45 protein-coding genes and 1 pseudogene (1 of these 46 running past the window's edge) are annotated in these 57,671 nt (G+C 77.0%); 19 read left to right on the forward strand and 27 right to left on the reverse strand.

From position 1 onward, the window contains the following. Positions 1-201: 201 nt before the first annotated feature. Positions 202-1,593, reverse strand: a pseudogene (locus tag ACRYR7_RS03305) (flavin monoamine oxidase family protein); the annotation flags it as partial. A 175-nt stretch (positions 1,594-1,768) separates the two neighbouring features. On the opposite strand from ACRYR7_RS03305, the gene ACRYR7_RS03310 reads away from it, so the two are divergent. Then, complete coding sequence (locus tag ACRYR7_RS03310) at positions 1,769-2,476, forward strand: TetR/AcrR family transcriptional regulator (RefSeq protein WP_432570637.1); 708 nt, start codon at positions 1,769-1,771, stop codon at positions 2,474-2,476. A gap of 52 nt (positions 2,477-2,528) precedes the next feature. Here ACRYR7_RS03310 and ACRYR7_RS03315 read toward each other — a convergent pair whose 3' ends face one another. The 3 genes from ACRYR7_RS03315 to glgX all read right to left on the reverse strand — a co-directional run bounded on the left by ACRYR7_RS03315 (position 2,529) and on the right by glgX (position 7,570). Next, complete coding sequence (locus ACRYR7_RS03315; RefSeq protein ID WP_432570638.1) at positions 2,529-4,535, reverse strand: putative bifunctional diguanylate cyclase/phosphodiesterase; 2,007 nt, start codon at positions 4,533-4,535, stop codon at positions 2,529-2,531. Between the two features lie 99 nt (positions 4,536-4,634). Then, a complete protein-coding gene (locus ACRYR7_RS03320) occupies positions 4,635-5,414 on the reverse strand; it encodes an alpha/beta fold hydrolase (RefSeq protein WP_432570639.1) in 780 nt (259 codons plus the stop codon). Further along, positions 5,384-7,570 (reverse strand): glycogen debranching protein GlgX, encoded by a 2,187-nt coding sequence (gene glgX, locus ACRYR7_RS03325; RefSeq protein WP_432570640.1) that lies wholly within the window; start codon positions 7,568-7,570, stop codon positions 5,384-5,386. The genes ACRYR7_RS03320 and glgX overlap by 31 nt, the downstream gene beginning before the upstream one ends. Positions 7,571-7,658: 88 nt before the next feature. Here glgX and ACRYR7_RS03330 point away from each other — a divergent pair, with 88 nt between their 5' ends. Further along, on the forward strand, positions 7,659-8,903 hold the full coding sequence (locus tag ACRYR7_RS03330) for a cysteine desulfurase family protein (RefSeq protein ID WP_432570641.1): 1,245 nt from the start codon (positions 7,659-7,661) through the stop codon (positions 8,901-8,903). Further along, entirely contained in the window at positions 8,903-9,988 is a 1,086-nt protein-coding gene (gene mnmA, locus ACRYR7_RS03335) for a tRNA 2-thiouridine(34) synthase MnmA (RefSeq protein ID WP_432570642.1), read from the forward strand. Before ACRYR7_RS03330 ends, mnmA begins: the two co-directional genes overlap by 1 nt. Positions 9,989-10,057: 69 nt before the next feature. Here the strand turns inward: mnmA and ACRYR7_RS03340 are convergent, their stop codons facing one another. The 4 genes from ACRYR7_RS03340 to ACRYR7_RS03355 are packed head-to-tail and all read right to left on the reverse strand — an operon-like array spanning position 10,058 to position 14,877. Continuing rightward, positions 10,058-10,555, reverse strand: a complete 498-nt coding sequence (locus ACRYR7_RS03340; RefSeq protein ID WP_432570643.1) for a nuclear transport factor 2 family protein — start codon at positions 10,553-10,555, stop codon at positions 10,058-10,060. Positions 10,556-10,590: 35 nt separating this feature from the next. After that, positions 10,591-11,637, reverse strand: a complete 1,047-nt coding sequence (locus tag ACRYR7_RS03345) for a glutathione S-transferase family protein (RefSeq protein ID WP_432570644.1) — start codon at positions 11,635-11,637, stop codon at positions 10,591-10,593. Positions 11,638-11,665: 28 nt separating this feature from the next. Continuing rightward, positions 11,666-12,976 (reverse strand): DUF445 domain-containing protein, encoded by a 1,311-nt coding sequence (locus tag ACRYR7_RS03350; RefSeq protein ID WP_432570645.1) that lies wholly within the window; start codon positions 12,974-12,976, stop codon positions 11,666-11,668. A gap of 56 nt (positions 12,977-13,032) precedes the next feature. Further along, positions 13,033-14,877: an alpha/beta hydrolase gene (locus ACRYR7_RS03355; RefSeq protein ID WP_432570646.1), complete on the reverse strand. Its 1,845-nt coding sequence runs from the start codon at positions 14,875-14,877 to the stop codon at positions 13,033-13,035. A gap of 161 nt (positions 14,878-15,038) precedes the next feature. Between ACRYR7_RS03355 and ACRYR7_RS03360 the strand changes: the two genes are divergently transcribed. Continuing rightward, positions 15,039-16,103 (forward strand): uroporphyrinogen decarboxylase/cobalamine-independent methonine synthase family protein, encoded by a 1,065-nt coding sequence (locus tag ACRYR7_RS03360; protein WP_432570647.1) that lies wholly within the window; start codon positions 15,039-15,041, stop codon positions 16,101-16,103. Then, entirely contained in the window at positions 16,096-16,671 is a 576-nt protein-coding gene (locus tag ACRYR7_RS03365; protein WP_432570648.1) for a GNAT family N-acetyltransferase, read from the forward strand. Before ACRYR7_RS03360 ends, ACRYR7_RS03365 begins: the two co-directional genes overlap by 8 nt. A gap of 27 nt (positions 16,672-16,698) precedes the next feature. Here ACRYR7_RS03365 and ACRYR7_RS03370 read toward each other — a convergent pair whose 3' ends face one another. Beyond that, positions 16,699-17,910, reverse strand: a complete 1,212-nt coding sequence (locus ACRYR7_RS03370) for an esterase-like activity of phytase family protein (protein ID WP_432570649.1) — start codon at positions 17,908-17,910, stop codon at positions 16,699-16,701. 140 nt (positions 17,911-18,050) lie between these two features. Here ACRYR7_RS03370 and ligA point away from each other — a divergent pair, with 140 nt between their 5' ends. Further along, positions 18,051-20,216 (forward strand): NAD-dependent DNA ligase LigA, encoded by a 2,166-nt coding sequence (gene ligA / locus ACRYR7_RS03375; protein WP_432570650.1) that lies wholly within the window; start codon positions 18,051-18,053, stop codon positions 20,214-20,216. Between the two features lie 3 nt (positions 20,217-20,219). Here the strand turns inward: ligA and ddaH are convergent, their stop codons facing one another. After that, positions 20,220-21,068 carry a dimethylargininase gene (ddaH, locus tag ACRYR7_RS03380; RefSeq protein ID WP_432570651.1) on the reverse strand — a complete coding sequence of 283 codons (849 nt, stop codon included), beginning with the start codon at positions 21,066-21,068 and terminating at the stop codon, positions 20,220-20,222. Between the two features lie 128 nt (positions 21,069-21,196). Between ddaH and ACRYR7_RS03385 the strand changes: the two genes are divergently transcribed. The 3 genes from ACRYR7_RS03385 (at position 21,197) to ACRYR7_RS03395 (ending at position 24,245) form a co-directional block, all read left to right on the forward strand. Then, a complete protein-coding gene (locus ACRYR7_RS03385; RefSeq protein ID WP_432570652.1) occupies positions 21,197-23,074 on the forward strand; it encodes a SpoIIE family protein phosphatase in 1,878 nt (625 codons plus the stop codon). 102 nt (positions 23,075-23,176) lie between these two features. After that, entirely contained in the window at positions 23,177-23,716 is a 540-nt protein-coding gene (locus ACRYR7_RS03390) for a hypothetical protein (protein WP_432570653.1), read from the forward strand. A gap of 43 nt (positions 23,717-23,759) precedes the next feature. Next, positions 23,760-24,245, forward strand: a complete 486-nt coding sequence (locus tag ACRYR7_RS03395; RefSeq protein WP_432570654.1) for a DUF421 domain-containing protein — start codon at positions 23,760-23,762, stop codon at positions 24,243-24,245. Positions 24,246-24,302: 57 nt separating this feature from the next. On the opposite strand, the gene ACRYR7_RS03400 is transcribed toward ACRYR7_RS03395, so the two are convergent. The 3 genes from ACRYR7_RS03400 to ACRYR7_RS03410 all read right to left on the reverse strand — a co-directional run bounded on the left by ACRYR7_RS03400 (position 24,303) and on the right by ACRYR7_RS03410 (position 27,743). Further along, a complete protein-coding gene (locus ACRYR7_RS03400) occupies positions 24,303-25,202 on the reverse strand; it encodes a carbohydrate ABC transporter permease (RefSeq protein ID WP_432570684.1) in 900 nt (299 codons plus the stop codon). Positions 25,203-25,228: 26 nt separating this feature from the next. Further along, complete coding sequence (locus ACRYR7_RS03405) at positions 25,229-26,218, reverse strand: carbohydrate ABC transporter permease (protein WP_432570655.1); 990 nt, start codon at positions 26,216-26,218, stop codon at positions 25,229-25,231. Positions 26,219-26,354: 136 nt separating this feature from the next. Next, positions 26,355-27,743: an ABC transporter substrate-binding protein gene (locus ACRYR7_RS03410; protein WP_432570656.1), complete on the reverse strand. Its 1,389-nt coding sequence runs from the start codon at positions 27,741-27,743 to the stop codon at positions 26,355-26,357. A gap of 174 nt (positions 27,744-27,917) precedes the next feature. Here ACRYR7_RS03410 and ACRYR7_RS03415 point away from each other — a divergent pair, with 174 nt between their 5' ends. The 6 genes from ACRYR7_RS03415 (at position 27,918) to ACRYR7_RS03440 (ending at position 35,340) form a co-directional block, all read left to right on the forward strand. Next, entirely contained in the window at positions 27,918-29,771 is a 1,854-nt protein-coding gene (locus tag ACRYR7_RS03415; RefSeq protein WP_432570657.1) for an ABC transporter ATP-binding protein, read from the forward strand. A gap of 11 nt (positions 29,772-29,782) precedes the next feature. Further along, the gene (gene gatC / locus ACRYR7_RS03420; RefSeq protein WP_432570658.1) at positions 29,783-30,082 is read left to right on the forward strand and encodes an Asp-tRNA(Asn)/Glu-tRNA(Gln) amidotransferase subunit GatC; all 300 of its coding nucleotides are present in this window, start codon (positions 29,783-29,785) and stop codon (positions 30,080-30,082) included. Beyond that, the gene (gatA, locus tag ACRYR7_RS03425; RefSeq protein WP_432570659.1) at positions 30,079-31,626 is read left to right on the forward strand and encodes an Asp-tRNA(Asn)/Glu-tRNA(Gln) amidotransferase subunit GatA; all 1,548 of its coding nucleotides are present in this window, start codon (positions 30,079-30,081) and stop codon (positions 31,624-31,626) included. Before gatC ends, gatA begins: the two co-directional genes overlap by 4 nt. After that, positions 31,623-33,152 carry an Asp-tRNA(Asn)/Glu-tRNA(Gln) amidotransferase subunit GatB gene (gatB, locus tag ACRYR7_RS03430; protein WP_432570660.1) on the forward strand — a complete coding sequence of 510 codons (1,530 nt, stop codon included), beginning with the start codon at positions 31,623-31,625 and terminating at the stop codon, positions 33,150-33,152. The genes gatA and gatB overlap by 4 nt, the downstream gene beginning before the upstream one ends. A 171-nt stretch (positions 33,153-33,323) precedes the next feature. Further along, entirely contained in the window at positions 33,324-34,574 is a 1,251-nt protein-coding gene (locus ACRYR7_RS03435; RefSeq protein WP_432570661.1) for an acyltransferase family protein, read from the forward strand. An 88-nt stretch (positions 34,575-34,662) separates the two neighbouring features. Then, complete coding sequence (locus ACRYR7_RS03440; RefSeq protein ID WP_432570662.1) at positions 34,663-35,340, forward strand: response regulator transcription factor; 678 nt, start codon at positions 34,663-34,665, stop codon at positions 35,338-35,340. Here ACRYR7_RS03440 and ACRYR7_RS03445 read toward each other — a convergent pair. Then, positions 35,313-36,911 carry a sensor histidine kinase gene (locus tag ACRYR7_RS03445; protein WP_432570663.1) on the reverse strand — a complete coding sequence of 533 codons (1,599 nt, stop codon included), beginning with the start codon at positions 36,909-36,911 and terminating at the stop codon, positions 35,313-35,315. The two genes, ACRYR7_RS03440 and ACRYR7_RS03445, sit on opposite strands and share 28 nt — an antisense overlap. Positions 36,912-37,017: 106 nt before the next feature. Between ACRYR7_RS03445 and ACRYR7_RS03450 the strand changes: the two genes are divergently transcribed. Next, on the forward strand, positions 37,018-37,761 hold the full coding sequence (locus tag ACRYR7_RS03450) for an SDR family oxidoreductase (protein ID WP_432570664.1): 744 nt from the start codon (positions 37,018-37,020) through the stop codon (positions 37,759-37,761). 84 nt (positions 37,762-37,845) lie between these two features. On the opposite strand, the gene ACRYR7_RS03455 is transcribed toward ACRYR7_RS03450, so the two are convergent. Together ACRYR7_RS03455 and ACRYR7_RS03460 are read right to left on the reverse strand one after the other, a co-directional pair. Further along, positions 37,846-38,238: a PPOX class F420-dependent oxidoreductase gene (locus tag ACRYR7_RS03455; protein ID WP_432570665.1), complete on the reverse strand. Its 393-nt coding sequence runs from the start codon at positions 38,236-38,238 to the stop codon at positions 37,846-37,848. Between the two features lie 114 nt (positions 38,239-38,352). Then, the gene (locus ACRYR7_RS03460) at positions 38,353-39,567 is read right to left on the reverse strand and encodes a PQQ-dependent sugar dehydrogenase (RefSeq protein ID WP_432570666.1); all 1,215 of its coding nucleotides are present in this window, start codon (positions 39,565-39,567) and stop codon (positions 38,353-38,355) included. 60 nt (positions 39,568-39,627) lie between these two features. Between ACRYR7_RS03460 and ACRYR7_RS03465 the strand changes: the two genes are divergently transcribed. Then, positions 39,628-40,545 carry a 2-hydroxyacid dehydrogenase gene (locus ACRYR7_RS03465; RefSeq protein WP_432570667.1) on the forward strand — a complete coding sequence of 306 codons (918 nt, stop codon included), beginning with the start codon at positions 39,628-39,630 and terminating at the stop codon, positions 40,543-40,545. 18 nt (positions 40,546-40,563) lie between these two features. On the opposite strand, the gene ACRYR7_RS03470 is transcribed toward ACRYR7_RS03465, so the two are convergent. From ACRYR7_RS03470 to ACRYR7_RS03515, 10 genes are all read right to left on the reverse strand, one after another. Then, the gene (locus tag ACRYR7_RS03470; protein ID WP_432570668.1) at positions 40,564-41,016 is read right to left on the reverse strand and encodes a hypothetical protein; all 453 of its coding nucleotides are present in this window, start codon (positions 41,014-41,016) and stop codon (positions 40,564-40,566) included. 82 nt (positions 41,017-41,098) lie between these two features. Further along, positions 41,099-41,743, reverse strand: coding sequence for a Pr6Pr family membrane protein (locus tag ACRYR7_RS03475; RefSeq protein WP_432570669.1), 645 nt, complete (start codon positions 41,741-41,743; stop codon positions 41,099-41,101). 109 nt (positions 41,744-41,852) lie between these two features. After that, positions 41,853-42,566, reverse strand: a complete 714-nt coding sequence (locus ACRYR7_RS03480) for a sirohydrochlorin chelatase (RefSeq protein ID WP_432570670.1) — start codon at positions 42,564-42,566, stop codon at positions 41,853-41,855. Next, on the reverse strand, positions 42,563-43,726 hold the full coding sequence (locus ACRYR7_RS03485) for a uroporphyrinogen-III synthase (RefSeq protein WP_432570685.1): 1,164 nt from the start codon (positions 43,724-43,726) through the stop codon (positions 42,563-42,565). Before ACRYR7_RS03485 ends, ACRYR7_RS03480 begins: the two co-directional genes overlap by 4 nt. Positions 43,727-43,731: 5 nt before the next feature. Beyond that, complete coding sequence (gene cobA / locus ACRYR7_RS03490) at positions 43,732-45,075, reverse strand: uroporphyrinogen-III C-methyltransferase (RefSeq protein ID WP_432570671.1); 1,344 nt, start codon at positions 45,073-45,075, stop codon at positions 43,732-43,734. Further along, a complete protein-coding gene (locus tag ACRYR7_RS03495; RefSeq protein WP_432570672.1) occupies positions 45,072-45,389 on the reverse strand; it encodes a Rieske (2Fe-2S) protein in 318 nt (105 codons plus the stop codon). Before ACRYR7_RS03495 ends, cobA begins: the two co-directional genes overlap by 4 nt. Then, the gene (nirB, locus tag ACRYR7_RS03500) at positions 45,386-47,980 is read right to left on the reverse strand and encodes a nitrite reductase large subunit NirB (protein ID WP_432570673.1); all 2,595 of its coding nucleotides are present in this window, start codon (positions 47,978-47,980) and stop codon (positions 45,386-45,388) included. Before nirB ends, ACRYR7_RS03495 begins: the two co-directional genes overlap by 4 nt. A gap of 5 nt (positions 47,981-47,985) precedes the next feature. Then, complete coding sequence (locus ACRYR7_RS03505; RefSeq protein WP_432570674.1) at positions 47,986-48,333, reverse strand: molybdopterin oxidoreductase; 348 nt, start codon at positions 48,331-48,333, stop codon at positions 47,986-47,988. Positions 48,334-48,424: 91 nt separating this feature from the next. Continuing rightward, positions 48,425-49,816 (reverse strand): MFS transporter, encoded by a 1,392-nt coding sequence (locus tag ACRYR7_RS03510; protein WP_432570675.1) that lies wholly within the window; start codon positions 49,814-49,816, stop codon positions 48,425-48,427. A gap of 216 nt (positions 49,817-50,032) precedes the next feature. Beyond that, a complete protein-coding gene (locus ACRYR7_RS03515) occupies positions 50,033-54,232 on the reverse strand; it encodes a molybdopterin-dependent oxidoreductase (protein ID WP_432570676.1) in 4,200 nt (1,399 codons plus the stop codon). A gap of 308 nt (positions 54,233-54,540) precedes the next feature. Between ACRYR7_RS03515 and ACRYR7_RS03520 the strand changes: the two genes are divergently transcribed. Then, complete coding sequence (locus tag ACRYR7_RS03520) at positions 54,541-54,717, forward strand: hypothetical protein (RefSeq protein ID WP_432570677.1); 177 nt, start codon at positions 54,541-54,543, stop codon at positions 54,715-54,717. 97 nt (positions 54,718-54,814) lie between these two features. Here ACRYR7_RS03520 and ACRYR7_RS03525 read toward each other — a convergent pair whose 3' ends face one another. Continuing rightward, a complete protein-coding gene (locus ACRYR7_RS03525; RefSeq protein ID WP_432570678.1) occupies positions 54,815-56,830 on the reverse strand; it encodes an aldo/keto reductase in 2,016 nt (671 codons plus the stop codon). 236 nt (positions 56,831-57,066) lie between these two features. On the opposite strand from ACRYR7_RS03525, the gene ilvD reads away from it, so the two are divergent. Next, positions 57,067-57,671, forward strand: the 5' portion of a protein-coding gene (ilvD, locus tag ACRYR7_RS03530; protein ID WP_432570686.1) for a dihydroxy-acid dehydratase. It continues 1,093 nt past the right edge of the window; only the first 605 of its 1,698 coding nucleotides appear in the window; it begins with the start codon at positions 57,067-57,069; its stop codon lies beyond the right edge, outside the window.

Consider the following 57,671-nt stretch of genomic DNA (forward strand, 5'->3'; position numbering starts at 1 on the left):
GCGGCCCCGCCCCGCCCCCCCCCGGGCCGGCGGGGGCCCGCGCGGCCCGGGGGCGGCGCCCCGGCCCCCCCCCCCCCCCCCCCCCCCCCCCCCCCCCCCCCCCCGCCCCCCGCCCCCCGCCCCCCCCCCCCCCCCCCCCCCCCCCCCCCCCCCCCCCCCCCCCCCCCCCCCCACGGCCCCGGCCGCGCGGGTCTCGCCCAGCGCGGCCAGGACGTCGGCGGCCGCGGCCCGGCCGCTGCGCAGCGCCCCGTCGACGTGCTGGTAGCCCTCCGCGGCCAGGTCCGAGCACGCCCAGTGCACCGGCCCGACGGGGGCGCGCTGGTCGGCGCCGTAGCGCGAGAGCCCGCCCAGGTCGAAGCTGGCGGCGTAGGCGCCGCGCGTCCACTCCTCCGAGGCCCAGTCGGACTCGTAGTAGACGTCCGGTTCCAGGGCGCGCTCGCCGAGGTAGCCGGCGAGGCACTCCAGCACCCGCCGGCGCCGCTGCCCGACGGGCAGGGCGAACAGCGCGTCGGCCTGCTCGTCGGCGACGAAACCCACCAGGGTTCCGCGCTCGTCGCCGTGCAGGGTGTTGTCGTAGACCTCCTGCACCGGCCCGCAGGTGCTGAAGCAGGTGCCCGACAGGCCGTCCTCGCGCCAGAACGGCGAGGGGTAGACCGCGTGCACCTTGATGACCAGGCCCATGGAGAGGTGCTGGTGCATCTGGTGCTGCCGGCGCGGCAGCGGCGGGTCGAAGCTCAGGCGGGAGAACAGCGGCGGCGGCACGGCCACCACGACGCGGCGCGCGCGCACCGCGAGCCGGTCGGACTCCACCACGACGCCCTCGCCGGTGCCGTCGGCGGAGGTGCGCCGGACCGTGCGCACCGGCGTGGACAGGTGCACCCGCCCGCCCAGCTCGGCCGCCAGCGCCTCGGAGACGGACTGCATGCCGCCCACGACGCGCTTGTCGAGGATGAAGCACTCGTCGGTGAGGTTGCTGAACGAGCCGGCCGAGGCGGCCATGAGCACCGCCTGCAGCGTGGAGAACGCGTGCGCGGGCTTCGTCAGCATCGCCCCGGCGATGAACAGCCCGATCGTCGAGCACGCCTCCTCGTCCGCGGACTGCTCGCGCAGCCAGTGGTGGAAGGAGGTGGTGTCCAGCTCGCGCGCGCGCGGGTGCGCCCACGGCTCGCGCGCGCCGACCTCGGCGGCCAGCTCGTCCAGCAGGGCGGTCAGGCGCTGCATCTCCGCCGCCGTCTTCTCCTGCACGGGGAAGGTGCTGCCGCGGTAGCGGGTGCGGGTGCCGTCGGGGGCGACGTAGACGGAGTCGCCCTCGCGGTAGCGCGAGTACGTCTCCTTGCCCAGCTCCTCGAGCAGGGCCAGCAGCTCCGTCTGGTCCGGGGAGATCCACTGCCCGCCGATCTCCAGCGTCGCGCCGTCGACGACGTCGGTCCAGGTGCGCCCGCCCACGCGCCCGCGCGCCTCCAGGACCACGACGTCCAGGCCCGCGCGGGTCAGGTGCCGGGCGGCGGACAGCCCGGCCGGGCCGGCGCCGACCACGACCACGTCGCAGTCGGCCCGCGCCGGGCCGGGGGTGCTCGCGGGGACGGGTGCCATCGGGACGCTCCGGGTTCGTCGGTGGTGCCGGGTCGGGTGCCGTGCGGCCTGCCGGGGTGGTGCCGGGCCGGGGGCGCTGCGCGCCACCCCGAAGTGATTGGGGTTCATTAACGGGGTCGCCCACGGCGCTGTCAAGGTCCCGCCGCGGTGCGGCGCCCCGCGCGCGTGCGCGAGCATGGGGGCCGTGGCAGTCGCGCAGCGCCGCCCCCGGGGCCGGCCGTCCGAGCCCGTCCTGTCGGCCGAGCGCATCACCGGCGCCGCCGTGCGGCTGGTCGCCTCCCGCGGCCACGACGCCCTGACGATGGCCGCCCTGGCCCGCGAGCTGGGCGTGGCGCCCTCGGCGCTGTACAACCACGTCGCCACCAAGCAGGACGTCCTGCGCCGGGTGCAGGACCACGTCAACCGCGAGGTGGACTGCTCCGCGTTCGGCGCGCTGCCCTGGGACGAGGCCCTGACCGCCTGGGCGCGCTCCTACCGGGACGTCTACGCCCGCCACGTCCCGCTCGTGCCCGTCATCGCCGTCACGCCCGTGCGCGGGGCCCCGCACACCCTGGCCATGTACGAGCGCGTCGCCGCCGGGCTGCGCGAGGGCGGCTGGCCCGCGCACCTGGTCCTCGACGCCGTCGTCGCCGTGGAGTCCTTCGTGCTGGGCTCGGCGCTGGACACCCAGGCCCCGCCGGACATCTTCGACCCCGGCGGCGAGACCGGCGGCGAGAACGAGAGCGGTCCGGGGGAGGGGTCCGCCCTCGCCGCGGCCGTGCGCGCCCGCGGCGGCGGCGACGCGGCGCTGGCCTCCTTCGAGCTGGGCCTGGCCGCCCTCGTCGAGGGCCTGCGCGCCGCGCTGCGCCGCGCCCGGGCCGAGATCGGCGGCGCCCCTGCCTGAGCGGGCCGCGGGGTCGGGGCGCGGGGTCGGGGCGCGGGGTCGGGGTGCGGGGTCAGGCCGTGCGCAGCTGCGGCCGCGGCCGGCCCAGGGCGTACCCCTGGCCGTGGTCGCAGCCCAGCTCCCGCAGCTGCTCGCGCTGCTGCTCGGTCTCGACGCCCTCGGCGGTGACGGACAGGCCCAGCCCGTGGGCCAGGCCGACGACGTGGGCGACGATGACCTCCCCGGCGCCGGTCCCGCCGGTCCCGCCGGGCGCGGTGAGGGTCCGCACGAAGGACCGGTCGATCTTCAGCACGTCCACGGGCAGGCGGTGCAGGTAGGTCAGCGAGGAGAACCCGGTGCCGAAGTCGTCGACGGCGACCTGCACGCCCAGCGCGCGCACCCGCTCGAGCACGGCCGCGGTCTCGCCCAGGTCGCTGATCAGCGTGGCCTCGGTGACCTCCACGCACAACCGCGCCGGGTCGACCCCGGCCTCGTCGGCGCTGCGGCGCAGCAGCGGCAGGAAGTCCGGGTGGTGCAGCTCGCGCGGGGAGACGTTCACCGCCAGGCGGAAGCCCGCCGCGGGCAGGCGCCCGGCGGCGCGCAGGCCCAGGCACGCGGTGCTGGTCACCCAGTGGCCCAGGGCGCTGATCTGGCCGGTGACCTCCGCGGCGGGCAGGAAGGTGTCCGGGCCCAGCAGCCCACGGTGCGGGTGCTGCCAGCGCACCAGCGCCTCGGCGCCGGCCACGGCGCCCGAGCGCAGGTCGAGCACCGGCTGGTAGTGCACCCTGAGCTGCCCGCCCTGCAGCGCCGCGGCCAGCTCGGCCTCCAGCTGCAGCAGGCTGGGCACGGCGCTGGCGGTGCGGCGGTCGTTGACGACGATGCGCTCACCGGATCGCGCCTTGCCCTCGTACATCGCGGTGTCGGCCGCGTGCAGCAGCGACTCCGGGGTGTCGCCGGACCGGGCGTAGGCCACGCCGACGCTGGCGGCGATGCGCACGGAGCGCCCGTCCACGCGGATCGGCCGCTCCAGCGCGGCCAGCAGCCGCCGGGCCAGCACCGTGGCGCTGCCGTCGGGGCGCCGGCCGGGGTGCTGGTCGCCGGCCAGGACGACGAACTCGTCCCCCGCCAGGCGCGCCAGGGTGTCCCCGGGGCGCAGCGCGCCGTGCAGGGCCTCGGCGACGCCGAGCAGCAGGCGGTCCCCGGCGGCGTGGCCGTAGGTGTCGTTGACCTGCTTGAAGCGGTCCAGGTCGATGAAGAGCACCGCCGTGGTGTGCCCGTCGCGGCCCGCGGCCGCCAGGGACTGGGTGAGCCGGTCCAGCAGCAGGACCCGGTTGGGCAGGCCGGTGAGCGGGTCGTGCAGCGTCTGCACCCGCAGCGCGTCCTCGGCGGCCCGGCGGTCCTGCCGGTCGCGGGCGTGCAGCACGTAGCTGGTGGCCACCTGCGCCAGCAGGCGCGCGGCGGCCAGGTCCTCGGCGCCCAGCCGCAGCGGGGCGCGCGAGTACAGGTCCACCGCCCCCCACACCCGGCCGCGGGCGGTCATGGGCAGGGCGGTGACCGCGCCCACCCCGGCGGCCACCGCGGCCGGCGCGAACCTGCGCCAGCGGCCCTCCCGGCGCAGGTCGGGCACCACGACCGGCTCGCCGGTGGCCAGCGCCTCGAAGCACGGCCCCTCCCCGAAGCGGGCCTGGGCGCGCTCGGCTTCGGCCAGCTCGGCGGAGCTGGCCCGCGCGAAGCGCAGCGCGTCCTGCTCCACCAGGGACACCCCGGCCCCGTCGACCGGCAGCACCGCGGGCAGGCGCTCGCACAGCCGGCGCAGCACCAGGTCCACGTCGAAGTCCTCGAGCAGGTCCTGGGCGAAGTCGGCCAGCACCCGCGCCAGCTCCACCCGCTGCCGCGCCGCCACGACCTCGTCCGCCACGACCTCGTCCGCCGCGTCCGCCGCCGCGTCCGCCGCCGCGTCCGCCGCCGCGTCCGCCGCCGCGTCCGCCGCCGCGTCCGCCACGACCCCGTCCGCCGCCCCGGTCCCGCCGGCGCCGCGCTGCGCCGCGAGCTCGTCGGGCGGCTGCGCTCCGCTGCTCACCGCGTCAGGGTGGCACCGGTGCCCCCCGCAGGGGGACGGTTCCCGCCGGTCCGTCAGGGATCGGCGAGGGCACCGGCGCACCCGCCCGCGGGGCCCGCCTCAGCGCCGCGCGCCGCCCAGGAACCCCGTCAGCAGCCCGCTGACCGCCGCCGGCTCCACCAGGTGCGGCCAGTGCCCCGCGCCCAGCGCCCGCAGGTCCGCCGAGACCGCCCGCGGGGCCAGCGCCCGCAGCGCCGCCGCGTCCACCTCCCGGGTGCTGCGCACGTGCAGCAGCGGCGCGCGCACCGCGCGCAGCAGGGGACGGGGGTCCAGCTCCAGCACGTCCGCCCACAGCCCGCGCACCGCGGCCCCCGGCGTGGCGGCGATGCGCGCGAGCACCTCCTCGCGCAGCCCCGCCCGCCGCGGCCCCCACGCCGCGCGCATCGAGGTGAGCAGCACCGCGTGCCAGCCCTCGGCGCGCACCGCCGCGGCGCGCGCCCGCTTGGCCGCCAGTGCCGCCGGGTCCACCGGCACGTTGGAGTCCAGCAGCACCAGCCGGCGCACCGCGCCCGGGTGCCGCGCGGCCAGCAGCAGGCCGACGACGCCGCCCGCGGAGTGCCCCACCAGGTCCACCGGCCCGGGCCCGGCCAGCGCCGCGACGCGCTCGCCCACCCGCGCCGCGACGGCCTCCAGCGTCGCCGCACCGGGCACCGGCTCCTCCGCGCCGTGCCCGGGCAGCTCCAGCGGCACCACGCGCCGCCCGGCGGCGGCCAGGGCGGCGCCCTGCGCGGCCAGCTCCACCACCCGGCACCCCGTGCCCGGCAGCAGCACCACCGCCGGGGCGCCCGCCGGGCCGCTCCCCGGGGTGCTCAGGCGCTGGCCAGCACGCGCACCGACCACGCCGGCGCCCGCAGCGCCGCGCCCGCCGGGACCGCGCGCCGGCGCCGGTCCGAGGTGCTGCTCCAGCGCGGGTGGAACCGGGCCAGGCCCTCCACCGCCGGCAGCACGACGTCGCGCTGGCGCTCGCCGGCGTTGACGACGACGAGCACCGAGGCCAGGCCCCGGTCGCGCCCGTCCACGAGGACCTGCAGGATCCGCCGGCCCGCGTCGTGCCAGTGGTCCACCGTCATCGCCCCGCCGTCCTCGGCGAACCACAGCAGGTCCTCGCGCTGCTCGCGCACCGGGTGCCCGCGGCGCACCCCCGCCTCGGCGAGCACCGGGTAGCGCGAGCGCAGCGCCACCAGCTCGCGGGTGTCGGCCAGCAGCTCGCGCTGCCAGTCCTGCATCTCCCAGTCCACCCAGGACACCTCGTTGTCCTGGCAGTAGGCGTTGTTGTTGCCGCCCTGCGAGCGCCCGAACTCGTCGCCCGCGGTGAGCATCGGCACCCCGGAGGACAGCACGAGCGTGGCCAGGAGGTTGCGCGTGCTGCGCCGGCGCGCCGCCAGCACCGAGGGGTCGTCCGTGGGCCCCTCCACGCCGTGGTTCCAGCTCGTGTCGGAGTCGCTGCCGTCGCGGTTGCCCTCGCCGTTGGCGTCGTTGTGCTTGCGGTCGTACGAGACCAGGTCGGCCAGGGTGAAGCCGTCGTGCGCGGTGACGAAGTTCACGCTCGTCAGCCGACCGCGGGTGACGTCGAAGGTGTCGGCGGAACCGGCGAAGCGGGTGGCGAACTCGCGCAGGCCGCGCCCGGCGGCGTCGGGGGCGCCGTGGCCCAGGGCGAACTCGCGCGCGTCGGTCAGCCAGAACCGCCGCACCCCGTCGCGGAAGCGGTCGTTCCACTCGTGCACCGGCGGCGGGTACTGGCCGGTGCGCCAGCCGAACGGGCCGACGTCCCACGGCTCGGCGACGTGCTTGACCTGCGCGAGCACCGGGTCGCTCATCAGCGCCACCAGCAGCGGGTGGTCGGGGGTGAAGCCGTCGTGCCCGCGCGCCAGCGTCGTCATCAGGTCGTAGCGGAAGCCGTCGACCCCGTACTCGGTGACCCAGTGCCGCAGCGAGTCCAGCGTGAACTGCACGACGCGCCGCTCGGCGAAGTCCAGGGAGTTGCCGGTGCCGGTGACGTCGAAGGGGCGCCCGCCGGCGTCGCGCAGGTAGTAGGTGGCCTCGTCCAGCCCGCGCAGCGACAGGTGCCTGCCGTCCGGGCCCTCCTCGCAGGTGTGGTTGTAGACGACGTCCAGCAGCACCTCGATCCCGGCGTCGTGCAGGGCGGCGACGGCGCGGCGGAACTCCTCGCGCACCGCCCCGGCGCCGGCCGCGCGCGCCGCGGCCGTGGCGTAGCCGGGGTGCGGGGCGTTGAACGCCAGCGTGCTGTAGCCCCAGTAGTTGACCAGCCCGCGCTGGCGCAGGGCGACCTCGGAGGTGCTGGCGTGCACCGGCAGCAGCTCCAGGGCGGTGACGCCCAGCGAGCTCAGGTGCTCCAGGACCGCCGGGTGCGCCAGCGCCGCGTACGTGCCGCGCAGCTCCTCGGGCACGTCCGGGTGCAGCTTGGTCAGGCCCTTGACGTGCGCCTCGTAGACGACGGTGCGCGACCACGGCGTGCGCGGCTGCTCGCCCGGGCGCACCCGCAGCTCCGGCGCCGGCGGCCCCAGCACCACCCCGCGCGGCACGTGCGGGGCGCTGTCGCGCTCGTCGCGCACGGCCACGTCGCCGCGCAGGTCCGCACCCACCGCGTGCCCGAACGTCTCCGGCGCCAGCGCCACCTCGCCCTCCACGCCGCGCGCGCACGGGTCCAGCAGCAGCTTGGCCGGGTTGTGGCGCAGGCCCCGCTCGGGCTCCCAGCGCCCGTGCACGCGCAGGCCGTAGCGCGAGCCCTCGCGCAGGTGCGGCACGTGCCCGTGCCACACCCCCAGCTCCACGTCGGGCAGGGGGGTGCGCACCTCGGAGCCGTCGTCGCCGAAGACGCACACCTCCACCCCGTCGGCGTGGGCGGCGAGCACCGCCACGTCGGCGCCGCCGCCCTCGCCCTGCGGGCGCAGCGTGACGCCCAGCGGGTGCGGTGACGTCCGGCGCGGGGCAGCGGGCGTGGTGGGTCCGTCGCGGCGCGGGGTCGGAGCAGGCACCGGCGCAGTCTGCCCGAGGTGCGCCCGCCCCGTCCGGTCGAGCGCCCGCGCGGCGGGCCCGGCGCGCCGCGCTCCTTACACTGGGGGCGTGACGGCGTACCTCGACCACGCCTCGACGACGCCGCTGCGGCCCGAGGCCCTCGAGGCCTGGTCCGCCGCGGCCGCCCGCAGCGGCAACCCCTCGTCCCTGCACTCCAGCGGCCGGCGCGCCCGCGCCGCGGTGGAGGAGTCCCGCGAGGCCCTGGCGGCCGCGGTGGGGGCCCGGCCCGGGGAGGTCGTGTGGACCTCCGGCGGCACCGAGGCGGACAACCTGGCCGTGAAGGGCCTGTACCGGGCGCGCCGCGACGCCGACCCGCGCCGCCGCCGCGTCCTGGTCGGCGCCGCCGAGCACCACGCGGTGCTGGACTGCGCGCAGTGGCTGGGCGAGCACGAGGGCGCCGACGTGCGCCTGCTGCCCGTGGACGCCGACGGCCGCGCCGACCTGGACGCGCTGCGCGCCGAGCTGGCCGACGGCGGCGACGAGGTCGCGCTGGTGTCGCTGATGTGGGCGAACAACGAGGTCGGCACCGTGCAGCCGGTGGCGCAGGCCGCCGAGCTGGCCCACGCCGCGGGCGTGCCGGTGCACACCGACGCCGTGCAGGCCGTGGGGCACCTGCCGGTGGACTTCGCCGCCGCCGGGGTGGACGCCCTGTCGCTGTCGGCGCACAAGTTCGGCGGTCCGGTCGGGGTGGGCGCGCTCGTGCTGCGCCGCGGCACCGCGCTGGTGCCGCTGCAGCACGGCGGCGGGCAGGAGCTCGGCGTGCGCTCGGGCACCCTGGACGCCCCCGGGGCCCGTGCGGCCGCCGCGGCCCTGGGCGCGGCCACCGCCGCGCTGCCGGCCGAGTCCGCCCGCACCGCCGCGCTGCGCGACCGGCTCGTGGCGGGGCTGCGCTCGGCCGTGGACGGCCTGGTGCTGCGCGGGGACCCCGTCCTGGACGCCGCCCACCGCCTGCCGGGCAACGCCCACGTCACCGTCGCCGGCTGCGAGGGCGACTCCCTGCTGTACCTGCTGGACGCCGCCGGGGTGGAGTGCTCCACCGGCTCCGCCTGCCAGGCGGGCGTGCCGCGGCCCAGCCACGTGCTGCTGGCGATGGGCCTGGGCGAGCACGAGGCCGCCGGGGCGCTGCGCTTCTCCCTGGGCTGGAGCTCCACCGACGCCGACGTCGACGCCGCGCTGGCCGCGATCGGCCCGGCCGTCGAGCGCGCCCGGCGCGCCTCGGCCTCGGCGCGCTCCTCGCGCGCGCGCCGGCGCCGCTCGGTGGCGGCCACCGCCGCCGGGGCGGGGGCGTCCTGATGCGCGTGCTGGCCGCCATGAGCGGCGGGGTGGACTCCGCGGTGGCCGCGGCCCGCGCCGTGGACGCCGGGCACGAGGTCGTGGGCGTGCACATGGCCCTCAGCCGCGCCCCCGGCACGCTGCGCACCGGCTCGCGCGGCTGCTGCACGATCGAGGACGCCCTCGACGCGCGCCGCGCCGCGGACCTGCTGGGCATCCCGTTCTACGTCTGGGACCTCTCGGAGTCCTTCCTGGAGGAGGTCGTCGAGGACTTCGTCGCCGAGTACGCCGCCGGGCGCACCCCCAACCCGTGCGTGCGCTGCAACGAGCGGATCAAGTTCGCCGCCCTGCTCGACAAGGGGATCGCGCTGGGCTTCGACGCGGTGTGCACCGGGCACTACGCGCGCGTGCTGCCCGGTGCGCACGGCCCGGAGCTGCACCGCGCCGCGGACGCCGCCAAGGACCAGTCGTACGTGCTGGCCGTCCTGGACGCCGACCAGGTCGCGCACGCGATGTTCCCCCTGGGCGACGCGCCCACCAAGGAGCGGGTGCGCGCCGAGGCGGAGGCGCGCGGGCTGCCGGTGGCCCGCAAGCCCGACAGCCACGACATCTGCTTCATCCCCGACGGCGACACCCGCGGCTTCCTGGCCGACAAGCTCGGCGAGGAGCCCGGCGAGGTGCTCGACGAGGACGGCGCGGTGCTGGGCACCCACACCGGCACGTACGGCTTCACCGTCGGCCAGCGCAAGGGCCTGGGCCTGACCCGGCCCGCCCCCGACGGCCGCCCCCGCTACGTCCTCTCCATCGAGCCGGTGCGCCGCACCGTCACCGTCGGGCCCGCCGAGCGGCTGGCCGTGGGGGAGCTGCGCGCGGTGGGGGCGGTGTGGAGCGCCCCGGAGCCTGCCGGGCCGGTGGAGGTGCACGTGCAGGTGCGCGCCCACGGCGAGCCCGTGCCCGCCGTGGCCGAGGTGGACGGCGAGCAGGTGCGGGTGGCGCTGCGCACCCCGCTCACCGGCGTGGCGCCCGGGCAGACGGTGGCGCTCTACGCCGGCACCCGCGTGCTGGGCTCGGCCACGATCGCGGCGACGGCGCCGGCGGGCGCCTGAAGCGCCGCTGCTCGGGTGCCGCTGCTCGGGTGCCGCTGCTCGGGTGCCGCTGCTCGGGCGCCGTTGGGGTCAGCGCCCCGGCCCGGCCGTCGCCGCGGGGTCCGCCCCGCCGCGGGCCACGGCCCGCAGCGGGGCGAACGTCATGTACAGGCGCATCCGGCGGATCGCCGTCCCGTCGAGGTCGTACACCAGGCAGAACGGCACCCGCAGGTCCACGGCGGTCCCCACGAACTCGCCCTCGAGGAAGGCGTGCTCGTCGGTGACGCTCAGGGAGCGCCCGTGCGAGCGGGCCTCGAACATCCGGTCGTGCAGGGCCTCGATGCGCTCGCGCACCGCCGCGGGGCCGGTGAAGCTCTCCCCGGACTCGGTCTCCACCCACACCACGTCCTCGGTGAAGAACGTGCTGAAGTCGCCGCCGGCGCTCATCGCGCCGAAGTAGTCGTCCATGAGCCGCCGGTGCGCCTCGGCGCGCTGCGCACCCGCCCCGGGTGCGGGCGCGTCGGGCGCGGGAGCCTGCGGTGCGGGGGGCTGCGGCGCGGCGGTCTGCGGTGCGCTCGTCCGGGACATCGTCGTCCTCCTGCCGTCGGGGCCTGCGGCGCCCCTCAGGCGGAGCGCTGCGGGGCGTGGTCGGCGGGCACGGCCTCGGCCGGCAGCGGCGGGCCCGGCGGGGTGCCGTCGCCGAAGGGGCGACCGCCCAGCTCCTCGCGGTGGTGCGGGGCCCACCAGCCGGCGGTGTCCGGGCCCTTGGGCACCACGCCGGTGGGGTTGATGTCGCGGTGCACGACGTAGTAGTGGGCCTTGATGTGCTCCAGGTCGGTGGTGTCGCCGAAACCGGGGGTCTGGAACAGGTCGCGGAAGTACGCCCACAGCACCGGCATCTCGGTCAGCTTGTGCCGGTTGCACTTGAAGTGCCCGTGGTAGACGGCGTCGAAGCGGGCCAGCGTGGTGAACAGCCGCACGTCCGCCTCGGTGATGGTGTCGCCCACGAGGTAGCGCTGGCGCTCCAGGCGCTCCGAGAGCGCGTCCAGGCGCGCGAACAGCCGGTCGTAGGCGCGCTCGTACGCGCCCTGGGTGCCGGCGAAGCCCGCCCGGTACACGCCGTTGTTGACGTCGCGGAACACCCCGTCGTTCACCGCGTGGATCTCGTCGCGCAGGTGCTCGGGGTACAGGTCCGGGGCGCCGGCGCGGTGGTGCGCGCGCCACTCGGTGGACAGGTCCAGGGTGATCTGCGCGAAGTCGTTGGTGACGACCTGCCCGGTGGCGACCTCCACGAGCGCCGGCACCGTGATGCCGCGCGGGTAGTCCGGGAAGCGCGCGAAGTACGCCTCCTGCAGCCGCTCGATGCCCAGCACCGGGTCCCGGCCGCCCGGGTCCAGGTCGAACGTCCAGCTGCGCTCGTCGTGGGTGGGCCCGCACACCCCCAGCGAGAGCACCGGCTCCAGGCCCAGCAGGCGCCGCACGATGCTCGCCCGGTTCGCCCACGGGCAGGCGCGGCTGACCACGAGCCGGTAGCGGCCCGGCTCGACGGGGTAGCCGTCGCGCCCGTCGGCGGTGATCCGGGTGGTGATGTAGCGCTGGTCGCGCTCGAAGGAGCCCTGGGGGTTCACGTACCCGGTGGACCCGCCGGTCGTCGCGCTGCTGCTCTCCACCCGGGCACGGTAACCCGGCCCCGCCGGCTCAGCTCACCAGGACGGTCACCGCGTGGATGAGCAGGCCCACCAGCGCGCCGACGACGGTGCCGTTGATGCGGATGAACTGCAGGTCGCGCCCCACGAACAGCTCGATGCGCTGCGCGGCGTCGTCGCCGTCCCAGCGCGCCACCGTGTCGGAGATCACGGTGGCCAGCTCGGGGGCGAAGCGGCGCACCACGTGCCCGGCGGCGTCGGTCAGGTGCCGCTCCACGCGCGCGGCGAAGGCGGCGTCGTCCTCCAGGCGGTGGCCCAGGTCGGTCAGCGCCTCCTCGCTGCGGGTGCGCAGCGAGGAGGCCGGGTCGGCCAGGGCGTCGTTGAGGTAGCCGCGCACGCTGGTCCACAGCCCCGCCAGGGTGTCGGCCAGGCCGGGGGAGGTCAGCAGCCGCCGCTGGAACTCGTCGGCCTTCATGCGGGTCTCCGGGTCGTTCTGCAGCGCGTCGGCGTAGCGGGCCAGCAGGTCGTCGATGGCCTTGCGGCCCGGGTGCTCGCGGTCGCCGGAGACGTCCTGCACCCAGCGCAGCGCCTCGGTGTGCACCCGCTTGCCCAGGCGCTCGTTGAGCCAGTCCGGCGCCCACAGCGGGGCGCGCTCCTCCACCAGCCGGCGCACGGTGCGCTCGTTGGCGACCAGCCAGCGCTCGGCCTCGGCCAGCGTCAGGTCCACCACCGGGTGGTGGGTGCCGTCGCGCACCACCTCGCCCAGCAGCCGGCCCAGCACCGGGCTCCAGGGCTCCGCGGCCAGGCGGCGCACCACGACCTGGTCGATGACGCCGGTGACCTCCTCGTCGCGCAGCACGCCCAGCGCGCCGGTGAGGACCGTGGCGGCCTCCTCCACCACGCGCGCCGCGCCGCCGCGGCCGTGCAGCCAGGAGCCCACGCGGGCGGGCACCCCGGCGCGGGCGACCTTGTCGCGCACCACGTCCTCGGCCAGGAAGTTCTCCGCGACGAACTGCTCCAGGCTCTTGCCCAGCGCCTCCTTGCGGCGCGGGATCAGCGCGGTGTGCGGGATCGGCAGCCGCAGCGGGTGCCGGAAGATCGCCGTGACGGCGAACCAGTCCGCCACCGCGCCGACCATCGCGGCCTCGGCGGCGGCGTTGACGAAGCCCCACGCGCCCCCGTGCCCCAGGGTGAGCCCGTAGACGACCGCGGCGGCCACCAGCAGGCTCGTGGCCACCAGCCGCATCCGCCGCAGCCCGCTGCGGCGCTCGGCGTCGCCGGCGGCGTCGCCGGGCAGGCCGGGGGCGCGCCGCGGCGCGGGCGCGGCGGGGCTCGGCGGGGCGGGGCGCGCGGTGCTGCTCACCGCGCCATCCTCGCCCACGACCCCCCGCCCCGCCCCGCCGCGCCCGCCCGCTCAGCTCACGGGGCGACCGCGTCGCGCACGGCCCGCTGCACCGCGCTGAGGAGCTGCGAGCCCGGCGCCGGCACGCCGGTGCCCGCGCAGGTGACGTCCTGCTCGGGCGCGACGCCGGTGGTGAGGAACGCGTCGACGACCTCGTCCACGCACGGGTTGCCCGCGCTGGCGTACAGGGCGTGGTCGCCCTCGTCCTCCACGGTGACCAGCACCGAGGAGCCCAGCGCCTCGTGGGTGGCCAGGGCCCCCTCGTAGGAGGTCGCCGGGTCGTGGCGCGACTGCACGATCAGCAGCGGGGGCAGGTCGCGCCCGTCCGGGCGCGGCAGGCTCAGCGGGGCGCGGTCCCAGTAGCCGCACGGCTGCTGGGTCGAGGCCCACCCGCGCAGCGGGTGCGCCGGTCCCTGGAGCTGCCCGAGGTCGTTCCAGAACGCCTCCCCGCGCGACCACGCGGTGTCGTTGCAGGTGGTGGCCAGGAACGTCGCGGCGAAGGAGTCCGCCGCGGCCGGGCGCTCGTCGGCCAGGCGCTGCGGCAGCAGCGCCGCCACCCGCCCCGCCAGGGCGGCCCCGGCCGCGTCCGCCGCGCCCTGCGCGCCGCCGGCGCGCAGGCCGGTGACGACGTCCAGCCCGCGCAGGATCCACGCGAGCTGCTCGAAGGTGGTCTTGGAGTACATCGCCTGCACGACCAGCCCGTCGACGAGGGTGCCGTCGACCAGGGGGACCCCGTCCAGCGTCAGCGGGCGCGCGGCCAGCTCGGCGCGCACCCGCTCGTAGGTGCCCTCCACCGCGCCCGCGGTGGGGCCCAGGCGGAAGAGCCAGTGGTAGCCCGCCGCCCAGCCGGCGAAGTCCTCCTCGAAGCGCCGCTGGAACGCCGGCGGCTGGTTCTCGCTGAAGACCTCCTGGAACGCCGCGGTGGCCTCCACGCTGGAGTCCAGCACGAAGCGGCCCACCCGGGCGGGGAAGTAGGTGGCGTACTGCGCGCCCAGCCAGGTGCCGCCGGAGTAGCCGACCCAGTCGACCGTCTCGCGCCCCAGCGCGTGGCGGACCACGTCGAGGTCGGCGATCGTCTGCTCGGTGTTGACGACGTCCACCAGCGGGTCGTCGGCGCAGGCGTCGGCGGTGGCGCGCATCGCGGCGGCCGCGGCCGACAGCGCCTGCGGGGAACGGTCGCGCGGGTCCGGCGCGCCGAGCACGGCCGCGTTGGCGTCGGCGCCGCAGGTCAGCGGCGTGCTGGCGCCGGTGCCGCGCACGTCCAGGCCGACGACCTCGGTGCGCGCCAGCGCCGGCTGCAGGCCCAGGCCCGCCAGCGACAGGCCCGCCCCGCCGGGGCCGCCGGGGTTGGTGAGCACCGTGCGCGCCGGGCGCTCGCCGGCCTGCGGCAGCCGGCTGACCGCGATGCGCAGCGGCTCGCCGGCGCCGGGGTCGCGGTGGTCGCGGGGCACCAGGACCTCGGCGCACTCCAGCGCCGCCGCGGCCTGCGCGGAGCCCACGGCCTCCGGCGCGCACGGCGCCCAGGCCGGGACCTGCTCGCGGTAGAGCGCCGGGTAGCGCTGCTGGAACTGCCGCTCGGCCTCGGCGAGGGTCGCCGGGCGGGCGGTGGCCAGCGCGGACAGCGGGGCGGTGCCGGGCAGCGAGGCCGTGGGCGGGGCCGCGGGCGGGGCGGGGGCGGCCGAGGCGGCCCCGGCGCCGGTGACCAGCGTGGCGCCCAGGGCCGCCGCGCCGAGCGCGGCCAGCGCCGGCAGCCGGCGGGCGGACGACCGGGCGGACGGGCCGGTGGACCCGGGGGCGGGCCGGGAGGGGAGCGGGGCGGGGGGCTGGGAGGGGGGCGTCGCGCGTCGTCGCGGCTGGTGCATGGGCGGACCTCTCCGTGGGGCGGGACTCGGCCACCGCACGTTCCCGTGCGTCGGCTGTGCGTGACCATCCACCCGCACCCGCTCCCGGCGTGCCAACCGGCGAGCGGTGGGGGCCGGGTCCGTCGTTCGTCGCACCCGCGGCGCGGGTAGCGTGCGCGAGCGTGCCCGACCTGGTCCCCGACGCCGCGCCCGACCCCGCCCCGACCACCGCCCCCGCCGCCGAGCCCGCCCCCGGCGCGGTGAGCGCCCCGGTCGCCCTGCCCGGCACCGACCCGCGCGAGGCGTCGCGCACCGTCCTGGGCGAGCTCGGCGAGCCCCCGCACGTCCCGCACCTGCCGCAGCTGCCCGCCCGCGGGCCCGGGGCGGACGCTGTCGGGCGCGCCGCGGCCCTGCTGGTGGACATGCCGGTGGACCTGCAGCCCTCCGGCTGGCGCTTCACCGACGCCCCCGGCCGCGACGCCGCGCGCGCCGCCGCGCACCTGCGCGCCGACCTGGACGAGCTCGCCGAGGCCGCCGAGGGCTGGACCGGGCCGCTGGTGCTGGCGGTGCTGGGGCCGTGGTCGCTGGCCGCCGCGGTGGAGCTGCCGCGCGGGGAGCGCAGCGCCTCCGACCCCGGCGCGCGCCGGGACGTGGTGGACTCCCTGGCCGAGGGGGTCGCCGCCCACGTGGCCGACCTGCGCCGCCTGGTGCCCGGCGCGCGCCCGGTGGTGCACCTGGAGGAGCCCGCGCTGCCCGCGGTGCTGGCCGGGCGCCTGCCCACCCAGTCCGGCTACGGCACGCTGCGGGCCGTGGACCGGGCCGAGGTGCGCGCGGGCCTGCGCACCGTGGTGGAGGCGGTGCGCGCCGCCGGCGCCGAGCCGGTGGTGCGCCTGGCGCCCGCCGAGCCGCCGCTGGCGCTGGTGCGCGAGGTCGGCGCCGCCGGCGTGGCCCTGGACGTGACCGGCCTGGGCGCGCACGCCTGGGAGTCGCTGGCGGCCACCGTGGAGGACGGCGTGCGGCTGTGGGCCGGCGTGCTGCCGGCGCAGGAGCAGGCCCCGGCGGTGGCGCGGCTCGTGGACGCCGTGCGGGTGCCGTGGCGGCGGGTGGGCCTGCCGGCCACCGGGCTGGCGCGGGTGGTGCTCACCCCGGCGGGCGGCCTGCAGGACCTGCCGCCGGCGGCGCTGCGCCCCCTGCTGCGGCGGCTGCGCGAGGCCGGCGCGGCGCTGGCGGAGGCCTCCGGTGACTGAGGGGACCGGGCGCGCGGAGCTGTCCTTCCGCGAGGCCGGCCCGGGCGACGTGCCGGCGGTGGTGGCGCTGGTGGAGTCCGCCTACCGCGGCGAGGCCAGCCGGGCGGGCTGGACCACCGAGGCGGACCTGCTGGACGGGCGGCGCACCGACGCCGAGGGCGTCAGCGCGATCGTGCGGGACCCCGGCGCGGTGCTGCTGCTCGCCGAGCGCGCCGCGGACGCGGAGCTGCTGGCCTGCTGCGAGCTGCGCCGCGCCGGGGAGGTGGCGTACTTCGGCACGTTCGCGGTGCGCCCGCACCTGCAGGGCGCCGGCATCGGGCGCCGGGTCCTCGAGCGCGCCGACGCCGAGGCGGTGCGCCGCTGGGGCTCGACGGCGCTGGAGATGACCGTGATCGCCCAGCGCGCCGACCTGCTGGCCTGGTACGCCCGCCGGGGTTTCACCGCCACCGGCGAGCGGCGCCCGTTCCCGCACGGCGACGAGCGCTTCGGCGTCCCCCGCCGCGACGACCTGGAGTTCGTGGTGCTGCGCCGGGCGACCGGCTCCCCGTCCGGCTCGGCGGCCTCCTGACGCCGGGCGGGGAACCGGGCAGCGGCCTCAGCGCAGGTCCGCCTGCACCTCGATGGTGAGGAACTCGTCGTCGTCCGGCGCACCGGGGGTGCGGCCGGAGGAGAACGGGAAGTTGTTGTCGTTGCCGACGAGGATCGTGTGCTCGCCGGTGACGGCGATGCTCTCGATCGTCTGGAACGGGAACGTGACGTAGCCGGAGGTGCCGCTCAGCTCGGGGGCGACGCCGTCGGGGTCCGGCACGGCCATGAGGTTCACCAGCTGGGTCTTCAGCGGGTGCCCGGAGGCGTCGGTGCGGCTGGTGTCCACGAGGAACACCGCCTTGAACACCGCGGTGGCGCCCTCGCCGTTGTCGCGCTCCAGCACGAGGAACCGGTGGTCGTCGACCCGGGTGAAGTCGCCGATGGCGTTCTTCGGGGACTCCAGGCGGTAGGTGAACTCCTCGCCGCGGTAGCGGTGCTGCTTCGTGTCGTAGCGCATCACGCGCAGGTCCTGCGGGTCGTCGCCGGCCACGGGGCCCTCGAGCATCGGGAACAGGTAGCGCCCGTCGCGCGAGATCGCCATGCCCTCGAAGCCCTTGCTGCCGCCCAGGGTCGGCGCGGCGCCGCCCAGGGTCGGGTTGCTGGGGGAGGCCACGCCCGGCAGCGGCACGGGCGCCTCGAGCAGGCGCCCGGCGGCGTCGGTGTGCAGCAGGTACGGGCCGAACTCCTCGCCGAACCAGAACGTGCCGTCGGGGGCCTGCCGGAAGGACTCGGGGTCGAAGTCCGCGCCGGTCAGGCGCCGGTCCTCGCGGGTCAGCGGCCAGGTGACCTTGCCGTACGGGTCGGACAGGGTGAACCCGCCGTGCACGACGGCCAGCGAGCCGTCGTCGGCGGGCTGCAGGCGGTGCACGGCCAGCAGGAAGTCCGCGCTGTTGGACTTGGCGCCGTAGCCGTTGTCCGAGAGCACCAGCCAGCTGCCGTCGCGCTGCACGAGGTTGCCGGAGAAGCCCTGCACGGGCTGGGCCGCGAACGGCACCGCGACGCCGTTGGCGGTCTCGATCGCCGCGCCGCTGGGGACGGGCTCGCCGAAGGTCGCCGCGGGCAGCACGTGCCGGTCGAGCAGGCGCGCGGACTGCGCGGGGAAGTCGTGGCCGAACCGGTCCGGGCGGGCGGAGGCGGCCGTGGTGCCGGCGAGGGTGCCGGCGGCCACGGCACCGGCGAGGACGAGGGCGGCGGCGGTGCGCCGGGAGCGGGGGGTCACGGGCGGGGACGCTAGGGCAGGGCACCGGACCGCTGGACGGACGGCGGTGGGCGCCCGGGTGAACAGCCGGTGCCCGCCCGGTGATCGCCGCCGCCACCCTCGCCCGGCGCGTGTCCGGGGCGCGCGGCAGGATGGCACGCGTGAGCCAGAGCGCCGAGAGCACCGTCGACGAGGACCCGCTGCACGGGGACGTCCCCGCCGCCGCGCGGCACCGCTGGGAGGAGCTGGTCCAGCGCGTCGAGGCCGCCCGCTTCGCCTACTACGTGCGCAACGCCTCCCCGATCAGCGACGGCGAGTACGACGCGCTGGAGCGCGAGCTGCGCGCCCTGGAGGACGAGCACCCGCAGCTGCGCACGCCGGACTCCCCGACGCAGACGGTCGGCGGGACCTTCTCCACGGACTTCGCCGCCGTGGACCACCCCGAGCGGATGCTCAGCCTGGACAACGCCTTCTCCACCGACGAGCTGGCCGCCTGGGCGGCGCGCGTGGAGAAGGAGGTCGGCACCGGGGCGCGGTTCCTGTGCGAGCCGAAGATCGACGGCCTGGCCATCGACCTCGTCTACGAGGACGGGCGCCTGGTGCGCGGGGTCACCCGCGGCGACGGGCGCACCGGCGAGGACGTCACCCTGAACGTGCGCACCATCGCCGACGTGCCGCAGCAGCTCACCGGCGAGGACGTGCCGGAGTTCCTGGAGGTGCGCGGGGAGGTCTTCTTCCCCGTCGCCGCCTTCGAGGAGCTCAACGCCCGCATCATGGACGCCGGCCGGGCCCCCTTCGCCAACCCCCGCAACGCCGCGGCCGGCTCGCTGCGCCAGAAGGACCCCCGGGTCACCGCCTCGCGGCCGCTGCGGATGCTCGTGCACGGCGTCGGCGCCCGGCGCGGCATGGAGAACGACACGCAGTCGCAGGCCTACGGCAAGCTCGCCCGCTGGGGCCTGCCGACCTCCCCGCGGGTGCGGGTCGTGGACACCCTGCCCGAGGTCGCCGAGTACGTCCGGCACTACGGCGAGCACCGCCACGACGTCGAGCACGAGATCGACGGCGTCGTCGTCAAGGTCGACCAGGTGCCGCTGCAGCGCCGCCTGGGCGCCACCTCCCGCGCGCCGCGCTGGGCCATCGCCTACAAGTACCCGCCGGAGGAGGTGACCACGAAGCTGAACGACATCCGCGTCAACGTCGGCCGCACCGGCCGGGTCACCCCCTTCGCCTTCCTCGAACCCGTCAAGGTCGCCGGCTCCACCGTGCAGCTGTCCACGCTGCACAACGCCGACGAGGTCAAGCGCAAGGGCGTGCTCATCGGCGACACCGTCGTGGTGCGCAAGGCCGGCGACGTCATCCCCGAGGTCGTCGGCCCGGTGGTGGACCTGCGCACCGGCGACGAGCGCGAGTTCGTCTTCCCCGCGCACTGCCCCGAGTGCGGCACCGAGCTGCGCCGGATGCGCGCCGACGACGTCGACATCCGCTGCCCCAACGCGCGCTCCTGCCCCGCGCAGGTGCGCGAGCGCATCTTCCACGTCGCCGGCCGCGGCTCCTTCGACGTGGAGGCCCTGGGCTACGAGGCGGCCACCGCCCTGCCGCAGGCCGGCGTCGTCACCGACGAGGGCGACCTGTTCGACCTCACCGAGGACGACCTGCTGCGCGTGCCGCTGTTCACCAACAAGAACGGCACCCTCTCGGCCAACGGCCGGCGCCTGCTGGCGAACCTGGAGGCGGCGAAGTCGCAGCCGCTGTGGCGGGTGCTGGTGGGCCTGTCGATCCGGCACGTGGGCCCGACGGCGGCGCGCGCCCTGGCCGGGCGGTTCGGCTCGTTCGAGGCGATCGAGGCCGCCTCCCCGGAGGAGCTGGCCGCCACCGAGGGCGTCGGGCCCACCATCGCCGAGGCCGTGCGCGAGTGGCTGGAGGTCGACTGGCACCGCGCCGTGGTGGACAAGTGGCGCCGGGCCGGGGTGCGCATGCGCGACGAGCGCGACGGGTCCACCCCGCGCACCCTGGAGGGGCTCACCGTCGTCGTCACCGGCTCGCTGAGCGGGTTCACCCGCGACGAGGCCAAGGAGGCGGTCCTGGCCCGCGGCGGCAAGGCCTCCGCGAGCGTGTCGAAGAAGACGTCCTTCGTCGTCGTCGGCGACGCCCCCGGCTCCAAGGCGGACAAGGCCGAGCAGCTCGGCGTGCGGATCCTCGACGAGGACGGCTTCCGCGCGCTGCTGGAGGGCGGCCCGGACGCCGTCGCCGAGCCCGCGGCGGACGACGCCGCGCCGGACGACACCGCGGCGGACGACGCCGCGCCGGAGGGTGCGGCCGGGAGCTGAGGCCTACTGCCGCAGCACCAGCGTGCAGCACTTCGCGCCACCGCCGCCGCGCAGCAGCTCGGAGAGGTCCACCGGCACCGGCACGTAGCCGCGCTCGGCGAGCTGGTCGGCGTAGCGCTGCGCCCGCGGGGAGAGCACCACGTGCCGGCCGTCGCTGACGGCGTTCATGCCCAGCACCTCCGCGGTCTCCTCGCCGGTGCGCAGCGCGTGCGGGAACAGCTCCTCCAGCACGCGCCGCGACGCCTCGTCGAAGGCGCCGGGGAAGTAGGCCACGTCCGGGTGCGCCGGGTCCTCGTCCAGCACGGTCAGCGCGGTGTCCAGGTGGTAGAAGCGCGGGTCCACCAGGCGCAGCGAGGTCACCGGCCGGCCCAGCACCCGCTCGACCTCGCGGTGCGCGGCCAGCTCGGTGCGGAAGCCGTGCCCGGCCAGCAGGTGCTCGCCCACCACGAGCAGGTCCCCCTCGCCCTCGTTGACGTGCACCGGCCGGTGCACCGGCCCCAGGCCGTGCTCCTCCAGCCAGCGCGCGTACGCCTCGGCCTCCCCGGCCCGCTCTGGGTGCGCGAAGCGCACGCCCACCGAGCCCCGGGCGGTCACCAGGGCCCCGTTGGCGGCGTACACCATGTCCGGCAGCCCGGGCACCCCCGGCAGCACCCGCACGCGGTGGCCCAGGCGCTCGAACGCGGCGCACAGCTCCTCCCACTGCGCCAGCGCCCGGCCGGCGTCGACGGGCGCGGTGGTGTCCATCCACGGGTTGATCTCGTAGGAGACGGTGAAGTGCTCGGGCGAGCACACCAGCAGGTCCAGGGGCCGGGCGAGGCGCTCGGGCGCCGTGGCGGGCGACGTCGTGGTCACGGCGCCGACGCTACGAGGCGGTGCCCACCCGCGCGCGCCGGCGCGCACCCGCGCGCGGTGGCGCGCCGGGCCGATCGGTGATCGGGTGGAGGGCGCCACCAGGGGCCGAGCGGAGCGGGAGGGGAGCGGTGCGCAGCGACGGGGACCACCCGGCGGGGGGCGGGCACGGCTCGCGGCCCGGTCCGGAGCTGCCCGTGCCGGACTTCGCGAAGGTCTTCGACGAGGCGCCGGCGCCGTTCCTGCTGCTGACGCCCGACCTGGTCATCGTGCACGCCAACCGGGCCCGGCTGGAGGCGACGTCCACCACCCTGGAGGAGCAGGTCGGCCGGCACCTCTTCGACGTCTTCCCGATGAACCCCGACGACCCCGCCCCCGACGGCCTGCGCAACCTGCGCGCCTCCCTGGAGCTGACCCTCGAGACGCGCCGGCCGCAGACGATGGCGCTGCAGAAGTACGACATCCCGGTGCCCGGCGGCGGCTTCGAGGAGCGCTTCTGGAGCCCGCGCAACGTGCCGGTCCTCGACGAGGACGGCGAGGTCGTGCTCCTGCTGCACCGCTCCGACGACATCACCGACTACGTGCGCGACCGCGAGGCCGCCCGCGCGGCCGTGGCCAGCGGCAAGCAGTGGTCCGAGCGCGTGCAGCAGGTCGAGTCCGACCTGTTCGAGCGCACCCGCGAGCTGGAGGAGCTCAACGCCGAGTTGCGCCGCTCCGGCGAGCGCGAGCGCCGCACCGCGCGCCGCCTGACCGGCCTGGCGGCCACCGCCTCGGCGCTGGCCACCGCCGAGACCGTGCCGGGCCTGCTGGAGCGCCTGGCCCGCCACGGCCGCGACGCCACCGGCGCCGAGGCCGTCGTCGTGGCGCTGCGCGAGGACCCGCAGCTCGCGCTGACCTTCCTGGGCGGCCCGGGCGCGCCGGGCGCGTTCCCGACCGCGCACCTGCCGCTGACCTCGGACGTCCCGGTGGCCGTGGCCGCGCGCGGCCGGGCGGTGCTGGGCGTGGAGGACTGCCGCTACGCCGCCGCGGTGCCGCTGCCGGGCGCCGCGGACCTGCCGACGTGGGCGGCGCTGCCGCTGAGCACCAGCGGCGGCGAGCCGCTGGGCGCGGTGGCGGTCGGCTGGTCCGCCGAGCGGTCCCTGGAGGTCGACGAGGTGCAGCTCCTGGAGGCCTTCGCCGCCCAGTGCTCGCAGGCCCTGGAGCGGGTGCGCCGCCTGGAGGACGAGCGCCGCCGGGCGCGGGCGACGCGGACGCTGGCGGAGGCGCTGCAGCGCTCGCTGCTCACCGACCCGCCGCAGCCGGACCACCTGCAGGTCGCGGTGCGCTACCTGCCGGCGGCCCGCGAGGCCCAGGTGGGCGGCGACTGGTACGACGCCTTCCTCACCCCGGACGGCTCCACCACGATCGTCGTCGGCGACGTCACCGGCCACGACCGCGAGGCCGCCGCCGAGATGGGCCAGCTGCGCGGCGTGCTGCGCGGCGTGGCGCAGACCGCCGACGGCTCGCCGGGCCACGTGCTGGCCAGCTTCGACCGCGCCCTGCACCACCTGGGCGTGACGACGCTGGCCACGGCGGTGCTCGCCCGCGTGGAGCAGACGCCGCAGGAGCGCGGCTCGGGGTTGCGCACCCTGCGCTGGTCCAACGCCGGGCACCCGCCGCCGGTGCTCGTGGAGCCCGGGCACGGGGCCCGGCTGCTGGAGCGGCCCGCCGACCTGCTGCTGGGCCTGCTGCCGGGCTCGGCGCGCGGCGACCACGAGGTGCCGCTGCTGCCCGGCACCACCGTGCTGCTCTACACCGACGGCCTGGTCGAGCGCCGCGACGAGCCCCTCGACGCCGGCCTGGAGCGCCTGCGCGCCGCCGCCGAGGACCTGGCGCACCTGCCGCTGGACGGGTTCGTCGACGCCCTCGTGGCGCGCGTGGTGCCCGAGCCGGACGACGACGTGGCGGTGGTGGCGCTGCGCGCGCACCCCGAGGACCGCCCGGCGCCCAAGAGCCCCCCGCGCCGCTGAGCCCCCCGCCCGGTGCCGGGACGTTTGCCGGTGATCACCGCGGGTACGGGGGCACGTACCGGGACGGCGGGTCCGCCCTCCCGCGGACGGGAGGGGGTGCCGGTGGGGACGCGACCACGCGGCGGGGACGACGGCTCCACGCTCGCCGTGGCGACGGACGCGCGCTCGCACGCGGTGCTGCTCGTCCGCCGCCTCGCCGTCGTGCTGCTGCTGCTCGTCGTCGTCGCCGGCGCGGCCGGGCTGTTCGGGGTGCACAGCGCCACCGCCCGCGCCACCGGCGGCGGGTACGCGCTGGAGCTGACCTACCCGCGCACCGCGCGCGCCGGCCTGGACGCCCCCTGGCAGCTGCGGGTGCGCGCCGAGCGGCCCGGGGGCTTCGGCGACTCCGTCGTCGTGGCCGTCACCGCCGACTACTTCGACGTCTGGGAGCAGCAGGGCTGGATCCCCGCCGCGGCCGGCGAGACCACCGACGGCGAGTGGTACCTGATGACGTTCGACCCGCCCCCCGGCGACGAGTTCGAGCTGACCTTCGACGGCTACCTGCAGCCGGGCAGCCAGCTCGGCCGCGACGGCCGCGTCGCCCTCGTCGTCGACGGCCGGCGCGTGGTGGAGACCGCGTTCTCCACCTGGCTGGCGCCCTGAGCCCCGCCCCGACCCGCCGTCCGCACCGCCGAGGAGGCCCACCGTGGAGATCGTCGTCCGCGCCGCGCTCGTGTTCCTGTTCCTCTGGGGCATCACCCGCCTCACCGGGCGGTCCTCGCTGGGGGAGCTCAGCGCCTTCCAGCTCATCCTCTACACGGCGATGGGGGACCTGGCCCAGCAGGCCGTGACGCAGCAGGACTACTCGCTGACGTCCGTGGTGCTCACCATCGGCACGTTCACGCTCATCACGCTGGCGCTGTCCTGGCTGAAGGTGCGCTTCCCGCGGGTGCGGCCGCTCGTGCACGGCCGGCCGGTCGTCGTCGTGCGGGACGGCGACCCCGACCTGGCGGCCCTGAGCGAGGAGCGCATGTCGCTGGAGGACCTGCTGGCGAACGCGCGCCAGCAGGGGATCCGCCGCCTGTCCGACGTGGAGGTGGCGGTCCTGGAGACCGACGGGCGGGTGTCCTTCTTCACCGTCTCCGCCGGCGCGCAGGAGGGCGCCCCGGAGAACACCCAGGTCGCCGGCTGACGCCGCGGGCCGGGAGGGCGGGTGCCCTCCCGGCCCGCGGCGGCCGCCCGGTCGGGCTCAGCCCTTGACGGAACCGGCCAGCAGGCCGCGCACGAAGAAGCGCTGCAGGCCCAGGAAGACGGCCAGCGGGACGACCATCGCCAGGAAGGCGCCCGGCGCCAGCAGGTGCCAGGCGTTGCCCCGGGTGCCGGTCAGGTCCGCGACCGCGGAGGTCAGCGGCGTGGCGTCGCCGCCGGCGAACGTCAGGGCGACGAGCAGGTCGTTCCACACCCACAGGAACTGGAACACCCCGAACGCCGCGATCGCCGGCACCAGCAGCGGCAGCAGCACCTTGAAGAACACGGTGACGTGCCCGGCGCCGTCCATGCGGGCAGCCTCCACCAGGGACGCGGGCACGTCCTTCATGAAGTTGTGCAGCAGGAAGATCGCCAGCGGCAGGCCGAACATGGCGTGCGAGAGCCACACCGTCCAGAAGGACCCGGCGATGCCCAGGTCCACGTACAGGGTCAGCAGCGGGATCAGCGTCACCTGGATCGGCACGACCTGCAGCGCGAAGACCGCCACGAAGAGCACCTCGCGGCCCTTGAAGGGGATCCACGCGAAGGCGTAGGCCGCCAGCAGCGCCAGGGTGATCGGGATGAGCACGGCCGGGATCGTGATGACGAAGGTGTTGACGAAGCTCTCGCCCAGGCCGGTCTGCAGCGCCGAGGAGTAGTTGTACCCGGTGAACAGCGGCCGGGTGAACGCGTTCCACCAGCCGTCGGTCTGGATGTCGTTCTCGACCCGGAAGCTCGTCACGAACAGGCCCAGGGTCGGGATCGTCCACAGCGCCGCGATGGCCAGCGCGATGATCGAGGCCGCGGGGGAGCTGAGCCGGTTCTTGGCGGCCACGGCCCGCTTCTCGGCCCGGGTCAGCTTGCGCTGCTCCGGCGCGATCTGGCCGGTCGTGCCGGCCACCACCCGGGTGGCGTCGGTCTGCCCGCTCACCGGACCTCCTCCGCCAGGCGCATCTGCCGCACGTTGTAGACGATGATGGGGACGACCAGCAGGAAGAGCACCACGGCCAGCGCCGCGCCCAGGCCCTGGTTGAACTGCCGGAAGGACTGCGAGTAGAACTCGTTGGCCACGACCGAGGTGCCGAACTGCCCGCCGGTCATGACGAAGACGATGTCGAAGGCCTTCAGCGTGCTGATGGCCACGGTCGTCAGGACGACCACCAGGGCCGGGCGGATGCTCGGCACGGTCACCGACCGGAACATCTGGAAGCCGTTGACGCCGTCCAGGCGGGCGGCCTCGACGATGTCGTCGGAGATGGCCTTGATGGAGGCCGAGAGCACCGTCATGGCGAACCCGGCGTTGATCCAGATCATCACCACGATGATGAACAGGTTGTTCCACGGCTGGTTCAGCAGGAACTGCTGCGGCTCCAGGCCCAGCCAGACCAGCAGCTGGTTGAGCAGGCCGATCTGCTCCACGCCCGGCTGGACGGGGCGGTAGTCGTACATGAAGCGCCAGATGATGCTGGCGGCCACGCCGGAGATGGCCATCGGCAGGAAGATGAGCGCCTTGGCCAGCGCCTCGAAGCGCGTGCGGTCGACCAGGTAGGCGTACACCAGCCCGAAGGCGGTGGAGATCAGCGGCACCAGGACGACCCAGAGCACCGTGTTGCGCAGCACGAGCTGCAGGCCGTCGGTGGTGAAGACCTGCTGGTAGTTGGCCAGGCCGACGAACGAGCTGCTGTCGGCGGACTTCAGCGACAGCCACAGCGTGCGCAGCGCGGGGTAGACCAGGCCCACCGCCACCAGCAGCAGGGCGGGGCCGGTGAAGCCGGCGGCGACGACCCAGTTCGGGACGCGCTTGGGCCGGTCCACGGCGAAGAGGATGACGGCCATCACCGCGGCGAAGGCGAGGACGGCGATCACCATGAGGGCGAGCTTGTGGGGGGTGCTGTCGGCGTCGAGCAACCAGTCCACGGGGACCTCCTCGTGAGGTGAGCGGACTGCGGGAGGGCAGCGGAGGTGGGGGAGGGGGTGCTGAGAGGGGTGGGGCCGGGCACCTGTCGGTGCCCGGCCCCGGTGGCGGGTCCCGGCCTGCGCGGCCGGGCGGCCGTCACTGCGGCCAGGCGGCCTCGATGTTGTCCAGCGTCGTCTGCGTGGACTGGCCGCTGGCGATCCAGGCGGTCAGCTCCTTCCACTCCGCGGCCGAGCCGATCGCCGCCGGCATGAGGTCGGAGGCGTCGAAGCGGAAGACGGTGTTCTCGTCCTGCAGCTGCTCGGCGGCCAGCCGGTCGATCGGGCTGGTGAGGTTGTTCACGTCCAAGCCGGTGTTGGCGCTCAGCCAGCCCGGGCCGGAGGCCTTGGCCTTGAGGTTCACCCAGTCCGAGGTGGACAGGTAGTACTGCAGCGCCTGCACCTCGGGGCGGTCGGCGAACGCGGCGACGAACTCCCCGCCGCCCACGACGGAGGGCCCGTTGGAGCCGATGGTCGGGAACGGGAAGGCGAAGACGTCGCCGTCCTCGGCCACCTCGGTGCCCGAGGGCCAGTTGGCCTGGTAGAAGGACGCCTGCCGGTGCAGCCAGCAGTTGCCCTGCGTGATCGGCACGCCGGCGTCCTGGAAGGTGGTGGTGGCGATGGAGCTGACGTCGCCGAACCCGCCGTTGACGTAGGCGGGGTTGCGCAGGATCGTGCCGGCGCGGTCCAGCGCCGCGACGATCCGCGGGTCGTTGAAGGGGATCTCGTGCGCGATCCACTGGTCGTAGACGTCGGGGCCGTACTCGTGCAGCACGACGTCCTCGAGCCAGTCGGTGGCCGGCCAGCCGGTGGCCTCGCCGGAGTTGATGCCCGCGCACCACGGCTTCACGTCGGGGTTGTCCGCGACCATGCGGTCGGTCAGCGCGATCAGCTCGTCCCACGTCCCGGGGACCTCGTAGCCGGCCTCGGTGAACGCCTTGGGCGAGTACCACACGAAGGACTTGGTGTTGGCGCCCAGCGGGGCGGCGTAGAACGTGCCGTCGACGGAGCCGTACTCGCGCCAGGCCTCGCTCCAGTTCGCGTCGACGTTGTCGGCCACGGCCTTCGGCGGCGCGACGACCTCGCCGGTGGCGACCATCTGCGCCAGCAGGCCCGGCTGCGGCAGGAAGGCGATGTCCGGTGCGTTGCCGCTCTGCACGCGCACGGGCAGCTGGGCCTCGAACTGCTTGGTGCCGTTGTAGTTGACCTCGATGCCGGTGCACTCGGTGAACGGCGCGAACGTGTCCAGGAACGGCTGGTCCTCGGGCGTGACGATCGAGGTGTAGACCTCGACCTCCGTGCCGTCGAGGTCCGAGCCGAACTGCTCGAACTGCGCGCAGTCGATCTCGCTGCTGGCGACGTCGTTGCCGGCGCCGGCGCCCTCGTCGACGCCCGCCTCCTCGGCGGTGGCGCACGCGTTCACGCTGAGCACCAGCCCGAGGCCGCCGGCCAGCAGCGCCAGGCGCCGCGCGCGGGTCAGGACGGTCATCGTGTTCTCCTCTCACGTGCGGCACCCTCGCCGCACCGAGGGCCATGATGACGCACGCCGGGGGCAGCCCGCACGCGCTCCCGGATCACGGAGCGGACACGACCCGTCCGGAGCAGCGCGGGTCGCGACGGACGGTGGACGCGCGCCGCGGCCGGCGCCGCCCACACTGGCGCCGTGAGCACCCCGCAGCCCGGCGGGCCCGCGCCCGCCGGCCCGGTCCCGGCCCCGTCCGCGTCCGCCCCCGTCCCGCCCGTGCTGCCGCTGCGCGCCGCTGCCCACCTGCTGCTGCCGCACCTGCGCCCGCACCGCGCCGCGATCGCGGCCGCCGTGCTGCTCTCCCTGGTGGGGGCCGGCACCGCCCTCGCCCAGCCGCTGGCGGTGGCCCGCGTGGTGCAGGTGGTGCAGGAGGGCTCCCCGGTGCGCCCGGTGGCGGCGCTGCTGGTGGGCGTGGTCCTGCTCGGCGCCGTCACCGACGGCCTGCGGCAGTACCTGCTGGAGCGCGCCGGCGCGGGCGTGGTGCTGGCGGTGCGCACCTCCCTGGTCACCCGCCTGGCGCACCTGACCGTCGCCGCCCGCGACGCGCGCAGCTCCGGGGACCTGCTCTCGCGGGTCTCCGGCGACACCACGGCGCTGGCCGCCGTGGTCACCTCCGGGCTGTTCGACCTGCTCGCCACGGTGCTCACCTTCCTGGGCGCCCTGGTGCTCATGGCCCGCCTGGACCCGGTGCTGCTGGCGGTCACCCTGGCCGCCGTCCTCGTGGCCGGCGCCGCCATCGCCGTGGCCTCCAGCCGCCTGGGCCGGCTGACCCTGGCCACCCAGGCCGAGGTGGGCGCGATGAGCTCGGCGGTGGGCCGCGTCCTGGGCGCCCTGCGCACCCTGCGCGCCAGCGGCGCCACCGACCGCGAGCTGGCCGGCGTGGTCGCCGCCGCCGCCCGCGCCCGCGACGCCTCCGTGCGCGCCACCCGCGTGCGGGCGCTGCTCGGGCCGGCGACGCAGGTGGCCGTGCAGGGCGCCTTCGTGCTCGTCCTGGGCCTGGGCGGGGCGCGCGTGGCCTCGGGGGAGACCACCGTGGCCGAGCTCGTCGGCTTCGTGCTGCTGCTCTTCACCCTCGTCATGCCGCTGGGCCAGCTCGTGCAGACCTGGACGGTCGTGCAGAGCGGGGTGGCCGCCCTCACCCGCGTCGACGAGGTGCTGCGCCTGCCGGTGGAGGAGGAGCGCCCGCTGCCGCCGGCGCGCACCGACCCCGCCGGCACCGCGCCCGCCGGTGCCGTGCCCGCCCAGCGCCCCGGCCCGGCGCCGCTGCTGGAGTTCGACGACGTCGCCTTCGCCTACCCCGACGGCACGCCCGCGCTGCGCGGGGTGAGCTTCGCCGTCCCGCGCGGCACCCGCACCGCCCTCGTCGGGCCCTCCGGCGCCGGCAAGTCCACCCTGCTGTCGCTGGTGGAGCGCTTCCACGAGGTCTCCGGCGGCAGCGTGCGCGTGGGCGGCGTCGACGTGCGCGAGCAGCCGCTGGCCGCGCTGCGCGCCCGCCTGGGACACGTCGAGCAGGACGCGCCGGTGCTGGCCGGCACCCTGCGCGAGAACCTCGTCCTGGGCGCGCCGGGCGCCACCGACGAGGAGGTCCTGGCCGCCCTGGACGCGGTGGGCCTGCGCGAGCTGGCCGAGCGCGGTCCCGGCCTGGCCGCCGAGGTCGGCGAGCGCGGGGTGCTGCTCTCCGGCGGCCAGCGCCAGCGCCTGGCCATCGCCCGCACCCTGCTGGCGCCCGGGGAGCTGCTGCTGCTCGACGAGCCCACCGCCAGCCTCGACGCGCGCAACGAGGCCCTGCTGCGCGACGCGCTGGCCGCCGCCGCCTCCCGGCGCACCCTCGTCGTCGTCGCGCACCGGCTGTCCACCGTCGTCGACTCCGACCAGATCGTCGTGCTGGAGGAGGGCCGCGCCACCGCCGCGGGCACGCACGCGCAGCTGCTGGAGAGCTCCCCGCTGTACCGCGAGCTCGCCACCACGCAGCTGCTGGTGGGCCCGTCCTAGACTGACCGGTCGTGTCCGCGATATCCCGCCCCGAGGTCGAGCACCTCGCGCGCCTGGCGCGCATCGACATGACCGACGAGGAGCTGGACCGCATGGCCGGCCAGCTCGGAGCGGTCCTGGACGCGGTGCAGCAGGTCGCCGCCGCGGTGACCGACGACGTGCCGGCGACCTCCCACCCCGTGCCCCTGACCAACGTGACCCGTCCCGACGTCGTGCGGCCCGGGCTGAGCGCCGAGGAGGCGCTCGCCGGCGCCCCCGAGGCCGAGGACGGGCGCTTCCGCGTCCCGCAGATCCTGGAGGAGGACGCGTGAGCGGCGTGTCGGAACTGGTCCGCTGGGACGCCTCGCGCCTGGCCGAGGGCCTGCGCGCGAAGGTCGTCTCCTCCGAGGAGGTCGTGCAGGCGCACCTGGAGCGCATCGAGGCCGTCGACGGCCCGACCTCCGGGCCCAACCCCGACGGGGTGCACGCCTTCCTGCACGTGGACGCCGAGGGGGCCCTGGCCCGCGCCCGCCAGGTCGACGCCGACCGCGCCGCCGGCGCCGTGCTCGGCCCGCTGGCCGGGGTGCCGATCGGCGTCAAGGACGTCCTGACCACCAGGGGCATGCCCACGACCTGCGGCTCGCGGATGCTCGAGGGCTGGGTGCCCCCGTACGACGCGACCGTCGTGCGCGAGCTGCACGCCGCCGGCCTGGTGGTGCTGGGCAAGACGAACATGGACGAGTTCGCGATGGGCTCCACCACCGAGCACTCCGCGTTCGGCCCCACCCGCAACCCGTGGGACCCCACCCGCATCCCCGGCGGCTCCGGCGGCGGCTCCGCCGCGGCGCTGGCCGCCTTCGAGGCGCCCCTGACGATCGGCTCGGACACCGGCGGCTCCATCCGCCAGCCCGCCGCCGTCACCGGCACCGTCGGCGTCAAGCCCACCTACGGCGGCGTCTCGCGCTACGGGCTGGTGGCGCTGGCCAGCTCCCTGGACCAGGCCGGCCCGTGCGGGCGCACCGTGCTGGACACCGCGCTGCTGCACGCCGTCATCGGCGGGCACGACCCGTACGACTCCACCTCCCTGCCCTCGCCCGTGCCCGACGTCGTGGGCGCCGCGCGCGCCGGCGCCACCGGCGACCTGAGCGGCGTGAGGGTCGGCGTCGTGCACGAGCTGTCCGGCGAGGGCTACGAGCCCGGCGTGCTGGCCCGCTTCACCGAGGCCCTCGACGAGCTGCGCGCCGCCGGCGCCGAGGTCGTCGAGCTGAGCCTGCCCAACGTCGTGCACGCGCTGGCCGCGTACTACCTGATCCTGCCCAGCGAGGCCTCCAGCAACCTGGCCAAGTACGACGGCATGCGCTACGGCCTGCGCGTGACGCCGGAGGGTTCCGGCGTCACCGCCGAGCAGGTCATGCGCGCCACCCGCGCCGCCGGTTTCGGCGACGAGGCCAAGCGCCGCATCATCCTGGGCACCTACGCCCTCTCGGCGGGCTACTACGACGCCTACTACGGCAGCGCGCAGAAGGTGCGCACCCTCGTGCAGCGCGACTTCGCCGCCGCCTTCGCGCAGGTGGACGTGCTCGTCTCACCGACCGCGCCGACCACGGCGTACCGGCTGGGGGAGAAGCTGGACGACCCGCTGGCGATGTACGCCGGCGACGTGGCCACCATCCCGGCCAACCTCGCCGGCATCCCCGGCATGTCGCTGCCCGTCGGGCTCTCCGACGGGCTGCCGGTGGGCCTGCAGGTCCTGGCCCCCCAGCAGGCCGACGACCGCCTGTACCGGGTGGGCGCGGCCCTGGAGGCCCGGCTGGTGGCGAAGTGGGGCGGGCCGTTGCTCGCGCAGGTCCCGGAGTGGAAGGGGTTGTCCGCATGAGCACCACCGACGTGGCGCTCGTCGACTACGACGAGGCCGTCGCGCAGTTCGACCCGGTGCTGGGCCTGGAGGTCCACGTCGAGCTGTCGACCGTGACGAAGATGTTCTCCGCGGCCCCCACGGAGTTCGGCGCCGAGCCGAACACCCAGGTGGACCCGGTCTCCCTGGGCCTGCCCGGCGCGCTGCCGGTGCTCAACGCCAAGGCGCTGGAGTCCGCGGTCCGCATCGGCCTGGCGCTGAACTGCACCATCGCCGCCAGCTGCCGCTTCGCCCGGAAGAACTACTTCTACCCGGACATGCCGAAGAACTTCCAGACCTCGCAGTACGACGAGCCCATCGCGCACGACGGCTGGCTGGACGTCGACGTGCCCGCCAGCGAGGACGGCTCCAAGCCGGCGTTCACCTACCGGGTGCAGATCGAGCGCGCCCACATGGAGGAGGACACCGGCAAGTCCCTGCACGTGGGCGGCTCCACCGGCCGCATCCACGGCGCGGAGTACTCCCTGGTGGACTACAACCGCGCCGGCATCCCGCTCATCGAGATCGTCACCAGGCCGCTGACCGGCACCGGCGACCGCGCCCCGGACGTGGCGCGCGCCTACGTGGCGACCCTGCGCGACCTGCTGCGCGCGCTGGACGTCTCGGACGTGAAGATGGAGCAGGGCTCGCTGCGCTGCGACGTGAACCTCTCCCTGCGCCCGTCCCCGGACGCCCCGCTGGGCACCCGCTCGGAGACGAAGAACGTCAACTCCCTGCGCTCGGTGGAGCGCGCCGTGCGCTACGAGGTCAGCCGGCACGCCGCCGTGCTGCGCTCGGGCGCGAAGGTCGTGCAGGAGACCCGCCACTGGCACGAGGACACCGGCCTGACCACCTCGGGCCGGGAGAAGTCCGACGCGGAGGACTACCGCTACTTCCCCGAGCCGGACCTGGTGCCCATCGTGCCGGACCCGGCGTGGGTGGAGCAGCTGCGCGCCACGCTGCCCGAGCCGCCGGCGCAGCGCCGCAAGCGCCTGCAGGCCGAGTGGGGCTTCTCCGACCCGGAGATGCGCGACACCGCCAACGCCGGCGCGGTGGACCTGGTGGAGGCCACCGTCGCCGCCGGCGCCGCGCCGGCCGCGGCGCGCAAGTGGTGGACCGGCGAGCTGTCCCGGCGCGCCAACGCCGAGGGCGTGGAGCTGACCGCGCTGCGCGTGGGCCCGGCCGACGTCGCCGAGCTGCAGGCGCTGGTGGGGGCCGGCACCCTCACCGACCGCCTGGCGCGCGAGGCGCTGGACGGCGTGCTCGCCGGGGAGGGCACCGTCGCGCAGGTCGTGCAGGCCCGCGGCCTGGCCGTGGTCTCCGACGAGTCCGCCCTGGTGGCCGCCGTGGACGCCGCCATCGCCGCCAACCCCGGCGTGGTGGAGAAGATCCGCGGCGGCAAGGCGCAGGCCGCCGGCGCCCTCATCGGCGCGGTGATGAAGGAGATGCGCGGCAAGGCCGACGCCGCGCGGGTGCGCGAGCTGGTCGTGGAGCGCGTCGGGGGCTGAGGCCCCCACACCGGCACGGGCCGGCGGCCCCCCGCCCGCGGGGAGCCGCCGGCCCGTGCCGTCCCCGCCGCTCGGCGTCGTCCCGCTGCTCAGCGTCGTCTCAGGACCGCCGTGCGAACCTCGCGGCTCGGCACGGGCGGGGGGCCCGGCACGAGCGGGGGGAGCGCGGCGGTGGCGGTCGTCGAGGACGGGCAGCGCCCGGGGTCGGTGGGGGCCGCGGGCCCCTCGGGGCGGGGCGCCTTCCGCCCCGACGTGGAGGGCCTGCGCGCCGTGGCGCTGGGCATGGTGCTGCTCTTCCAGGCTGCGGCCCCGGTGTTCGTGGCCGGCAACATCGGCGTCGACGTCTTCTTCGTCATCTCCGGGTTCCTCATCACGGGCCTGCTGGTGCGCGAGGCCGAGCGCACCGGCGGCGTCTCGCTGCGCGACTTCTACGCCCGCCGCGCCCGGCGCATCCTGCCCAGCGCCGCCGCGGTGCTGCTGCTGACGCTGCTGGGCGTGGCCGTCCTGCTGCCGGAGCGGCTGGCCGCCGTGGCCCGCGACGCGGTCGCGGCCGGGCTGCAGGTGGCGAACTGGTGGCTGCTCTCCTTCGACGTGCACTCCCTGCACCCGGAGGTGGCCCACAGCCCGCTGAAGCACTACTGGACGCTGGCGGTGGAGGAGCAGTTCTACCTGCTGTGGCCGCTGCTGGTCCTGCTCGTCGCGCGCCGCGCCGGACGCACCGGACGCACCGGGCGGCACGCGCTGCGGCCCGGCGGCCCCGCCCGGCTGCGCCGCGACCTGGCGCTGGCCCTGGCGGTGCTCAGCGCGCTGTCGCTGGCCGCCTCGGCGGTCCTCACCCCGCAGGCGTCCCTGTTCGGCTACCTGAGCACCGTCACCCGCGCCTGGCAGTTCGGCGTGGGCGGCCTGCTCGCCCTGGCCGCCCCGCTGATCGCGGCCCGCTGCGCCGACGGGCGCGGCGCGGCGCTGCTGCGCCTGGCCGGCTGGGCCGGCGCGCTCGTCCTGGCCGTCAGCGCCGTCTTCGCCACCCGCCTGCCCTACCCGGGCTGGATCGCGCTCGTGCCCACCCTGGCCACCGCCGCCGTCATCGCCTCCGGCACTACCGGCGTGCTGCGCGGCTCGGTGGGGCAGCTGCTGTCGCTGCCCCTCGTGCGCGCCGCCGGGCGCCTGTCGTACGTCTGGTACCTGTGGCACGTGCCCGCCGTCGTCTTCGCCGCCGAGGTCCTGGGCACCACGCACTGGGCGGCGATGCTGGCCGCCGAGCTGGCCGCGGTGGTGCCCGCGCTGCTCACCGCGCGCCTGGTGGAGGGGCCGCTGCGCTTCTCGCCGCTGGTGGCCGCCTCCGCGCGCCGCGGCCTGGTGCTCGGCGCCGCCACCACCGGCGTCACCCTCACCGCCGGCCTGGCCCTGGCGGCGGTGGCCTGAGCGCCCGGACGGGTGGCGCCGCCCGCCCGGGCGGCGCCGCCGCTGCCTACGCTGCGGTGGTGGGACGGCGCGGGCGGGGGAGGGCGGCGTGAGGGTGCTCGTCGTGGAGGACGAGGTCGCCCTGGCGCAGACGCTGCGCCGGGGCCTGGTGCAGGAGGGGTTCTCCGTGGACCTCGCCCACGACGGCCGCGAGGGCTTCTGGCGCGCGCGCCAGCTGCCCTACGACGTCCTCGTGCTGGACCTGATGCTGCCCCAGCGCAACGGCTACGAGGTCTGCCGCGACCTGCGCGCCGCCGGGGTGTGGACGCCGGTGCTGGTGCTGACCGCCAAGGACGGCGAGTACGACGAGGTCGACGCCCTGGACCTGGGCGCCGACGACTTCCTCACCAAGCCGTTCTCCTTCCCCGTCCTGGTCGCCCGCCTGCACGCCCTCGTGCGCCGCGGCGCCCCCGAGCGGCCCGTGGAGCTGCGCGCCGGGGACCTGCGCCTGGACCCCACCACCCGCCGCGTGCACCGCGGCGAGGAGCCGATCACCCTGACCGCCCGCGAGTTCGCGCTGCTGCACCACCTCATGCGCCACCGCGACGAGGTCGTCAGCAAGGCGCACATCCTCGACGCGGTGTGGGACCCGCACGCCGACACCGACCCCAACGTCGTGGAGGTGTACGTGCGCTACCTGCGCCGCAAGATCGACGTGCCGTTCGGGCGGGCCGCCATCCAGACCGTGCGCGGCGCCGGCTACCGGCTCGCCGCCGACGGCGGCTGACCCGCCGCGCCCCCGCCCCCCTCGGCGCGCCCGCGGCCGCCGCCGCGGTCGTCCCCGCGGTCGTCCCCGCGGTCGTCCCCGCGGTCGTCGCCCTCGAGGTCCTCGTCCGGGTCCTCGTCGGGGTCGCCGGCCAGCGGCAGCCGCACCTCGAACAGCGCCCCCGGCCCCGGCTCGCGCTGCGCGCAGAGCACCCGCCCGCCGTGCGCGGCGACCGCGCCCGCCACGATCGCCAGGCCCAGGCCGGTGCCGCCGGAGCCGCGGTCGCGGCTGTCCTGCAGGCGCACGAAGCGGTCGAAGACCCGCTCGCGCTCGTCGGCCGGCACCCCGGGCCCGTCGTCGGCGACCGCCACCACCGCCTCCCCGCCCTCGCGGCGCACCCCCAGCTCCACCCGCCCGCGGGCGTGGCGGGCGGCGTTGTCGGTGAGGTTGCGCACCACCCGGGCCAGCTGGCCGGGGTCGCCCAGCACCCGCGCGGGCACCGTGCGCACCGCCACCGCCACCCGCGCGCTGGCGCGCAGGCGCGCGGCCTCGGACTCCAGCAGCTCGTCCAGGTCCACCTCGGTGCGCACCGCGCCCAGCGCGCCCTCGTCCGCGCGCGCCAGCAGCAGCAGGTCGGCCACCAGGTGCTCCAGGCGCACCGACTCGCTGCGCACCAGGTCCGCGAACTCCCCGGGCGCGGCGCTGCCCGGGTGCCTGCGCTGCACGTCCGCGGCCGCGCGCAGCGTCGCCACCGGGCTGCGCAGCTCGTGGCTGGCGTCGGCGACGAAGCGCCGCTGCGCGCGCTGGGAGGTCGCCAGCCGCGCCAGCATCGCGTTCATCGTCCGCGCCAGCCGCGCCACCTCGTCGTCGCCCGGCGGCACGGGCACCCGCCCGTCCAGGTCGGTGGAGGAGATCCCGTCCACGGTGCGCCGGATCGCCTCCACCGGCCGCAGCGAGCGGCCCACGAACACCCAGGTCGCCACCCCGACGGCCACCAGCAGCACCAGGGCGCCCGCGACCACCAGGCCGGTCGCGGTGCGCAGGCCGCGGTCCACGGCCGCGGTGCTCTCCGCGACGACCACGGCGTAGCGCTGCCCGCCGGCGTCGGCGCCCAGGACCGCGACCAGCCAGCGCTCCCCGTCCGCGCCCGTGCCCAGCACCGGCAGCGCGCGCTCGCGCACGTCCGTCTCGGCCACCGGCGGCAGCCGGCGCGAGAGCGCCGGCAGGTCGCGCAGCGCGTAGCTGGCCGCGGCCACCCGGCCCTCGCCGGTGACGACCTGCACGTGGGTGCCGCGGTCGCTGTCGGTGCCGACCACGGCGCGCAGGCGCTCCACGGCCGAGGCGTCGGTGCCGTCCAGGGCGCCGCGCTCCACGGACACCCGCACCAGCCGCGCCTGCACCAGCGCCGAGGTCGCCAGCGTGTTGTGCAGCGAGGAGCGCAGCACCAGCAGGCCCGCGGTGCCGCCCGCCGCGGCGAGCAGCGCCAGCACCAGCACCGCCGCCACCGTCGAGCGCACCCGCACCCCGGCCGCCGCCCACCAGCGGCCCGGGCCGCCGGGGCGCCGGCGGGCGCGGGGCTCGGACGGGACCACGGGGCTCCTCGGGCGGGGGACGGCGCTGGGCACCGCAGGCTACCCAGCGGCGCGCCCGCGGCGGGTCCGCTCGCCCGCGCCCCGGCGCCCCCCTAGGTTCGTGGCCATGGAGCTGAAGGGTGAGGTGGCGCTCGTCACCGGTGCGGGCAGCGGGCTCGGCGCCGCGATCGCGCGGGAGCTGGCCGCGGCCGGCGCGAGGGTGTGGGTCAGCGACGTGCGGGCCGAGGCGGCCGAGCGCACCGTCGCCGCGATCGCCGAGGACGGCGGCAGCGCCGCCCCGCTGCCGCTGGACGTGGGCGACCCGCTGGCCGTGCAGGCCGCCGTCGCCTCGGTGCGCGAGCAGGACGGGCCCGTGGACGTGCTGGTCAACAACGCCGGCTTCGACGTGTGCACCCCGATCGAGCACCAGACGCCCGAGCAGGCGCAGCGGGTCGTGGCCACGAACCTGCTCGGCCCGATGTACCTGGTGGCGAACACCTACCCGGCGATGCTGGAGCGCAACCACGGCTACGTGGTGAACACCCTGTCCACGGCGGCGCGGCGGGTGTGGACGGAGGCCTCGGCGTACGCGGCCAGCAAGCACGGCCTGCGGGCCTACACCACCGCGCTGTTCAAGGAGGCCCAGCGCGACTGCAAGCAGCGCCACGGCTCGATCGGCGTGGGCGTCACCGGGCTCATCCCGGGCGGCATGGCCACCCCCTTCGTCACCGACCGCTTCCCCGACGCGGACCTGACCAAGCTGCAGGACCCGGCCACCGTGGCGCGCGCCCTGATGACGGTGTTCGCGACGTGGCCGCACAGCGTCGTGCCGGAGCTTCCGGTGCTGCCGCCGGGGGAGAGCTCCTGGTGAACCGCTGACGGGCACCCCGCTGACGGGCACCCCGCTGACGGGCTCCCCGCGCCCCCGGGCCGCGTGCCCCGGGGGCGCGGCGCCTCAGCCCTGGGCGTGGGTGCGCTCGACGGCGATCGTCAGGACCACCCGCACCTGGTCGCGGCCGCCGTACCAGGCGTACGGGCCGCCGGTGTACCTGCGCGAGAGCGCCTCGATGTGCTCGGCGCCGCCCTCGGTGGTGCTGGCCACCACCTGCCCGCGCACCTCGACGTAGCGCGAGGGGTTCGCCGGGTCGGACACGGCCAGGGACACGCGGGGGTCGCGCTCGACGTTGCGCAGCTTCTGGAAGCCCTGCACGGTGTTGATCAGGACGTGCTCGCCGTCGGTGTCCACCCACGTCTGGGTCAGCTGCGGCGAGCCGTCGGGCATGGTCGTGGCCAGGTAGCAGGTGCTCGGCGCGCGCAGCAGGGCGAGCAGCTCGGGGTTCAGGGGCACGGGGTTCCTCCGGGTCGGGCTGGAGCCCGCACGCTACGGGCAGGCACCGCGCCCGGCACCCGGGGTGGCCGGGACGAGCGGGGACGACCGGGGCGGTCCGGCGCCGCGGGGCGCTCAGCGCAGCGGCACGCTCACGAGCCGGTCGTCGCCGGCGCGCGGCTCGCCGCGGAAGGTGTTCGAGGTCAGCACCCACAGGGAGCCGTCCGGGCCCACCTCCACGGTGCGCAGCCGTCCCAGCGCGCCGGTGAGGTACTCGTCGGGGGTGCCGGTGGGCCCCTCAGGGTTCAGCGGAACCCGCCACAGCCGCTCGCCGCGCAGCGCCGCCAGGTACACCGCGTCCGGGGTGACGGTCAGGCCGCTGGGGGAGGCCACGTCGGTGGTCCACGTCTGCACCGGCGCCACGAAGCGGCCCCCGCCGTCGCCGGGGCCCTCGACCTCCGGCCAGCCGTAGTTGCCGCCGGGGCGGATGACGTTCAGCTCGTCGAAGCGGTCCTGCCCGAACTCGGCGGCGATGAGCCGGCCGGCGGAGTCCCAGCCCAGGCCCTGGGGGTTGCGGTGCCCCAGCGACCACGTCGGGGAACCGGCGAACGGGTTGTCCGGGGGGACCGCCCCGTCGGGGGTGATGCGCAGGACCTTGCCGCCCAGGGAGCGGGGGTCCTGCGCGGCGCTCCTGTCCTGCGCGTCGCCGGTGCCCACGTAGAGCATCCCGTCGGGGCCGAAGGCCAGGCGGCCGCCGTTGTGGGTGGTGTTCTTCGGGATGCCGGTGAGCACCGGACGCGGGTCGCTGAGCCGGTCGGCGGCGTAGGTGTACCGCACGACGCGGTTGTCGTCGCGGGCGGTGAGGTACAGGAAGACCTGCCCGTCCTCGGCGAACGACGGGGACACCGCCACCCCGAGCAGCCCGCCCTCCCCGCCGGGCACCACGTCCGCGACGGTGCCGCCCTCGCCGGTGGCGGCCACCCGGGTCAGGGTCCCCGGCCCGGTGCGCACCACGCGCGCCTCGTCGCGCAGGGTGATCAGGGCGGTGCCGTCGGGCAGCACCGCCATCCCCCACGGCACGTCCAGCCCGGTGGTGAGGTCCACCGGGTCGCCGGGGTTGCCCACGGCCGCGGCGACCGCGTCCGGCGGCAGCGGCGCCGGTGCGGGCGCCGGCGGCGCGGCGGGGGCCGGGGTGCCCGCCGGCGCGGGCGAGGCGGCGGGCTCCTCGCCGGCCGGGGCGCCCGAGCACGCGCCGGTCAGCGCCAGCGCCAGCAGCGCGGCGGCGGTGCGGGGGCCCGCCGCGCGGCCGGCGGGCCGGCGGGCGGGGCGGCGGGGCGTCGTCGCGCGCATGCGGCCATCGTCACCCGCGCCGCGCCGGCCCGCACCAGGTGCGCCGGTAGCGTGCCCGGCGTGAGCGCCGCCCCCCTCGTCGTCAGCCTGCCCGCGCCGTCGTGGGTCCGCGCCGTCGGGCCGCTGGAGGGCGCCGAGCTCGTCGTGTGGGACGGCACCGGCGACCCGCCCGACCCGGCGCCGACCCTGGTCGTGCCGCCGTACGTCGCCACCCCGGACCTGTCCGGCGCGGCGCGCTGCGGGGCCGTGGAGGCGGTGCAGCTGATGACCATCGGCTACGACGGGGTGCCGGCGCAGCTGCCGCCGCGGATCGTGCTGTGCAACGCCGCGGGCGTGCACGAGGCCTCCACCGCCGAGCTCGCCGTGGGCCTGGTGATCGCCCGGCTGCGCGGGCTCGACGACGACGTGCGCGCCATGGGCGAGCAGCGCTGGAACCCCGGCCGGCGCACGGCGCTGGCGGACTCGCGGGTGCTGCTCGTCGGGTACGGCGGGGTGGGGCGCGCGGTGGCGGCGCGGCTGGCGCCGTTCGAGGTGTCCCTCAGCGTCGTGGGCTCGCGGGCGCGCGAGCAGGACGGCGTGCGCGTGCACGGCCCGCAGGACCTGGCGCACCTGCTGCCCGGGCACGACGTCGTGGTGCTGGCCTGCCCGCTCACCGACGCCACCCGCGGCCTGGTGGACGCCGCCTTCCTGGCGGCGATGCCGGACGGGGCGCTGCTCGTCAACGTCGCGCGCGGGCCGGTGGTGGACACCGCCGCCCTGCTCGCGGAGCTGCGCGCCGGGCGGCTGCGCGCCGCGCTGGACGTCACCGACCCCGAGCCGCTGCCGGCCGGGCACGAGCTGTGGTCGGCGCCGGGGGTGCTCGTCACCCCGCACGTGGGCGGCAACAGCACCGCCTTCCGCCCGCGCATGGTCCGGCTGGTGCGCGAGCAGGTGCGCCGGCGGCTGGCGGGGCGGGACTGGCTCAACGTCGTGCGCTGAGCCGGCGCGCCCGGTGCCTCACGCGCCCCGGGGCAGGGCGAGGGAGACGCGCCGGACGCCGTCGAGGTCGAAGGCGTACTGCACGTGCAGCCGGTGCCCGTCCCGCTCGTAGCGGTCCCAGGCCGGGTGCAGCCCCAGGACGGGCAGCACCCCCAGCTCCGCGCTGCGGGAGGGGGCGCCCAGCAGCGCCCGCACCTGCTCGCGGCCCATCGCGAAGCGCAGCCCCTCCGGCAGGTCCCCGGCGTACGCCTCGACGCCGAGCACGCCGGGGCCGTGCAGCATCACGTCGGAGACCGCCCCGTCCCCGCCCAGCACCAGCTCGACGCCCAGGTCCGGCGCCTCGGCGTGCGTGGCCCCCTCGACCTCGGACCAGTCCAGCGCGCGGGAGGGGGCCAGGAAGGCCAGCAGCACCGGGTCGTCGCGGTGCCGGCCCAGCAGGTCCAGCGGTCCCGCCAGCGGTTCGCAGCTCACCGCCCCATCCTGCCGCTCCGCTCCGCTCCGCCGCGCGAGCGCGGCGCCCCGCCGCCCCCGCGACCCTGCCCGCTGCGGTGGCTCAGCGGCGCGGCGAGGGCGGCAGGCGCGGCTCCAGCACCCGCAGCACGAGCGCGACGACGACCCCGCCGGCCAGGACGACGCCGGTGCCCGCCAGCGCCGCGGGCAGCCCGATCGCCCCGGCGTCGAGGAACCCGTACGGGTACCAGCCGGTCGCGGCGCCGTGCGCGAACGTCCAGGCGATCCAGGCCAGCGGCCACGCGAAGGCCAGCAGCACCGTGCGCCGGTCCAGCCGCGGGCGCGGGCCGAACAGCAGCCAGCCGAGCACCGCGGCCACGGGGGAGACGTAGTGCACGGCGGTGTTGATCCACCAGTCGACCCCCGACAGCCGCACGCCCGGCGCCAGGACGGTGGCGTAGACGACCCCGGTGATGGTGATGCCCAGCAGGGCGTCCAGGCGCAGCACGCGCCAGCCGGGGCCGTCGCGGTCCGGGCGCAGCGCCAGGCTCAGGGCGGCGGCCAGCACGAGGACGTTGCTCTGGATGGTGAAGAAGCTGAACAGCCGCACGAGGGCGGGGCCCGCGTCCGCGCCGCCGCGCAGCAGCAGGACCACCTGCAGGGCGAGGGCGGCGCCGACGACGAGCGCGAGGGCGGCGTGCCAGGCGCGCGAGGCCGTGGCGGTGCGCGCGGGGGACGGTGTGCTCACCGGCCGATCGTCGCGCGCGAGCGGTGCCCGGCGCGCGCCGGTGCCGCGCCCGGACCCCGACGGGCCCCGACGGGCCCCGACGGGCCCCGACGGGCCCCGCCGGGGCCGCTCAGGTCGCCGCGGCGAGCGCGGCGGCCTCGTAGCGGCGCACCACCAGGTCCACCAGCAGCGGGTGCGGGCCCATCGGCTCGGCGACCGCGTCGGCGCCCGCGGCGGCCAGGCGCTGGGAGAACACCCCCGGCGCCAGCAGGTACCCGGCGACCGCCACCCGCGCGGCGTCGGCGCGGCGGGCCGCGGCCACCGCCCCGGTCACCGACGGCTCCTGCGCCGAGAGGAACCCGCAGGTCACCGGCGCGCGCAGGCGGGCGGCGAGCAGGTCCGCCGCGGCGCGCACGTCGGCCTGCGCGACGGCGTCGGAGGAGCCGGCCGCGGCCAGCACCACGGCGCCGTCGAAGCCGGCGGGGTCCTCGCCCAGCGCCTCGCCCAGGCGCTGCAGCACCACGTCGGTGACCTCCGGGCCGGGCCCGAGGGCGGCGGCGGGCACCGCCAGGCCCCCGCTGGCGGCGACGGCCTCGGCGATGTCGACGCGCACGTGGTACCCGCTGGAGAGCAGCAGCGGCACGACGACGGCGCGCCGGCCGGCGGCGGTCAGCTCGCCGACGACCTCGGGCAGCTCGGGGCCGTGCACGTCGACGTGCGCGGCGCGCACCTCGAGGTCGGGGCGCGCGGCGGCCACGGCGGCGCGCAGGGCGTCCACGGTGCGCCGCCCGGCCTCCGAGCGGGTGCCGTGCGAGCAGGCGACGAGGACGGGGTGGTCGTTCACGGTCCCTCCAGGACGTCGAGCCGGTAGCCGCGCTTGACCAGGGTGCGCACGAGGTCGCCGGTGGGCAGCCCGGCGCGCAGGCGCGCGACGGTCACCTCCACGGCGTGGGCGTCCTGCGCGCCGGGCAGTTCGGCGAGCAGCTCCTCGCGGGTGACGACCGCGCCGCGGGCGCGCGCCAGGCGGCGCAGCACCGCCAGGGGGCCGGGCGCCAGGTCCAGCACCCGCCCGTCGAGCACGGCGGCCTGCGCGCGCAGCACCAGCTCGCCGTGCGCGGTGGGCACGCGGTCCAGCGGGTTCGCGGCCAGGTGCTCGGTGAGGGTGCGCAGCAGCGCCCCCAGCCGCCAGCGGTCGGGCACCAGCGGTTCCACGCCCGCCGCGCGCAGCGGCTCGGCGGTGACGTCGCCGACGGCGCAGGCGACCACGCCGTCGGCGAAGGCGCGCACGACGTCCCCGCGCCGGCCGGCGGCGTCGGCCGCGTCGAGCAGGGCCACCGCCCCCGGCGCGCTGGTGAACGTCACCGCGTCCAGGCGGCGGGCGGCGACGAGGTCCACGAGGCGCTGCACGGCCTCGGGGTCCGGCGGCGGCAGCCAGCGGTACACGGCCACCCCGCGCACCCGGGCGCCGGCGGCCACGAGGGGGGCCAGCTGGTGCTCGTCGGCGGCGCCGTGCAGCTGCACGACGACGGAGCGCCCGGCCACGCCCTCCTCGACGAGGCGGGAGACGGCCTCGGCGGTCTGCTCGGAGGCGGCCGACCACGCCTCGCGCAGCCCGTTGGCGCGGATGACGCCGGTGGCCTTGGGTCCGCGGGCCAGCAGGCGGGCGCGGGAGAAGGTGGCCAGCAGGTCGTCGGCCAGCCCGGCGGCGTCGGCGGCCTCCACCCAGCCGCGCAGGCCGATGCCGGTGGTGACCAGGACGTCGTCGGGCGGGTCGGCGATGACGTCGCGGGTGTCGGCCAGGAGCTGCTCGTCCTCGGTGAGCGGCACGATGCGCATCGTCGGGGCGTGCACGACGCGGGCGCCCTTGCGGGTGAAGGTGGCGATCATGTCGTCGGAGCGGCGGTCGCTGGTGACGCCGACGACCACCCCGTGCAGCTGGGCCGCCGCGGCGGCGGGGGCTGCGGGGGCCGGCGGGGTCGGGGGCGCGGGCGCCTCGGCCGGCATCTCGTTCACGCTCCGGGACAGTAGGCGACCGCGCCCGGCGGCGCCACGAGCCCGGCCCCGGCGGCGGTCCCGGACGGGCGCGCGGAGGCGACCTCGCCGACGGTGGCGGCCAGGTCGGCGACCGCCCCCACGACGACCACGGCGGGCGCGCGCACGCCGCGCTCGGCGGCGACGGCCGCGATGCGCTCCAGCGGTGCGGTGGTGGTGCGCTGGCGCGGTGACCAGCCGTCCTCCACGACGGCGACGGGCGTGGCGGGGTCCTTGCCGTGGGCGATCAGGCCCGCGGCGAGCTGCGGCAGCGTGGACACGCCCATGAGCACCACGAGGGTGCCCTCCAGCGCGGCCAGCGGCGCCAGCGCCCCGGGCTCGCCGACGTCGTGGCCGGTGACGACGGTGACGGAGCGGGCCAGGCCGCGGTGGGTGACGGGGATGCCGGCGGCGGCGGGCACCGCGAACGCGCTGGTGACGCCGGGCACCACCTCCACCTCCACGCCGGCCTCGCGGCAGGCCAGGACCTCCTCGCCGCCGCGGCCCAGGACGTAGCCGTCCCCGCCCTTCAGGCGCACCACGTGCCGGCCGGTGCGGGCGGCCTCCACGAGCAGGCGGTTGATCGCCTCCTGCGGCACGGGGTGGTGGTCGGGCGTCTTGCCGACGTCGACGACCTCGACGTCCTCGCCGAGCTCGGCCAGCACCGCGGTGGGCGCCAGGCGGTCGACGACGACGAGGTCGGCCTCGGCCAGGCGCCGGCGCCCGCGCAGGGTCAGCAGGTCCACCTCGCCCGGGCCGCCGCCGACGAGGGTGACGCGCCCGGGGCGCCCGGCGCGCCCGCCCCGCTCGCCGGGTCCGCCGCGCAGGGGGGCCGCGCCGCCCGCGCCGTCCAGCCAGCGGCCCAGGGCCTCCTTCAGCGCCCGCGCCCGCCGCGGGTCGCGCCCGGCGGAGACGGAGACGGTCACCGAGGCGGTGACGGTGCCGCCGGCGACCTCGCGGCGCACCACGGCCGGGGTCCAGGCGGCGGAGGCGGCGGCGTCGTCGGCGCGCACGCACCAGGTGCGCCGCTCCTCGGCGGCCGCGGCCAGCGCGTCGTCGGTGGCGCGGTCGCCGGTGGCGGTGTGCACCAGCCACGCGCCCTCCACGTCGCCGGCCAGCGCCTCGCGCTCGTGCCAGGTCAGCGCCGGCAGCAGGTCGCGCAGGTCCTCGCACACGGCGGGCGCCACGACGTGCACGTCGGCGCCGGCGGCGACCAGGTCGCCGGCGCGGCGGGCGGCGACGGGCCCGCCGCCGGCGACGAGGACGCGGCGGCCGGCCAGGTCCAGGTGCAGCGGGTAGCCCACCCGCCCGCCGCCGCTCACAGCTCCACGCTCACGCGGCCGTCGTCGCCGACCGAGCACGGGTGCACCGCGATGGGCGCCTGGCCGGTGGTGGACTCGCCCGTGGCGAGGTCGAAGGCGTTCAGGTGCAGCGGGCACACCACGACGCGCTCGTCGACCTGCCCGTCGGCCAGCGGGCCGCCGGCGTGCGGGCAGGCGGCCTGCACGGCGCTGACGCGCCCGCTGCGGTGCCGGAACAGCGCCACCTGCTCGCCGTCGACGACGTAGGTGCGGCCCTCCCCGACGGGCAGGTCGGCCACGGGGCACACGTCGTGGCGGGTGCGGGTCGTGGTCACCGGGGCACCTCCGCGGTGGTGGGGACGGCGTTCGAGTTCGCGTGGACGTCGGGGGCCAGGCCGCCGGGGGCGCCGGCGGGGCGGCGCGGCACCAGCGGCAGGTCCACCAGCGGCAGGGAGGGGCGGAACTGCCCGGGCGTGACGGGCTGCTCGCCCTCCTGCCAGGGGTCGCGGTAGTTGTCGACGGTGGCCTGCATGCGCTCGTCCAGCCCCTCCGCCATGCCGTCGCTGTCCTCGACGAGGACGGCGCGCACCCGCTCGATGCCCAACCGTGGCACGAACTCGTACGTGCGCTCCAGCCAGTTCCCCCACTCGCGGTAGAACTGGATGAACCGCCCGGTCAGGGTGAGCACCTCCGCGGGGGAGTCCACGGTGGCCAGCAGGTCCGCCTTGCGCACCGAGGCGCCGGCGGCGCCGCCGACGTGGACCTCCCACCTGCCGGAGCCGATCGCGACCACGCCGATGTCCTTGACGTAGGCCTCGGCGCAGTTGCGCGGGCAGCCGACCACGCCGAGCTTGAGCTTGGCGGGGGTCTCGATGCCCTGGAAGCGGGTCTCCATGTCGATGCCGAGCTTGGTGGAGTCGCCCAGGCCGAAGCGGCAGAAGTCGGTGCCCACGCAGGTCTTCACGGTGCGCACGCTCTTGCCGTAGGCGTAGCCGGAGGGCATCCCCAGGTCCTTCCACACCTTGGGCAGGTCCTCCTTCTTCACGCCCAGCAGGTCCAGGCGCTGCCCGCCGGTGACCTTGACCAGGCCGACGCGGTACTTGTCGGCCACGTCGGCGATCTTGCGCAGCTGCTCGGGGGTGGTGACCCCGCCCTTCATCTGCGGCACGACGGAGAAGGTGCCGTCGCGCTGGATGTTGGCGTGCACGCGGTCGTTGATGAAGCGGCCGTCGCGCTCCTCCTCGATGCCCTCGGGCCACATCATGCGCAGCAGCGAGGTCAGGCCCATCTTGGACTTGGCGTCCTCGGCCCCGCCGGGGGCCAGTTCGCGGAACACCGCCGAGACGGAGCGCAGGCCCCGCTCGCGGATCGCGGCCATGAGCTCCGGCTTGGCCATCGGCACGCCGGGCACGTACCAGTTCGCGGACTCGTCGACGGTGAGGTCCCCGCCGGCGGCCCACTCGGTGATCTGCTCCACGACGGACTTGCAGGAGCCGCAGCCCTTGGCGGCCCTCGTGCTGCCCATCACCGCGCCCAGCGACGTGGCCCCGTCCTGCACGGCCCGCACGATCGCGCCCTTGGTGACGCCGTTGCAGCTGCACACCTGCGCGTGGTCGTCGAGCTCGGCGACGCCCACCTCCTGCGCGGGGGTGCCCAGGTCGAACAGCAGCGACATCCGCTCCTGCGGCAGCGGCAGGTGCCGGTCGAACGCCTGCTGCAGGAACGCGGTCTTGCGCACGTCGCCCAGCAGGGTGGCGCCCACCAGGCGGTCGTCGCGGACGACGACGTTGAGGTAGACCCCGCGGTGCGGCTCGGAGAAGACCACGAACTCGTCGTCGTCGTCCTCCGGGCCCGGCAGGCCCATCTGCACGAGGTCGACGCCGGCCACCTTGAGCTTGGTGGCGGTGCGCGAGCCGTGGTACTGCGCGTCGGGGTCGGTGCCGGTGAGGTGGTCGGCCAGGACGGCGGCCTGCTCCCACAGCGGGGCGACCAGGCCGTAGGTCTGCCCGCGGTGCTGCACGCACTCGCCGACGGCGTAGACGTCGTCGCCGCCGCCCTCGACGCGCATCCGGTCGTCCACGACGATGCCGCGCTCGACGTCCAGGCCGGAGCGCAGGGCCACCTCGGTGTTGGGGCGGATCCCCGCGGCGACCACGACGAGGTCGGCGTCCAGGACGCGCCCGTCGGGCAGTTCCACGCCGGTGACGCGCTCGGTGCCGCGCACGCCCTTCGTGCGCACCCCGGTGTGCACCGCGATGCCCAGGCCCTCCACGACCCGGCGCAGCACCCGCCCGGCCTCCGGGCCCAGCTGCTGGTTCATCAGGTGCTTGGGGGAGTGCACGAGGTCGACGTGCAGGCCGTGGGTGGCCAGCCCGTGCGCGGCCTCCAGGCCCAGCAGCCCGCCGCCGATGACGACGGCGCGGCGGTGCTCGCGGGCGGCGGCCAGCAGCGCCCGGGTGTCGTCCAGGGTGCGGAACCCGAACACCCCCTCCAGCACCGAGCCGTCCTCGCGGCGCAGTCCCTCCATCGCGGGGAAGAACGGCGAGGAGCCGGTGGCGATGACGAGGACGTCGTACGGCGTGGTGCCGCCCTGCGCGTCGTGGACGACCTTGGCGAAGGTGTCCACGCGGGTGACGGCGACGCCGGCGCGCAGGTCGACGCCGTTCTCGGTGTACCAGGGCAGGGAGTTCAGGAAGATCGAGTCCTCCTCCTGCTCGCCGGTCAGCACGTGCGAGAGCATGATCCGGTTGTAGTTGCCGTACGGCTCGGCCCCGAAGACGGTGACGTCGAACTGCTCGGCGCCGCCGCGCTCGAGGACCTCCTCCACGGCGCGGGCCCCGGCCATGCCGTTGCCCACGACGACGAGGCGGCGCCTGGGCGCGCGCTGGTGCGGGACGCCGCCGGTGCGGGTGGTGGTCGCGGTCACGGGGATCAGACCTCCACCAGGCCGAAGTCGACGACGACGGTGCCGCTGACGCCCTCCGGCGCCGCGACGCGCAGCTCCAGCACGGCGGGCGCCTCGACGTCCTCCACGATGCGCAGCGGCACGTGCACCGACGAGCGTGCCCCCACGGGGAACCAGCGCATCGCCACCCCGTCGCGCAGCAGCACCACGCTGATGAGCTCGTCGGTGGAGTTGCCCGCGCGCAGGTAGACGGGCTGGGCGCGCACGCCGTCCGGCACGGTGCGCGAGGGCAGCCCCTCCACGGGGGTGGGCTTCTCCAGCCCCTCCCCGGTGAACGGGAAGGCGCCCTGCAGGAAGCGGGGGGTCGAGCTCACGGGGGTCCTCCTGGGGGTCCGGTCGGTGCGGTCCGGGTGGGGGTGCCGGGTGGCGTGTGGCGGTACCTGGCGGCGGTGTCAGGTGGCGGTGTCAGATGGCGGTGCCGGCGAAGCGGGTGGCGCGGCCGCGCACGTACACGGCGGCGGTGACGGCGGCGCACACGGCGTAGAAGCCGATGAAGCCGACCAGGGCGGGCACCAGCGAGCCGGTGCTCGTCATGGAGGTGGCGAACACGCGCGGGATGATGAACCCGCCGTAGGCGCCGACGCCGGCGGCGATGCCGATGCAGGCGGCGGCCTCCCGCTTGGCCAGGACCAGCCCGGCGCCGTCGCCGGGGGTCAGGCCGGCGCGGAAGACGGCCGGGATCATCCGGTAGATCGAGCCGTTGCCCATCCCGCTGGCGACGAACAGCACCAGGAAGCTGCCGAAGAACAGCGCGAAGCTGCCGGAGCGCAGCGCGGCGATCGCCCCCAGGGCGCCCAGCGCCATGACGGCGTAGGCGCCGATGCTGACGCTGGCGCCGGAGAGCCGGTCCGACAGGCGCCCGCCGTAGGGGCGGGCCATCGACCCGACGAGCGCGCCGGTGAAGGCCAGCGTCAGCGGCACCGTGGGCAGCCCGATGAAGCCCCAGTCGAAGCTGACCTGCGGGAACTCGTTCTTGATGAGGGTGGGGAAGACACCGGCGTAGCCGATGAACGAGCCGAAGGTGCCGATGTAGAGGAAGGAGATGACCCAGGTGTGCTTGTTGCGCACCGCGGCGGCGTAGCCGGCGAAGTCGGCCTTGGCGGCGGAGAGGTTGTCCATGGACCGCCACGCCAGCACCGCCGCCAGCACCGCCAGCGGGATGACGACCAGCCCGGCGCGCTCCAGCGCCAGCCCGCCGCCGATGACGACGACGATCGGGACCACCAGCTGCACGACGGCGACGCCGAGGTTGCCGCCGGCGGCGTTCAGGCCCAGGGCGGCGCCCTTCTCCCGCTCGGGGAAGAAGAAGGAGATGTTGGCCATGCTGCTGGCGAAGTTGCCGCCGCCGACGCCGGCGGTCGCGGCCACCAGCACCATGAGCCAGAACGGCGTGTCCGGGTTCTGCACGACGACCGCCAGGCCCGCGCACGGCACGATCAGCAGCAGCGCCGAGACGATCGTCCAGTTGCGCCCGCCGAAGCGCGGCACGGCGAAGGTGTACGGGAAGCGCAGGGTGGCGCCGACGAGGTTCGGGACCGCGATGAGCCAGAACATCTGGTCGGCGCTGAGGGAGAAGCCGGCGCTGTTCAGCGACGGGGTGACGATCGTCCACAGCTGCCAGACGGAGAAGCCGAGGAACTCCGCGAAGATCGACAGCCACAGGTTGCGCCGGGCGGCGGCGCGGCCCGTGCTCTCCCACTGCTCGCGGTCCTCGGGGTCGTAGTGGTCGACCCAGCGGCCCGGGCGCGGGCGGGGGACGGTGCCGAGCGCGGGGTCGCGCTCCTCGGTGACGGCCATCGGTCGACTCCTCGGTCGGTGCGGGCGGGGCACGGTCGGGAAGCGGTGCCGGCGCGCCGGGGCGCTGCCGTGACCGGAACGCTACGGCGGGCGTGTTACCGCGCCCGTTCCGTCGTGTTTCACCGACGACACGTTGTCCTCACCCCGGCCCGGCCCGGCTGTGAGGGGCGGCCGGGCCGGGCGGCGGCGGCGGGCCGGGCGGCCCGGCGGGCAGGGTCAGTAGACGTCGCGCAGGTAGCGCCTGTCCGCGGCCAGGCGGGCCACGTGCTCGGCGGCCTCCTGCTCGTCCATGCCGCCGTGCACCTCCGCGACACGCCGCAGCGCGGCGTCGACGTCGCGGGCCATGCGCGAGGCGTCCCCGCACACGTACAGCGAGGCCCCCTCCTGCAGCCAGGCCCACAGCTGCTCGCCGTGCTGGAGCATCCGGTCCTGCACGTAGACCTTCTCGTCCTGGTCGCGGGAGAAGGCCAGCGACAGGCGGGTGAGGAAGCCGTCGGCGCGCATCGCCTCCAGCTCCTCGCGGTAGTAGTAGTCGGTGGCCGAGCGCCGCTCGCCGAAGAAGAGCCAGTTGCGGCCGGTGTGCCCCAGCGCCCGCCGCTCGTGCAGGAACGCGCGGAACGGTGCCACGCCCGTGCCCGGCCCCACCATGACCACCGGCGCGTCCGGGTCGGCCGGCGGGCGGAAGTGCGCCGAGGGCTGCACGAACACCGGCACCGCCTCGCCCGCCGCGCAGCGGTCGGCCAGGTAGGACGAGCACAGCCCCGCGCGGGCGCGGCCGTCGAGCTCGTAGCGCACCACGCTCACCGTCAGCTGCACCTCGTGCGGGTCCACCAGCGGCGAGGAGGAGATCGAGTACTGCCGCGGCTGCAGCCGCCCCAGCACCGCCTGCCACTCCTCGCCGTCGGCACGGGCCGGGAAGCGGGCCAGCACGTCGGCCACGGTGCGCCCGCGCAGCCAGGAGCGCAGCTCCGCGGCGCGTTCGGCGGCCAGCAGCCCCGCCAGCTCTCCGCCGCGCGTGCGCGCGGCCAGCAGGCGCAGCAGCTCCGGCCTGGCCCGGCGCAGGTCCAGGTGCCGGCGGGCGGCCTCGCGCCAGCTCGTCTCCCCGGCGCCGTCCAGGCGCACCGTGCCGTCGGCGGGCAGCCCGCTCGCGGCCAGGAAGGCCCGCACCTCCTCCTCGTCGTTGACGGGCCACACCCCCAGGGAGTCCCCGGCGCGGTAGGTGACGCCCTCGGCGAGCGCGAAGCCGAAGCGGCGCACGTCCTTGCCCGAGCCCTCGCCGGTCAGGCGCTCGTTGCGCACCAGGGGCGCGGGCACCGGGGCGGCGCGGGTGCCGCGCTGCGCCGGGCGCGGCGAGGGCGGGCTGTCGCGCGCGGTGCGCGGGGCGGGCACCGCACCGGGCCCGCTCCCGGCCTCGCCGCCCGGTGCGCTCCCGCCGCCCGGTGCGGGCTCGCCGAGGCGCTCGAGCACCCGCTGGAACCAGGTGAGCGCCTTGTCGTCCTCGCCCGGTTCGCAGTCGGCGCGCTCGGCGATGCGGCTCGCCCCCAGCTCCGCCAGGCGCGCGTCGAGGCGGCGGCCGTGGCCGCAGAAGTCGTCGTAGCTGGAGTCGCCCATGGCCAGCACCGCGAAGCGCGTGGAGCCCAGCGCGGGCGCGTCGGGCGCGCTGAGCGCGGACCACAGCGCGGCGCCGTTGTCGGGGGCGTCGCCGTCGCCGAAGGTGCTGGTGACCACGAGGACGGTGCCCGCCGCGGCCAGGCCCGCCGGGTCGGCCCGCTCCATGCCGCGCAGGTCCACCTCGTACCCGTCGGCGCGCAGTCGCTCGGCGAAGCCGGCGGCGCGCTCCTCGGCGCCGCCGGTCTGCGAGCCCCACAGCACGGTCACCCGCCGGGCGCCTCCCCGGGCCGCTCCCGCCCGCTCCCCGGCGGGCGCCTCGGCGGTGCGGGAGAACAGCCCGGCCAGCAGCCCGTCCACCCAGGCGCGGGTGCGCGGCTCGAACGGCGCGGACGGCGGCAGCACGGGCACCCCGGTGCCGCCGGGCTGCCGGCGCCCCCACAGCAGGCCGTCGAGGTAGGTGCGCTGCAGCTCGTCCAGCGCCGGCGGCCCGGCCGGCTCCAGCAGCCCCGCCGCCGCGTCCGCGGAACCCGCGGGCACGGAACCGGCGGTGGACGCGGCGGGGCGCGGCCCCACCCGCGCCAGGCGCACGGCGGTGAACTTCAGCTCCGGCTGGAAGGACACCGCGTCCACCGCGTCGCTGGTGACGGCGTTGACGGCCAGGTCCTCGCCGTGGGTGTCGCTCCAGTGGAAGGGCGCGAAGCAGTTCCCCGGGCGCACCCGGTCGCTGGGGCGCGCCGGCAGCACGGCGCGCCCGCGCCGGGAGACCACCTCGACCAGGTCGCCCTCCGCGGCGCCCAGGGCGCGCGCGTCGTCCGGGTGCAGCTCCAGGAACGGGCCGGGGTCCAGCTTGTTGAGCTTGGCGACCTTGCCCGTCTTGGTGAGGGTGTGCCACTGGTGCTGCACCCGGCCGGTCGTCAGGACGAAGGGGTGCTCGTCGTCGGGCAGCTCGGCGGGGTCCACGTGCGGGCGGGCGTGGAACTGCGCGCGCCCGTTCGCGGTGGCGAAGCGGAACCCGTCGCCCTCGCGGTAGCGCACGGGGTTGCGCCGGCCCTCGTCGCCGGGCGGGCTGGGCCACTGCGCCGGGCCGCCGCGCAGCTTGGCGTAGTCGATGCCGCGCAGGTCGTAGCCCGTGGCGGGGTTGGCGAAGCGGCGCAGCTCCTCGAACACCTCCTCGGAGGAGGTGTGCGCGAACGCCTCGCCGTACCCCAGCTCGGCGGCGACCAGGGCGATGAGCCGCCAGTCCGGCAGCGCCTCGCCGGGCGCGTCCACGGCCTGCGGCAGCAGCGTCAGCGTGCGCTCGGAGTTGACGGTGACGTAGGTGGACTCCGCCCACAGCGCCGCCGGCAGCAGCACGTCGGCGTGCGCGGTGGTCTCGGTCTCGGCGAACGCGTCCTGGCACACGACCAGTTCCGCGGCCCGCAGGCCCTCCACCACGGTGCTGCGGTTGGCCACCGAGGCGACCGGGTTCGTGCAGATCACCCAGCAGGCCTTGACCTCCCCGGCCGCCATGCGCTCGAACATGTCGATCGTGCCGGAGCACGCGTCGGTGCGGATCGTGCCGCGCGGCACGCCCCAGGCGTCCTCGACGAAGGCGCGGTCCTCCTCGGCGAGGACCGAGCGCTGCCCGGGCAGGCCCGGGCCCATGTAGCCCATCTCGCGCCCGCCCATCGCGTTGGGCTGGCCGGTCAGGGAGAACGGCCCGCTGCCGCGCCGGCCGATGGCGCCGGTGGCCAGGTGCAGGTTGCACAGGGCGTTGGTGTTCCAGGTGCCGTGGGTGCTCTGGTTCAGCCCCATCGTCCAGCACGACATCCACTCCCCGGCCTCGCCGATCCAGCGGGCGGCGGTGCGCAGGTCCTCCTCGGCCAGGCCGGTGATCGCGCTGACCGCGGCGGGGGAGTAGTCGGCGAGCATCTCCACCACGGCCTCCCAGCCGTCGGTGCAGCTCTCGACGAACGCCTCGTCCACGTGCCCGGCCTCGACGATCAGGTGCAGCAGGCCGTTGAGCAGCGCCAGGTCGGTGCCGGGGCGGATCTGCAGGAACAGGTCGGCGCGCTCGGCGGTGGCGGTGCGGCGCGGGTCCACCACGATCAGCCTGGCGCCGGCCTTGAGCCGGTCGGCCATCCGCAGGAAGAGGACCGGGTGGCAGTCGGCCATGTTCGCGCCGGTGACGAGGAAGACGTCGGCGTGGTCGAAGTCGTCGTAGGAACCGGGCGGGCCGTCGGCGCCCAGGGACGTCTTGTAGCCGGTGCCGGCGCTGGCCATGCACAGCCGCGAGTTCGACTCCAGGTAGCGGGTGCGCAGGTACCCCTTGGCGAGCTTGGTCGCCAGGTACTGCGCCTCCAGCGACATCTGGCCGGAGACGTACAGGGCGACCGCGTCGGGGCCGTGCTCCTCGACGATCGCGCGCAGGCGCCGGGCGACCAGCGCCACCGCCTCGCGCACGCCGGTGGGGACCGGCGGCGCGCCCCGGGCCGGGCGCACGTGCGCGTGCTCCAGGCGGCCGCGCGCCAGCAGGAACTCCGCGCTCGTGGCGCCCTTGGTGCACAGCCGCCCGGCGTTGGCCGGGTGCTCGCGGTCGCCGCTGACGCCCCGGACCACCCGCCGGCCGGTGGCCGCGTCGGTGCCGACCCGCAGCACGATCCCGCAGCCCACCCCGCAGTACGAGCAGGAGGTCCGCACGGTCCCGGCGGCGGGCTCCACCGCGGGTCCTGCCACGGCCGCGGCCGCGGCCGCGGCCGCGGTCGTGGTCGCGGGGCGGGTCGCGGGCTCGACGGGGGAGGCGTCGGCGGTGGTCTCGGGCGCCATGGGCCCAGGACAGCGGAGGAGTGTTTCGCGGCGGTTTCGCGCCCGTCACGCCGGCGGTGCGGTGCCCTCACAGCTCCGCGCCGCGCCCGAGAGGCGCCCCGGGCGGCCGGCAGGGCGGCCGCGGGGGCGCCCGCGGCGGCTCCGCCCGTGCGCGGCGGGGCCCGCCGGCAGGCCGGGGGCGGGGCGCTGCGCCGGTAGGCTGGGAGTGCCTGTCCCGCCCGAGAGCGCCAGGCCACCACCGACCCGCCGGCCGCCCGGCCGCGGGCCCGCACGCCCGGCGCCGCGCGCCGGGGCGAGGAGAGGCACCGATGGACAAGCTCACCCTGCTGCAGGTCAGCCACCGCTACGACGTGGACGTGGCCACCCTGCACCAGCTCGTCGGCCGCCGGCTGCTGCCGGAGCCGACGTGGACCGACGGCCGCCTGGGCTGGCGGCCCGAGGAGGTCAGCGCCTCGCTGCGCGGGCTGGGCCTGACCCGCCGCTGACCCGCCGCTGACGCCCGGCCGGTCCCCGGCGCGGGGAGGGCCCCGGTGCACCCGCACCGGGGCCCTCCTCGCTGCCCGGCCCGCGCCGGGCGCCCCCTCAGCCCTCGCGCAGGTCCAGCCAGGCGACCTGCGCCTCGTCCAGCTCCACGCCCAGCCCGGCCGTGGAGGAGCGCAGCTCGGCGACGCTGCGCGGGCCGACCAGCGCGAACGTCGGGAACGGCTGGGCCAGCACGTACGCCAGCGCCACCGCCGTGGCCGGCACCCCCAGCTCCGCGCCGAGCTTCTCCGCACGGCGCTTGCGCTCGAAGTTCGCCTCGCTGTGGTAGCAGCGCACCAGCTCCGCGTCGGAGCGGTCGGCCGGGTCGGCGCGGGCGAAGAACCCCCGCGCCTGCGAGCTCCACGGCAGCAGCGGCACCTGCCGCTCGACCAGCCAGCGCTTGGAGGCGGCGTCGGTGACGTGCTGGCAGCCCGCCCACGGCACGTCGAGCGCCTCGGCCAGGCCGAAGTGGTTGCTCAGCACCGACAGGCCCCGCTTGCCGTGCGCGGCGGCCCAGGCGTTCGCCTCGTCGAAGCGCTCCCTCGTCCAGTTCGAGACGCCGAACACCCCGATCCGCCCGGCGTCGGCGTGCTCGTTGAGGACGTCGACGAACTCGCCGACCGGGACGTCGGGGTTGTCGCGGTGCAGCAGGTAGACGTCGGCCTTCTCGCTCTGCTGGTTCTCCAGCGACTCCAGCAGCTGCCACGTCATGCCCTGCGGGGTGCACTCGGGCGTGTGCCCGCCCTTGACGAGCACGACGGCCTCGCGGTGCAGGCCGCGGTTGGTCAGCCACTGCCCCAGCAGCTTCTCGAAGCGGCCCTGCCCGTACCACCAGGAGGTGTCGAACGTGGTGCCGCCCAGCTCCCAGAACGCGTCGAACAGCGCCGAGGCGTGCGCGAGGTCGGGCTGGTTGTCCACCCCGACGACGACGCGCGAGAGGGGCTTGTCCAGGCCCTCGATGCGCCCGTAGCGCATGGGGTTCGGGTCGGCCACGCGCAGCGGCAGCCCCGAGACGGTGGGGACGTCGGCGGTGTCGCGCTCGAACGGGTAGCGCACCCCGACGGCGGCGCGCCAGCGGTCCAGCGCGACGGCGGTGGCCAGGCTGTCCTCCAGGCCGTGCTCGGCCGCCCCGGCGGAGACGTCCTCGCCGGCCGCGGCCCGCTGCGCCAGGTGCGCCAGCGCGGCCGCCTCGGCGGCGTAGGGCAGGTGCTCGTCGGCGCCGGGGTCGAAGGCCAGCACCCGCTCGGGCTCGCCGACGCGGCGCACGACGAGCTCGGTGCGCCCGCCGATCGCCCACGGGTCGGCCAGGTGGATCGAGCCGGCCGAGCCGTGCACGGCCACCGCCGGCGGTTCGGCCAGCCGCACGCCGGTGCGCACGGTGGCGGTGACCCCGCCCTCGAACTCCAACGCGGCCACGGCCCACTCGTCCACGCCCGTGGCGCCCACGGTGCCCGAGCCGCGCAGCCCGGCCAGCACCGCCGGGCGGCCCAGCGCCGCGCCCGCCACGGCCCGCGCCATCGTCACGGGGTAGCCACCGACGTCGAGGATGCCGCCGCCGGCCAGGTCGGCGTCGAACAGCCGGCCGGTGGGGGAGCCCGCGGCGAAGGAGAAGCTGGCGTCCACGTGCAGCACGCGCCCGACCTCGCCGGAGCGCACCAGGTCCAGCAGCGCGCGCTGCTGCGGGTGGAAGGCGTACATGTACGCCTCCACGAGCACCCGGCCGCTGGTGCGGGCGGCGTCGACCACGGCCATGGCGCTGCCGTGGTTGGGCGCCAGCGGCTTCTCGCACAGCACGTGCTTGCCCGCGCGCAGCGCGGCGATCGCCAGTGGCGCGTGGGTGGTGTGCACGGTGGCGACGTAGACGGCGTCGACGTCGGGGTCGGCGAGGACCTCGGCGTGGGTGCCGGTGCGCGCGCCGGGGGCGTGCTCGTCGGCGAAGGCGCGGGCGCGCGCGGCGTCCGAGCTGCCGACGGCGGTGATCGCGCCGGCGCCGGAGGCCGGCAGCTGGGAGGCGAACCGGCGGGCGATGGAACCGGGGCCGAGCACGGCCCAGCGCAGGGGGGCGGGCGACGCCACGGGGCGCTCCTTCGCGTGGTGGGGTGTCGCCGTGAGCGCACACGGCGTGCGCCGAGCCTAGGCACGGCCCACCCCGGGGTCAACGGCCCCGCCGCCGGGCGGCCTCCGCGCCGTCCGGGCGGCGCGCGGGCGGGACCTAGACTCCTCGCGTGAGCCTGCACACCCCCTCGAACGAGCCGGCGGCGCAGCCGGGCGGCACCACCCCCGGCGCGGGCCCCGCCGCCGGCGGCCCCCGGGTGGCCCCGGGCGTCGACATCAAGCCCCGCAGCCGCCAGGTGACCGACGGCCTCCAGGCGACCGCCTCGCGCGGCATGCTCCGCGCGGTCGGCATGGGCGACGACGACTGGGTCAAGCCCCAGATCGGCGTCGCCTCGAGCTGGAACGAGATCACCCCCTGCAACCTGCCGCTGGACCGCCTCGCCAAGGCCGTCAAGGACGGCGTGCACGCCGCCCGCGGCTACCCGCTGGAGTTCGGCACGATCTCCGTCTCCGACGGCATCTCCATGGGCCACCAGGGCATGCACTACTCCCTGGTCAGCCGCGAGGTGATCGCGGACTCCGTCGAGACCGTCATGAGCGCCGAGCGCCTGGACGGCTCGGTGCTGCTGGCCGGCTGCGACAAGTCGCTGCCGGGCATGCTCATGGCCGCCGCCCGCCTGGACCTGGCCAGCGTCTTCCTCTACGCGGGCACGATCCTGCCGGGGCGGGCCAAGCTGTCCGACGGCAGCGAGCACGAGGTCACCCTCATCGACGCCTTCGAGGCCGTCGGCGCCTGCGCGCGCGGGCTGATGTCCCGCGAGGACGTCGACGTCATCGAGCGGGCCATCTGCCCCGGCGAGGG

The organism is Kineococcus gurbantunggutensis (assembly GCF_050871925.1).
Classification (GTDB): Bacteria; Actinomycetota; Actinomycetes; order Actinomycetales; family Kineococcaceae; genus Kineococcus.

Coding starts and splice junctions, on each gene's coding strand:
- ACRYR7_RS03510 (WP_432570675.1), bottom strand. CDS start 49,816: ATGGCCGTCACCGAGGAGCGCGACCCCGCGCTCGGCACCGTCCCCCGC.
- mnmA (WP_432570642.1), top strand. CDS start 8,903: ATGCGCGTGCTGGCCGCCATGAGCGGCGGGGTGGACTCCGCGGTGGCC.
- ACRYR7_RS03355 (WP_432570646.1), bottom strand. CDS start 14,877: ATGCACCAGCCGCGACGACGCGCGACGCCCCCCTCCCAGCCCCCCGCC.
- ACRYR7_RS03515 (WP_432570676.1), bottom strand. CDS start 54,232: ATGGCGCCCGAGACCACCGCCGACGCCTCCCCCGTCGAGCCCGCGACC.
- gatB (WP_432570660.1), top strand. CDS start 31,623: ATGAGCACCACCGACGTGGCGCTCGTCGACTACGACGAGGCCGTCGCG.
- ACRYR7_RS03485 (WP_432570685.1), bottom strand. CDS start 43,726: ATGCCGGCCGAGGCGCCCGCGCCCCCGACCCCGCCGGCCCCCGCAGCC.
- ACRYR7_RS03450 (WP_432570664.1), top strand. CDS start 37,018: ATGGAGCTGAAGGGTGAGGTGGCGCTCGTCACCGGTGCGGGCAGCGGG.
- ACRYR7_RS03520 (WP_432570677.1), top strand. CDS start 54,541: ATGGACAAGCTCACCCTGCTGCAGGTCAGCCACCGCTACGACGTGGAC.
- ACRYR7_RS03410 (WP_432570656.1), bottom strand. CDS start 27,743: ATGACCGTCCTGACCCGCGCGCGGCGCCTGGCGCTGCTGGCCGGCGGC.
- ACRYR7_RS03310 (WP_432570637.1), top strand. CDS start 1,769: ATGGGGGCCGTGGCAGTCGCGCAGCGCCGCCCCCGGGGCCGGCCGTCC.
- ACRYR7_RS03460 (WP_432570666.1), bottom strand. CDS start 39,567: ATGCGCGCGACGACGCCCCGCCGCCCCGCCCGCCGGCCCGCCGGCCGC.
- ACRYR7_RS03340 (WP_432570643.1), bottom strand. CDS start 10,555: ATGTCCCGGACGAGCGCACCGCAGACCGCCGCGCCGCAGCCCCCCGCA.